Here is a 55,030-nt window from a genome sequence, read left to right as displayed (position 1 = left end):
CCCGGTCCCATTCCGAACCCGGAAGCTAAGACCCACAGCGCCGATGGTACTGCACCCGGGAGGGTGTGGGAGAGTAGGTCACCGCCGGACACACACCTGGTCGAGGCCCCAACCACACGGTTGGGGCCTCCCACATTTAACCCGCGGAACCGTCTGAGGCCATCAGGAACGCCCGGAATGCGCTCCCGACCCCGCCCCCGGGCGCCCGGAACCCCCAAAATCCGGTGATTAACCTCAAAAAATGCCGGAAACACGCGGAATTTGCGGTCCGTGACGGTCCAAGCTGGTAAGTTTTCGAACAGTGGCTTGTACGCATGCCGCATGCAGGCTCCAGAATCATGACAGTCCAGGAGGACATAAATGGCTAAGAACCGTAGTGAACTTGTTGCAGAGGTAGCAGGCAAGGCCGGCACCAGCCAGGCAGCCGTGAACTCCGTCCTCGACGCACTGTTCGAGGTTTTCGAGACTTCTGTCGCCGCCGGCGAGAAGATCACCATCCCGGGCTGGCTCGCCGTCGAGCGTACCGACCGTGCAGCACGCACCGGCCGCAACCCCCAGACGGGTGAGACCATCCAGATTGCCGCTGGCCACAGCGTCAAGCTGACCGCAGGCTCCAAGCTCAAGGCTGCGGTCTCCAACAAGAAGTAGTCCTTGTCGCGGGCCACGCGCCGGCTCTCGAAAGGAGTGGCAACCATTTGGTTGCCACTCCTTTCTGCGTTAAGCCGATTCGCGGACGGCCTCGGCAGTAGCGGACAATGGAATGGTGTCTCCTGCCGCCAAACCCCGATCCAAAGCCTCAAAGCCTGCCTCCGGCGGTGCATCGGGCCAGTCTGCCGCTGGCAGCCGGGGACCGGCTGGCGGTTCGGCCGTAGGTATCTCCGGCCCATGGCAGCTGACAGGGCTGGCTGTACTGTTCCTCGGCCTGGTGGCAGCGCTGCTGTTTTCCGGAGCCGCAGCTGCACCGTCCGTCGCCGATCCCGGGGTGTTCGTCCGGTGGGGACTGCCCATCAGCAAGGCCATCCACAATGTTTCCGTGGCCACTGTGATTGGCGGACTGATCTTCGCCGTCGGCATCCTGCCCAGGTTTGCAGGCCCCGCTGCGCGGCAGCAAGGCCGCGCCGAAGGTGACGCCCCGGAGCACCCGGCCTTCACCCGCGCCCTGACCGTGGCGGCCGCGGCGGGCGCCGCGTGGACGCTGTCCGCCGTCGCAGTTCTGGTCCTGACGTACGCCGACGTCGCCGGCCAGCCCCTGGGCAGCGACGCCGAGTTCACCAGCGCACTGACCTATTTCATGACGGATATCGACACCGGCCGCGCCTGGCTCGCCGTCACCATCATCGCCGCGGTCACTACGACGGCGCTCTTCGGTGTCAGGTCCCTGGGCGCCCTCGCGCTGACCTTGATCCTTGCGCTCTGCGGGCTGGTTCCGACGGCGCTGATCGGCCACTCCTCGAGTTCGTCGGACCACGAAGGCGCCATCAACTCCCTTGGCCTGCACCTGGTGGGTGTCAGCGCCTGGGTGGGCGGCGTCATCGTGCTCGCGCTGCTCTCCGGCATCCTCACCGGGAAAAACACGGACATCACCGAGCCTACGCTCAGGCGGTTCTCCACCCTGGCCGGCTTTGCGTTCGCGCTGGTCTTTGCTTCCGGCGTGATCAATGCTGCCATCCGTATCACCTCATGGCAGGACCTTGTTGGCTCGCCGTACGGCCAACTGATCCTGGCCAAAGCCGCCGCCGCCCTGGTGCTGGCCGGAATCGGCTTCATGCACCGCCAGTGGGTCATTCCGCAGCTGAGCCGCCAGGGGTCCGCCCTGTCGGCACGCCGCGTGCTGTGGCAGCTGCTCCTGGCCGAGCTCCTCCTTATGGGAGCCACGTCCGGCATCGCGGTCGCGCTTGGCCGTTCAGCCCCGCCTGAGCCCACCACCTACGCCCCGGACGCCTCCCCGGCCTTCATCCTCACCGGCTACGAGCTCCCGCCGGAACTTACCCCTGAGCGCTGGTTCACCGAGTGGCGTCTCGACTGGATCTGGATCTCGGTGGCGCTCTTCGGGCTGGTTGCCTACTTCCTGGGCGTGGCCAAGGTCCGCCGGCGCGGCGACAAGTGGCAGTGGTTCCGGTCCGTGAACTGGGGCATTGGCCTGCTGGTGCTGACGTACATCACGTCCGGGCCGCCGTCGGTCTACGGTCGCGTGCTGTTCTCCGCGCACATGGTGGACCACATGGCGCTCACCATGGTGGCGCCGATCTTCCTGGTCCTGGGCGCCCCCGTCACGCTCGCCCTCCGCGCCTTGCCCGCCCGCGGCGACGGTTCCCGGGGCACGCGCGAGTGGCTGCTGGTGTTCGTCCACTCGAAGTTCTCCCAGCTGGTCACCCACCCGCTGTTCGCCGCAGCCAACTTTGCCGGCTCCATCGTGCTGTTCTACTACTCGGATCTCTTCGGGTTCGCCATGCGGGAGCACGTGGGGCACGAGCTGATGATCCTGCACTTCCTGCTGACGGGCTACATCTTCGTCCTCAGCATGATCGGGACGGATCCCCTGCCGCGCCGCGCCCCCTTCCCGATGCGACTGCTCCTGCTGCTGGCCACCATGGGCTTCCACGCATTCTTCGGCGTGGCCATCATGGGCGGCACCAACCTCCTTGCCGCGGACTACTTCGGCAACCTGGGCCGCGAGTGGGGTCCCTCTGCCCTGGCGGACCAGCAGATGGGCGGCGCGGTGGCCTGGGGAATCGGCGAGGTGCCCACGCTCCTGGTGGCGATCGGCGTCGCAATCATGTGGTCCCGGTCCGACCAGCGCGAAACAAAACGCGTGGACCGCGCGGCGGACAGGAATAACGACGCCGATCTCGCCGCTTACAACGATATGTTTGCCAAATTGGCCGAACGCGACGCCAGGCTGGCTGAACGCAACAAGCTGGAAGGACGCTGATGAGCGAAACCGTACGAACCTCTGCCCGGGTCCGCGCCTCCGAACTGGTGGGCCGCAACTGGCTCAACACCGGGGGCAAGACGCTGGGCCTCGAAGCGCTGCGCGGCAAAATCGTGCTCCTCGACTTCTGGACGTTCTGCTGCATCAACTGCCTGCACGTCCTCGATGAACTGCGCCCGCTGGAGGAGCAGTACTCCGACGTCCTGGTGACGGTCGGCGTCCACTCGCCCAAGTTCGAGCACGAGGCCGATCCCGTTGCCCTGGCCGCCGCGGTGGAGCGCTACGAAATCCACCACCCGGTGCTGGACGACCCAGAGCTGGACACCTGGAAGGCCTACACCGCCCGCGCCTGGCCGACCCTCGTGGTCATCGACCCCGAGGGATACATCGTGGCGCACCTTTCCGGCGAGGGCCACGCGGACGGCCTGGCCGTGCTCATCCCCGAACTCATCGCCGAGCACGAGGCCAAGGGGACCCTCCACCGCGGTTCGGGTCCGTACGTAGCGCCCGAGCCGACGTCGGGCACCCTCCGTTTCCCCGGTAAGGCGCTGTTCCTGCCGGCAGGCCGCGGTTCCGTCGCCCAGGAGGAAGCGCACGACGGCGGCGCTGCGGCGAGTGCCGCAGCGAACGGTTCGTGGCTGGTCACCGACACCGGCCATCACCGGCTCGTGGAGCTGGCCACCGACTTCCAGACGGTCCTCGCCACCTACGGTTCGGGCACTAAGGGCTACGCTGACGGCCCTGCCGGCGGCGAGACAGCCACTGCGGAGTTCAACGAGCCCCAGGGCCTCGTGCTGCTCCCGGAAGACGTGGCAGCAAAGGCGGGATACGACGTCGTCATTGCCGACTCTGTGAACCACCGCCTCCGCGGGCTCTCGCTGAAAGACGGCAAGGCGTCGACACTGGCCGGTAACGGCGTGCAGCGGCTCCTGGAAACCGGTCCGGCGCGCGTGGACGAGCACGCCGCTGGAGTCACCGGCAAACTGGGCGGGCACCCGCTGGAGGTCGCTCTGAGCTCGCCGTGGGACGTGGTGTGGTCCGGCAAGCTCAACGCCGTGGTGGTGGCGATGGCCGGCGTACACCAGATTTTCAGTTTCGACCCCATCAGCGGCGACGTGGCGATCCTGGCCGGCAACGGCCTCGAAGGCCTGCTGGACGGGCCCGCGGACGAGGCATGGTTCGCGCAGTCCTCCGGCCTGGCCGAGGACGCCGACGGCAACATCTGGGTGGCCGACTCCGAAACCTCCGCGCTGCGCAAGCTGGTGATCGCGGACGACCGGACCGTGACGGTGGAGTCGGCCGTGGGCAAGGGCCTGTTCGACTTCGGTTTCCGGGACGGTCCGGCGGCGGAGGCCCGGCTGCAGCACCCCCTTGGCGTCACTGTACTGCCCGATGGCTCTGTGGCCATCGCGGACACCTACAACGGTGCCGTGCGCCGCTATGACCCCGCGGCTGGTACCGTATCAACCCTGGCCCGCGGCCTGTCCGAGCCGTCGGACGTGATCGTGGACCACACCCAGTCCGCCGGTTCCGAGCCGCTCCTGGTAGTGGTGGAGGCCAACAAACACCAGCTGGTGTACGTGCCCATTCCCAAGGAAGCGCAGCAGGTGGATGAGGGCGCGTCCCAGACCCAGCGGCCCAAGAGTCCTGTTGCGCCGGGGCCCTTGGACCTGACTGTCCGCTTCAAGGCGCCCACCGGGCAGAAGCTGGATGACCGCTGGGGCGACCCCACGCAGTTGAAGATCTCCTCAACCCCGCCGGAGCTGCTGGTCTCCGGTGGCGGCACCTCGGTGGGACTGCTGCGCACGCTGGAACTGTCCGCCGACGTGCCCGAGGGCGTGCTGCACATTACGGCCCGTGCCGCCGCCTGCGACGGACCCGAAACTGAGGACGGCGAGATCCCGGACCACGCGGCATGCCACCTGTACCAGCAGGACTGGGGCATCCCCGTAGTGCTGCAGGGCGACGGCGACACCGAACTGGTGCTGGACCTGCGCGGCATGGACTGACGGGCCGGCTTAGCGTCCCTGACAGGCTGCTGCCCACGCGTCACGGACAGCAGCCTCTTGGGTACCAGGCTTGGCAAGAACCGCGGATTCACGGGACTGCGCCTAGCGGCGGCGGCCAAAAGCATGCCCGGCGTGACGCGACTCCGGCGGCCAGCAGTTTTCCACATAGGCTCTCTTCGCACTGCCATGTCCGGAAGCGCGGAGCCACCATGTCCGCATGGACGCCTTCAACGCCCTGGCACGATGTGGCGGAGCAGCGCGCCGGCCGGTACTCGCCCGAATGGGAGTTGACGACGCCGCCCTGCGACGTGCCGGCCGGGCAGGAGTCCTGCAGCCGGCGCGGGGACTGTATGCGCTTCCGGCGGCGTCTCCGGACCTGGCTGCGGAACCGTGAGCTGTTGACCTGCTTAAGTGCTGCGCCCATGTACAACCTCTGGTGCCTGCCGCCCAACGGGCTCCGCCACGTCCACCACCGGCGCCGGGAATCCGTCCGGGGCAACGCTGTCCACCACGCCGGGCTGCTCCTGCCGCCAGCCTCCCTCCGGCTGGTAGCGGCGCTTGCCGACGTGCTGGTCCACGCACTGCGGTGCTTGTCCTTCGCGGAGTCCCTGGTGATGGTTGAGTGCGCCGTGGTGCGGGGCGACATCACCGTCGACTTCCTGCGCCAACACCTGCCCGGGAAGAGGAACGGCAAGGCGAGGGCGGTGCTGGACTGGGTGGACCGGGGCTCGGATTCACTCCTTGAGACGCTGGCGCGGACCTATTTCCGGCAGGCGGGCATTTCGGTCCAGGCGCAGGTCTACCTGGAGCGCGTGGGTCATGTCGATCTGCTGCTGGACGGCTGGCTGGTGGTGGAACTGGATGGCCGGCACCACGCCGAATGGAATCAGGTGCAGAAGGACCACCGGCGGAACAACGAGTCGGTGGTGCAGGGGTACACAGCCCTGCGGTACTACTATCCGGACGTGGTGCACCATCCCGAAGCCATGGTTGCCCAGGTCCTGCAGGTGCTGGCGCGGCGGCGATGATCGAGCGGCCGTCACGCAGAGCATGCTTTTGATACCAGGAGAGGGTGAAACCCCCGGAATTACGGGGACTCGTAGTTGGGAGAGTCCCAAGAGCGTGCTCGGCGTGACGCACGGGCAGCCGGTGCTAGAAGCTCAGCAGCGGTGTGACCTTGATGGTGTCCGCGCCGATGTCCAGCCGCGTGGTGAAGCTGAAGTCCACTTCTTCGTCCAGGGGGAACCAGGCGCCGGTGAAGGAATCCTGCTGCTGCGCCTGGACACGGGCCTTGCCATCCAGCGGGGCAACCACCCAGCGGCCGTTGAAGGGCTCGATGGAGACCCCGGGGTACTTGGTGATGCTCCACTTAATGGTGCCGTCCTGGACCCGGTTGTCGCTCGCGTAGTAGAACGGGCAGTCCGGCTGCAGCTTCTGTTCTTTGCTGGCCTCCGCGGCGCAACTGTCCAGGTACTGCTTCACTTTGGCTGCGACCTCGTTTTTCAGGCGGTCCGTGGCCTCGGTTAGCAGGTTCAGCGGTGCTACCGGTGCGTCGCGGCCGGTGACGGTGGCGCGGGTGGCGGGGGCGGAAAAGTAGCGGCCGTTCAGGGACGCCTCGTACTCGCCGGGATAGAACACTGCGAAGCTGTTCTGCCCGTCCGGCATGTTCACCGGGATGCCGTTGAGCGTGGCTTCGCTGGAATTGACAACGGTGACGTCAACGGTGGGCAGCCTCGAGGGGACAAACGCCCAGGTGTCGAAGAAGATCCATTCGGTGCCCGTGCGTTCAAGGAGGAATTCGGTGCGGAGCCGGCTGCCGTCGATGGTGTATTCCAGCGGCACCATGACGCGGTTACCGGGACGTGGATCGGGGTCGCCTACGCTGATGTTGGACAGCCGCGAGACCGCCGTCTGGAGGGCTGTCCCGTCCAGCATGGCCGCGTTGCCGCCTGGAACGGTGGCCCGCAGGAGCCCCAGTGCCCTGCCGCCGTCGCCGCTTTGCAGGGCCTCCAGATATTCGCGTACAGGCTGCTGCGGGCTGGCTACGGTCTTGTTCACGACGTCTACCGCCACCACTCCCGCAGCCACGGCAAGCATGAGGCCCAGCAGCCAACCGGCCGCGATCCTCACCAACGCTTGACTCATCTGCACGCTTCCCACGTTACCGGTAAGCGTGCGCACGGCCTTGTCGGGCGACGTCACATGTGCTGCGCACCACGGGGACAGGGCGTACGACGGCGGCGCCAGCCATTGCGGGCCACGCCCACCCGGGTGGCTGGAACCGGAAGTCCTAGCGGCGGCGGCGCCGCGGGGAAGTACCGAACACTCCGCGCAGCAGTTCACGGCCGAGCTGCGTTCCGATGGAGCGGGCCACGCTCTTCAGCCCGCCGCCCAGGGCGTCGCCGAGCACAGCGCCGAGGTCGTCCGCGGAGCTGCGGTCCGGGCCGGAGGGGGAGCGGGGCGTGGAGTCCGGTACCGGCGCCGGCCGGCCGCGCGGGGCGGGCCTGCTGCTGGGCCGGCCGAGGATGTCCTCTTCGATGCGCCGGGCCTCGGCGTCGATGTCCATGTCTGCAGCGGAGTCCTCGGTCGCCGGATCCGGCGCAGCTCCCGCCCCGGCTGCCTGCTTGGACAGCTTCTCATAGGCCGACCGGTTGTCCACCGCCGTGCCGTAGCGCGCAAGCAAGCCCGAACCGGCCACGATGTCCTGGACGACGTCCGCCTCGCTGGGACCCATGACGGATTCCGGCGCCCGGAGCCGGGTATGGGCCACCGGGGTGGGCGCCCCCTTTTCGTTCATGACCGTGACCACGGCTTCGCCGATGCCCGCCGACGTCAGGGTCTCCTCGAGGTCGTAGTCGCTCAGGGGAAAGGTGGACACCGTGGCCTTGAGGGCCTTGGCGTCCTCGGGGGTAAATGCCCGCAACGCATGCTGGACCCGGTTGGCCAACTGCCCCAGGACTTCAGCGGGAACGTCCTTGGGCGTCTGGGTGACGAAGAAGATACCGACGCCCTTGGACCGGATCAGCCGGACGGTGGTGGTGATCGCGGCCAGGAAGGCCTTGGATGCGTCATTGAAGAGCAAGTGCGCTTCATCCAGGAAGAAGACGAGCTTGGGTTTATCCAGGTCGCCGGCCTCGGGCAGATCCTCGAAAAGGTCCGCCAGCAGCCACATCAGGAAGGTGGAGAAGAGCAGCGGCTTGGACTGGAGGGTTGGCAGCTCCAGGCAGGTAATGATGCCCCGCCCGTCCGGCGACGTGCGCATCAGGTCCGCGGTGTCGAACTCCGGTTCGCCGAAGAACAAATCGAGACCCTGGGCTTCGAGCGTGACCAGTTCCCGAAGGATCACTCCGGCCGTCGCCTTGGACAGCCCGCCGAGCTCCGCCAGCTGTTCCTTGCCTTCGGCGGACGTGAGGAACTGGATGACGGCCCGGAGATCCTTGAGGTCGGTCAGTTCCAGGCCGTTCTTGTCCGCGAAGTGGAAGATCAGCTGCAGGCTGGATTCCTGCGTGTCGTTCAGCTCCATGATCCGGGACAGGAGGATGGGGCCAAAGGAGGTGACCGTGGCCCGGACGGGAACGCCGGCGCCGTCCCCTCCGAGCGCCAGGAACTCCACCGGGAAGGTCCGCCCTTCCCAGTCCTGGCCGATCCCCTCGGTGCGCTCGCTGAGTTTGGGATTTCCGACGGCGGCCGTCGCCAGCCCTGAAAGGTCGCCCTTGATGTCAGCCAGGAACACGGGGACGCCGGTAGCGGAGAGCTGTTCCGCCATCATGTGCAGGGTGACCGTCTTGCCCGTTCCGGTGGCTCCGGCCACCAGCCCGTGGCGGTTCATCATGGCGAGCGGCAGGCGGACCGGCGCCTCCTTGTGAACCTGGCCGTCCACCACCGCCGCGCCGAGCTCAATGGTGGCACCTTCCAGGGCGTAACCCTTTTGGAGGGTTGCAAGCTTCTCTGCTGTGGATTTCCCGGCCATGCCCACAGCTTAGCGGCGCCGGCGGCCGGCTCTACCGCATCGTGTGGTCCGCGCGTTCGCGCCCAGGGTGAAAGCGGTGGAGAAGGCGGTCACGAACGCCTGCTGCAGTGCCCGCAGCATCGCGATCCCGCCCAGGAGCAGGACGAATTCCTTGGGGGTGGACAGCATCAGCCGGGTCAGGGTGGGGGCCAGCGCAGGCCAGTGCCGCCGGCCTGGTGATGCTCCAGGGGCTGCGTCAAACCAAGTAGTCCCCTTCCTCAACGCCCCAAAAATCGAGTACTTCCACCCAAATTCAGGTGGGGGATTACGCGTGTGCTCCCGCGGACCCCGGCCCTAGGGTGAAGCTACTCTGCGGCCAGGGTGGCCTGCAGGCGTTGAGGGAGAAGCACATGGACAATTTGCTGGGCATTGGCGCGGCCGCGGGACGGCAGGGCCGTGGCGGTTTTCGGGTTGCGGCGGCACTCGCGGCGGCGGGGCTGGTGCTCGCCGGCGGCGGTATCGCGTTCGCGGACGACATCCACAACAACCTGGATTCAAGCATCGACGTGGATGCAGAGATCATGGCTCTGAATGTGGGCGGAGTACAGGGTGCTGCCACGCTGGCCCTGTCAACCACCGACGGCGACGGCAAGAATGGGTGCAACCTGACCGGTTCAACCACACTGACGTTGAAAATTGAATCGAGCAATTCGTCCGTGGCCACGGTATCCCCGGCCACCACTACGTTCACGTCGTGCGGTTTCACGCAGCCGCTGGCTGTCACTCCCGTCGGTGCGGGATCCGCCAACGTCACGGTGAGTATCGTCAGCAACACCACGCCTTACTCCTTCAACCTTGCCCCGGCGGCCTTCCGCGTGAATGTCGTCGCGCCTGCACCCGCCAACACGGCGCCGGTCCTGTCCATCTCCGGCGTGGCCAACGGGGCTTCCTATGCAAAGGGCTCGGTTCCGGCCGCCACCTGCCAGGTGACCGACACCGAGGACGGGAACAGCTCCTTCCCCGCCACGCTGGGCGTCGTTTCAGGCCCGGACGGCGCGTTCGGTGTCGGGACGCAAGAAGCAGCCTGCAGTTACACGGACGGTGGGGGAATCACCGTGGCGAGCAAGGTCACCTATGGCATCACGGATGCCACTGCTCCCGTGATCAGCTACACCCTTAACCCCGCCACCCCCGATGGTGCCAACGGCTGGTACAAGAGCGCTGTCGCGCTGGATTGGACGGTGACCGAAGGCGATTCGCCCAGCACGCTGATCCTGGCCGGCTGCGGAGACCGGACCGTCCCGGATGACCAGGTATCAACGGAGTACACCTGCGCCGCCAGCAGCAGTGGAGGCGCCGCAGACCCCGTGGCGGTGAGCCTGAAGAAGGACGGGACTGCCCCTGACCTCGGGTTCACCTCGAACCTGGGGGTGAGCTACTACGGATCCACTCCGGCAGTCCCGGGCTGCACTGCCCGTGACGACACCTCCGGGCTGGCCGGGCCGTGTGCAGTGTCCGGGTACTCCACCGCGGTAGGCGAGCACACGCTCACAGCCACTGCCACGGACCTGGCCGGCAATACTGCCACGATTAGGCAGAACTACGAGGTCAAAGCATGGACGGTCCTGGGCTTTTACCAACCGATCGATATGAACGGCATCCTGAACACGGTCAAGGGCGGCAGCACGGTACCGGCAAAATTCGAGGTCTTCGCGGGCAGCACTGAGATCACTGACCCCGCCCTCATGAAGTTCACGATGGGCCCCGTTGTCTGCGCCGAGAACGCCTCCACGGATGCCATCGAGACGACAGCGGCGGCCGGCAGTACCGCCGTCCGCTTCGACGCGACTGCCGGCCAGTTTGTGTACAACTGGAAGACGCCTACGGGAGCCGGTAACTGCTACCAGCTCACCATGAAAGCGGCTGACGGCTCCTCAACCAGCGCCATCTTCAAGCTGAAGTAGACGCAGGCAGCCAGGAACAGCATGCGTCAGGCGGCCCGGCGAAGGCCGGGTCGCCTGACGCATGGGCCGCGCGCAGCGCTTCTGCGGCGACCCGCTCAGGAAGTGGCTGCCGAAAGCTCCGCGTAAGTATCGTCGTCGAGCGTTACGCCCGCGGCGCCCATGTTTTCCTCGAGATGCTCCATGGAGGCGGTCCCCGGGATTGGCATGATGACGGCTGAATGGCGCAGTAGCCAGGCAAGCGCCACCTGTGAAGGAGTGGCGCCGAGGCGCGTCGCGGCAGCGTCCACCGGTCCGCCAGGCTGCGCGAGCTCACCGGCGGAAATGGGCGCCCACGGGATGAACCCGATGCCGTTGGCTTCGCTGTACTGCAGGACATCCTCCGAGCTGCGGTCCGTCAGGTTGTAACGGTTCTGGACCGTGGACACGGTGAAATGCCGGCTTGCGGCTTCGATCTCGGCCACGCTGACCTGGGACAGGCCCAGCGCGCGGACCTTGCCCTCGTCCTGGAGTTCGCGCAGGACAGCGAACTGTTCGTCGGCATCGACGGAGGGGTCGATCCGGTGCAGCTGCAACAAATCCAGGGTTTCGACCCGGAGCTTGCGCAGGCTCAGTTCTGCCTGCTGGCGCAGGTACTCCGGCCGTCCCAGCGGAATCCACTTGCTCGGCCCGGTCCGGGTGAAGCCCACCTTCGTGGCGATCTTCAGCCTGTCGCCGTACGGATGGAGGGCCTCGGCGAGGATTTCCTCGCTCACGTTCGGGCCGTAGGAATCGGCTGTATCGATGAAGTCAACACCGAGTTCGACGGCGCGGCGCACCAGGGCGATGGATGCGCCGCGGTCCGCGGGCTCGCCCCAGGTGCCGGGGCCGGTGATGCGCATGGCGCCAAAGCCGAGCCGGTGCACGGTTCCGAGGTCTTTCAGGTCGATCGTTGCGGACAGTTCGAGTTCCTTGGATGTTTTTGGGCTCATGTGGGCGGCAACACACCCCGGTGCGGCGATATTCCACGTGCCGCCCTCTGGCGACGACAATCCCGGCGATTGGCTGAAATAAGCCGCGCGCCGCCGTCGTTATGCCTTCCGTGTGCGCCGCGACCCGGCACGCAACCATTGCAGACGTTTGAAAGGCCGGCACCTGACGTGACTCTTCCCCTCTCCATCCTCGACCTGGCGACCATCGGGAAGGAGCAGACGGCGGCCGAGAGCCTGGCGGGCAGCGTGGCCATGGCCCAGAGCGCCGAGGAACTGGGGTACCGGCGGGTCTGGTATGCCGAGCACCACAACATGTCGTCGATCGCTTCGTCGGCTACAAGCGTGTTGATTGCCCACGTGGCCGCTCACACCGAAAGCATCCGGCTGGGTGCCGGCGGCATCATGCTGCCGAACCACTCCCCGCTGACCATCGCTGAGCAGTTCGGCACGCTGGAAACACTGCACCCCGGCCGGATTGACCTGGGCCTCGGCCGGGCGCCCGGCAGCGACCAGAACACCATGCGTGCGCTGCGGCGTGACCCGATGGCAGCCGACAGCTTCCCGCAGGACGTCCTGGAACTGCAGGGCTACCTCACCGGACCCACCCGCATCCAGGGCGTGGAAGCCACCCCCGGCAAGGGAACGAACGTGCCGCTCTACATTCTGGGCTCCTCCCTCTTTGGCGCGCGGCTGGCCGCGCAGTTGGGCCTGCCCTACGCATTCGCCTCGCACTTTGCCCCCGCGGCTCTGCAGGACGCGGTGGCGCTGTACCGGCGCGAGTTTCATCCGTCTGCCCAGCTGGATGCCCCGCACGTGATCGCCGGCGTCAACGTCATCGCCGCCGACTCGGCGTCCGAAGCGCAGGAGATGCTCCGGGCCACCAAGCGCGCCCGGGTTTCCTTGTTCTTTGGCGGCGGCGGGCGCGAGTTCACCGACGACGAGGCCGACATGGTGCTCGATTCGCCGCAGGGCCAGCATGTTTCGCAGATGATGACCTATTCCGCCGTCGGCACCCCGGACGTGGTGCTGGAGTACCTGGACAGCTTCAGCCGGCACGCCGACGCGGACGAGCTTATCGTTGCCCACCAAAGTCCCGGCACCGCCGCGCGACTGCGGTCCGTGGAACTCCTGGCGCAGGCGGCAGGGCTGGTGCGGGCCTAGGATCCCGACGCCCCGATTTATTAGAAGGCACTTCCGGAAAGCATTGACAAGCATCTACTGAACCGGTTTAGTAGAGCTTACTGAACCGGTTTAGTGATGCCCATCACTGACGTTTTGAACAGCAAAGGACTCATGATGGCAGTGACGATCAGCGACGTTGCGCACGCAGCCGGGGTGAGCAAAGGCGCTGTTTCTTATGCACTCAACGGTCAGCCCGGAGTCAGCGACGCCACTCGCGAGCGCATCCTGCAGGTAGCCAAGGAACTGGGGTGGAAGCCCAGCCTGCGGGCAAAGGGCCTTTCCGTTGCGAAAGCGTACGCCCTGGGCCTGGTGGTGGCCCGTGACGCGAAGCTGCTCGGTACGGACCCCTTCTTCCCGGCCTTCATAGCCGGAATAGAATCCACGCTTGCCGAACATGACTACACTTTGGTGCTCAGCGTTGCCACGGCGCCTGGAGCCGAAGAGCGCGCCTACCGCAAACTCTCCGACGGCGGACGGGTGGACGGCGTGATCCTCACGGATGTGCGGCATGGTGATTCGCGCATCAAGCTGCTGCAGACACTTAAGATGCCGGCAGTGACGCTCAACAGGCCGGATGGGGAATCGCCGTTTCCTGCAGTCTGCATGGATGACACAGATGGCATAGCCGCAGCCGTAGAGCATCTGATCGCACTGGGACACAGCCGCATTGGACATGTGGGTGGCGGCCAGGAATACATCCACGGCCGGAGCCGGCGCCGGGCATGGGAATCCGCGATGGCGAGGGCCGGCCTCGACGTCGATCTCTTCGAATCGTCCGATTTCACGGCCTCCGGAGGGGCTGCGGCCACTGCGGAACTGCTCAACAGGCCTCAGCCGCCCACTGCCATCGTGTACGCGAACGACCTGATGGCAACATCCGGCCAGTCCTACGCGCAGTCCCGGGGCATCAATATTCCCGGAGACCTTTCGATCACCGGTTACGACAATGCCGAGTTCACCCAATACCTGAACCCTCCACTGACGACGATCTCCGCAGATCCAATGTTGTGGGGGCGGCAGGCCGCAAGCGTTCTGCTGAACCAGCTCAACGGGTCCCATACCGGCGATGACGTACACCTGCCTGCGCCCAAACTGCTGGTCCGCCGCTCAACCGGTCCGGCACCGCCCGCCTCAACGCCCACCAAGAATTCCCAAGAACCCTAAAAACCAAGGAGACGCAATGAAGCGCTTTACCAAGACAACACAGGTACTCTCGCTGGCAGCCATCGCCATCATGGGCGCCGGCCTCGCAGGCTGCGGGGGCGGCGGCGGGGAAAGCGGCGGCGGTGATTCCGTGACTGCTGCGAAAGGTCCCATCAAGATCTGGTACTCAAATAACGAGTTCGAGGTGAAGTGGGGCAAATCCATGGTCGAATCCTGGAACGCCGCCCACCCGGACGAGAAAATCGAGGCGCAGGAGATCCCTGCAGGCAAGAGCTCGGAAGAGGTTATCGGAGCTGCGATCACCGCCGGCAACGCCCCCTGCCTGGTGTTCAATACCGCGCCGGTGGCAGTGCCCCAGTTCCAAAAGCAGGGAGGCCTGGTGGCGCTGAACGATTTCCCTGACGGCGAGCAGTACATGAAGGACCGCACGGGCGATCTCGCCGATCAGTACAAGTCCTCCGATGGCAACACCTACCAGATGCCGTGGAAGTCGAACCCCGTGGTCCTTTTCTACAACAAGGACATCTTTGCCAAAGCAGGCCTCGACCCCGAGAACCCCAAGCTGGGCACCTATGACGAGCTGTTGGAAACTGCCCGGAAGCTTGTGTCCTCCGGCGCTGCCCCCAACGCCCTGTGGCCCTCGCCCGCCAGTGACTTCTTCCAGGCCTGGTTCGACTTCTACTCCTTCTACGCCGCCAACACTGATGGCAAACAGCTCGTAGAGGATGGCAAGGCCACTTTCGACAGCGAGGAGGGAAAGCAGGTTGCCGCCATGTTCAAGACCCTCTATGACGAGAAGCTCGCGTCCAAGGAGGTCTACCAGGGCGATTCATTCCTCGAAGGAAAGGCTGCCATGTCGTTGGCGGGACCCTGGGCCATCGCGGCCTACAAGGACAAGCTGAACTGGGGAGCCGTTCCCGTCCCGGCAGCTGACGGGGGTGCTGATACCTTCACATTCTCCGACGCAAAGAATGTTGCAATGTACTCCGCATGCGAAAACCAGGGCACCGCCTGGGAGGTGATGAAGTTTGCCACCAGCGAGGAGCAGGACGGCAAGCTGCTGACGGAGACCGGTCAGATGCCCATGCGAAAGGACCTGACCACGGTCTACGCGGACTACTTCGAGAAGAACCCCGCCTACACCCAGTTCGCTGAGCAGGCCGCCCGCACCGTGGAGGTTCCCAACGTCCCGAACTCGGTCGAAGTCTGGCAGACTTTCCGCACCGCATACGCCAAGTCAGTGATCTTCGGCAACGAAAGCGTCGACGCTGCGTTCAAGGACGCTGCGGAAAAGATCAACCAGCTGGTAGCTGAAAAGTAGCGCTGACCCCGATGTCGCTCCGGTCTAAAGACGGGACCACCGTCGCGGAATCCGGTCACGCGAGGGCGGGGCGGCTGGGGCCAAGGAAGCTTAAGGGCATCCTTGGTGCCCAGCCGCTGGGACTGTTGTTCAGTGCCCCTTACGTTATTTATGTACTGGGTGTCCTGGCGTTTCCCTTGGGCTACGCCGTCTACATTTCCTTCCACGACTTTTTCTTCACGGCGCCGCGGGTCAAGGTGGAACGGCCCTTCGTGGGTGTGGACAACTACGTCACCATCCTGTCTGACCCAGCTGTCCAGCGGTCATTCCTGAACATCGGCGTGTTCCTGCTCATCAACGTCCCGCTCACCGTGGGATTGTCCCTGCTCCTGGCAAACGCGCTGAACCGGGTGACGAAGTTCCGGACTTTCTTTCGCCTGAGCTACTACGTTCCCTACGTGACGGCGAGTGTCGCCGTCGTCGGTGTCTGGCTCTTCCTGTTCCAACAGCACGGGCTGGTCAATTACCTGTTGGGGCCATTGGCACCCTCGCCCTCCTGGCTGGTCAACTCGTGGCTTGCCATGCCAACGGTAGCGCTGTACGTGACGTGGAAACAGCTAGGTTTCTTTATCCTGTTGTACCTCGCGGCGCTGCAGAACATTCCGGATGAACTCTATGAATCAGCGGCCGTGGACGGCGGCAGCAAATGGGTGCAGTTCTGGAATATCACCGTTCCAGGCGTTCGTCCGGCGAGCGTTCTGGTCACCCTCTTGGCCACGATTACCGGCGCGAACCTGTTTACCGAGCCCTACCTGTTGACCGGTGGCGGCGGCCCGGACGGCGCCTCTGCCTCGCCTGTGTTCATCATGTACCAGAAGGGGATCCTGCAGGGAAACCCCGACGTCGCGGCCGCACTGGGCGTGGTGCTGGTGCTCGGTGTGCTTCTGATCGCCCTCATCCAGAAACGCCTCGTGGGCGGAAAGGAGAGCTGATATGTCCGCTACCAACCTGCGTCCCGACTCGGGCGTGGAGAAACGGCGTAATCTTGGCCTCGGCGGCTTCCTTCTGCTGGGACTAGGAGCGTTCGTATTCCTCTTCCCCTTCTACTACATGCTGGTCGGGTCGCTGCAGGCTTCTCCTGATACGTCGGTGGCGGGGGCCTTCCCGAACCCGGCCAACATCACCGGAAAAAACTATGCGGCCATCAACGGGTCGATCAACCTGTTCCAGGGATTGCTCAATTCCGGTATCTTCACCGGCGGAGTCATCCTCTTCACGGTGGTCTTCGGCCTGTTGGTGGGCTACGCCCTGGCGCAGATGCAGTTCCGGGGCCGCGGCTTCGTATTCGGCATGATGCTCCTGGTCCAGATGGTCCCGTTCCAGCTGCTGCTCATTCCCCTCTACGTGATGATCGTCCGCGACTACGGGCTGGCAGACAGTTTCCTGGGAATGATCCTGCCCTTCGCCATCAACTCCACTGCGGTTTTCGTCTTCCGCCAGTATTTCCTGCAACTGCCCTCGACCTTGTTCGAAGCTGCCAGGATTGATGGCGCCTCCGAGCTTCGGATCCTGTGGCAGATTGCCATCCCGCTGGTCCGTCCGGCGATCGTTACCGCGGTGCTGCTGACCTTCATCGGTCCGTGGAACGAATTCCTGTGGCCGTTCCTGGTCACGAAGGACCAGTCCCTCCAACCACTGGCTGTATCCCTGGCCAATTTCATCTCCAACATCGCCGGCCAGGCGGGCAACCCCTTCGGCGCGATCCTGGCCGGGGCCTGCGTACTTGCAGCACCCGCGATCGCACTCTTCATCTTCTTCCAGCGACAGTTTATTTCCACCAATATCGGTTCCAGCGTAAAGGGCTAATCCATGACTTCAGCACTTCCCACCGTCCCCTTCACCCTCACCCGGGCCGGCGTCATCATGGCGCCCGAGCCAGGTAACGACTTCGAAGCAGAAGGCGTCCTTAATCCGGCCAGCGGCCGCGGCCCTGACGGAGAGCTGTACTTGCTGCCCCGCCTGGTGGCCAAAGGCAACGTGTCCCGCGTGGGCCTCGCCAAAGTGACCATCAATGATGACGGTGTGCCGAGCGGCGTCGTACGTGAAGATGTGGTGCTGGCGCCGGACGAAGGGTGGGAACGCGGCATGAACAACGCCGGCACCGAAGACCCGCGCACCACCTGGGTTCCGTCCCTGGGCAAGCACCTGATGACGTACGTGGCCTACGGTCCGCTGGGTCCGCGTTTGGCATTCGCCCATTCGGAGGACCTCCGGAACTGGGAACGCCTGGGCCCCTGTTTCTTCGAGTACCAGGCAGATCTGTCCATGGACCTGAACCTCTTCCCGAACAAGGACGCGGTCTTCTTCCCGGAACCGGTGAAGGATCCAGACGGCGTCCCCTCCTACGCCATGTTGCACCGCCCCATGTGGGACCTCGGCTGGATCCGTCCCGGTGAAGGCGAGCACCTGCCCGCCGGCGTCACGGATAACCGCCCCGGCATCTGGATCTCCTACGTGCCCGTGGCCGACGTCGAGCGTGATCTCAGCAACCTGGTGCACATGGGCAAGCACCGCCTGGTGGCACTCAGTGAGTTTTCCTTCGAGGAACTTAAGATTGGCGCCGGACCGGCGCCTTTGCGGGTGGACGAAGGCTGGCTCCTGATCCACCACGGTGTGGCCGGCAAGATGGCCGCTTCAGCCTTCGACCAGCAGCAGAACGTGAATTACACCGCTGCTGCCATGATCCTGGACGCTGACGACCCGTCCAAGGTTATTGCCCGGAGTGACAAGCCGCTGCTGGCACCCGAAACCGAAGATGAAATCTCGGGCATCGTGCCGAACGTGGTGTTCCCTACAGCCATTGAGAAGATCGGGGACCAGCTCTTTGTGTTCTATGGCATGGCGGACTCCAAAATCGGTGTCGCCAAGCTGGAAAGGATCTAGCGCCATGATCCGTGAAAGCAAGTCCTTGGGCCGGGTCGCCGCAGCGGTGGCTGCCTCCATACTGGCCGTCTCAGTGCCTGCCGGTGCCTCGACGGCGGCACCCGCTGCCCCGCCGTCGACCGTCGATGCGGTCACTGCACCCTCGGCCCCCGTCCTGGCCAACGGTGGAAAACTGGCCAACACTGACCACCTGGACTTTTTGCTGGACTCCGTCCCCCTGCCTGCCGTGCCCGGCCATACGACCTACCGGCTGGAGCAGGACCCCTCGGCCGAAGCGCCATGGACGTACGCTGACAGAAACGACGACGGCACTTACACCAGGGTTGGCGGCGGGAACCTGGACCCGGCTACCGGCCACTGGACCCAAGGCGCCTACAATGCGGACGATATCTCCCGCGCCGCCGTTGTGTACCTGCGGCACTGGCAACAGACGGGGGACCCGGCCAGCAAGGAGCATGCCTTCCAGACGCTGCGTGCGCTGACCTACCTGCAGACGGTGGACGGCCCGAACGCCGGCAACGTGGTCCTCTGGCAACAGGCTGACGGGAGCCTGAACCCGAGCGCCATCCCGGTTGAATTGCCGGATCCGTCCGACTCGGCCGAATCCTACTGGTTGGCCCGCACCGTATGGGCATTCGGCGAAGGTTATGCGGCGTTCGAAGGGGCGGACCCCGGGTTCGCCGCCTTCCTGCAGGAGCGCCTGCACCTCGCGGTGGGCGCACTGAACCGCCAGTCCCTCTCCAAATATGGAACGTTCGACACTGCCGATGGCGTCCAGGTCCCGGCCTGGCTTATTGCCGGCGGCGCGGATGCCTCGGCCGAGGCGGTATTGGGCTTGGCCGCCTACGTTGAGACGGTTCCTTCCGATGAGGCAGCCACCACGGCACTGACCCAATTGAGCGAGGGCGTGGCCGCGATGTCCTCCGGCTCGGCCACCGAATGGCCGTTTGGCGCCATCATGCCCTGGAACAAATCCCAAAGCCTCTGGCACGCGTGGGGTGGTATGGCTCCGGCCGCCGTGGCCACAGCATCCTCGGTCCTGGACAGGGATGATCTGTTGACAGCGGCGGTAAAAGACACCGCGCAGTTCACGCCGCAGCTCCTGGCCGCCGGTGGACCAAACAACGCATGGAGCCCCACCCCCGGGGAGGCCCAGATCGCCTACGGGGTGGATTCACGCGTCCAAAGCCTCGTGGCCACAGCCGAAGCCGCCGGCGCTCCGGGCCTCCTGGATCTTGCCGCCATCGCGGCGGGCTGGTTCTTCGGTGCCAATCCCAACGGCGCCCCCGCCTACAACCCCGCCACCGGTACGACGATCGACGGGATCGAACCCGACGGCCGTGTGAACCCGAACTCCGGAGCCGAATCCACGATCCACGCCCTGCTCACTATGCTGGCCCTCGATGCCGACCCGGAACTTCGGGCCAAAGCGATGGGGATCAGCGTTACAAAGGAAACGAAGGGACTGAGTGTGGTGGAAGCCGAAACCGGCACCATCACCGGAGCGGGCTCCGTGGTGCGGCCGCCCTCATCCTGGACCGGTGAAGCCAACATTTCCGGAGGTGCGTACGTGGAGCTGAAGGCCGGGGATACGTTGACCATCCCGATGCCTGCGGCGGACCAGCCCAGCAACATTTTCCCCATCGTGAACCAGAGGCTCGCACCCTCCGGCGCCACAACCTGGTCTTCGGCCAAGGGGCCGCTGGGTACCACCGCGAACGGAGGTGCAGGAGCACAGGGCATCACCGACGCCCCGGGCATCCTCTTCCCCTTCGCCCTGCGGCGCGCGCTTTCCGGCGGGCTGACCTCGGTCACTGCCAGCACGGACGGGCAGGCGGCTCTGGATGCCCTGCTGGTCCAGCCCCTGATTTCCACCGTGTCGGTCGACGGTTCCGGCGGTGAGGCTACCCTCTACGTCAGCGCGGCCAAGAGCACCATCATTAAACCGGTACAGGTCCCGGCCGGGTTTGTGCTGGAACAGCAGCAGTATGACAGCGCCGGCAGGCCGGTGCAGGGAAACCGCGACACCGCCCGGGCCAGTAACGTCGCAGTCGCTCCCGGTGGCTTCACCTGGGTGACGTTAGTCCGTAGCTGATGTCCACCACGGCGGGCCCTGGGTCCGGCGGCTTAGCAGGCAATTAGTGAACAGGAAGTTTCCATGCAGAAAATCAACACCGGGGCGCTGCTCGCCAGCTACGAGGGGGCGCTCACGTTCAGCAATCCGCTGACGGATGCCATCTCCACTGAGCAGTTCTCCGCCGAGTACGCCGAACGCCCGGAGTGGGCAGTGGGCCCGTTCCGCAAGGATGATTCCCTGACTTTCCGACAGGTCCAGGACTGGGACGACCCCACCGGCATCGGATGGACAGCGGATTCCATCTTCAATCCGTCCATCATGGAACACGACGGCAAGCTGTACCTCTTCTACCGTGCATCGCCGCGCAAGGAGTCAGTCTCCAGCCGCATTGGCGTTGCCGTCCTCGATCCCCAGACCGGGTGGCAGGACAATCCGTCCAATCCGGTGATCTACCCCACCCTGGACAACGAGATCCTGGGTTGCGAAGACCCCAAGGTATACCTGTCCGATGGCCGGTACTACATGTTCTACAACGGGATCTGGACCATCGACCACAGCGATGAGCAGGCCGGTCAGATGTCCGAGGCCTATCCTTTGGGCGATGTTGGGTGCGACATCAACGTTGCCGTCTCAGATGACCTGGTCCATTGGGAAAAGCTCGGCCTGGCAGTCCCCCACGAGATTTCACGGTACTGGGCGAAAGGGGCCGTCATCCCGCGAAACTCCCGCGGCGAAGCCGTCAAGATCGGGGGGCACTACCTGATGTATTTGTCTGAAGGCTGCGGTGGGACCACGCACGTCGGACGGTCCTCCGATCTGGTGAACTGGACATTTGAGCCGCAGGACTACCTGGACCTTGAACCGCTGGGCGGCTCATTGCACGAGGTGGCCTGCGCCATCGTCAATGAAGGGGAGCGGACCGAGCTGGTTCTGGATTTTTTCTACGCCGACGCCAACGGCGATTTTGCCGCGGCGCAGGCGCTGTATTCCATCGACCAGCCCTTCACACAGAAAGCGATCAACGAGGGCGGGTCCCTTGCCTGGGGAGGGCTGCTCAAATTCGAGGGCAGCTGGATGTTTGCCCAAGGCTGGGATGCTCCCAAGGGGTCCAGGGAGATGTACTTCTATCGCGCCGATCAACGCTAGCGTCCGTAGCGGGACCCGGCCGCGTCACGTCAGCAGCAGCGCCACACCGATCATCGCCGGCACCGCTACGATAGTGGTGATCAGCACCGTGTCCTTGGCCACGGTCAGGCCCGTGTTGTACCGGCTAGCGGCGACGAAAACGTTCTGAGCCGTGGGCAGGGAGGACGTGACCACGACGGCGAAGAGCGCCTGGCCGTCCATGCCCAGGCCGAAGCGGGCAAACAGGTAGGCAAGCGCCGGCTGGATGCCCAGCTTGAACAGCGTGGCCAGGAGGGTGTCCGCCCGCCGGGCGGTGGAGGCCTGGAGGGGCCGGGTGCCGTGCAGGCTCATCCCGAAAGCGATCAGCATGGCCGGGATCGCTGCGCCGCCGATCAGGTGGATCGGCTCCATCACCAGCGCGGGAACGTCCCACCCGGTGCCTGCCACGATGAGCCCCAGCGCTGATCCGACAATCATGGGATTCCGCAGGATCATCACCACGAAGCCCAGGGGAGTGGTGCGGTGGCTGCTGGTGCTTGAATCCAGCAGCATCAGGAACAGCGGAGTGAAGAAGGCGAGCTGGAAGATCAGGAGGGGTGCGACGTAGCTTGCGTCACCCAGGACATATACCGCGATCGGAATACCCAGGTTTGCGGAGTTGGCCAGCGACGCAGCCATGGAGGACATCAGCGATTCAGGCAGCGTGCGCTTGAACCAGAACTTCACTACGGAGAAGTAGATCGCCGCGCTGGTCACCGCAGCCACCGCCGTCACCAGGAGCGGCTCGGCGAAGACGTCCTCGAGACGGGCCTCGCTGAGGGTTTCAAACAGGAGCGCAGGGCTGGCCACAAAAAACGTGAGCGCGCTGAGGACGGGCCGTGCGTTCTCTCCCAGGACGCGGTTCCGGCCCACGAACCAGCCCACCATGATGATGGACCACACCACGAAGAATCCGGCCAGGACGCCTAGCAAGGATCACCCGCGAGGGTGCGGCGGAACGGGTTACCGGGGTTCACTCTCCGGTTACAGGGCCGCGTTGTTGAGGGCGTGCGGCGGGCGCAGCATATCGGGGGTCAGGCCCTCGGCGGGGTCGCTGCCCAGCTGGACGATCTTGTTGTCCCGGTCCACATGAACCACCTTGGGCTGGTACGCGTTCGCTTCCTCGGTGGTCATCTGCGCATAGGTGATCAGAATGACGAGGTCGTTCTCGTGCATCAGGTGCGCGGCTGCGCCGTTGATGCCGATGACGCCGGAGCCGCGCTCGCCGGCGATCGTGTAGGTCTCCAGGCGTGAACCGTTGGTGATGTCCACAATCGAGACAAGCTCGCCGGGCAGGATGTCGGCAGCCTCCAGCAGGTCCAGGTCAACGGTGACCGAACCTACGTAGTGCAGGTCAGCGTGCGTGACAGTGGCCCGGTGGATTTTTGATTTGAACATTGTTCGATTCATAACTGCATCAGTTTAGCCCCGGCGGGCGGGCGGGCGCAGTGACGCACGGAACAGTGACGCAGCAGCGGCCCCTGCGCACCGAGGGGGTGCCTGACAGCCGGGAGCGTACGACGACGGCGCTCACCCGGCGGCGTGCCCCGCCACAGCTTCGGCGGCCGCGGCCAGGGTTTCCCGGGCGGCCAGGATCGCCGGCCGCTTGGCGCTGGAGCGGCGCACGGACGTGAAGATCGTCCGGTGCGGCTTGCCGGGAAGCTCCAGGAGCCGGGCCGTCGTGCCGCGGCCGGTCCAGACCAGGTCCGGCATCAGGGCCACGGCGTTTCCGGACTCGATCAGGCGGATCTGCGCCTGCAGGTCAGCCGTCTCAAACCGCACGTCCGGCTCGAACCCGGCGCTGCGGCAGGCCTGTTCCGCCCAGTGGCGTGATGCGGCACCCCGCGGTTCCATGACCCACGGGAGTTCCGCGGTGTCCTCGATCGCGCGGATCTGTGCGCCGCCGTCGGACGCGGGAACAGCGAGGCGGATGGCGTCCGTGGTGAGCTTGACGCGGTCCAGCTCCGGATAGCGCGGGGCGGCGTGGCCGGGGTACTGCTCGGCGATCACCAGGTCGAAGTCGCGCGCCCACGTTTCGTGGAGGGCGGTCTCCGGCTCGCGCTGGATCATCTCGATCCGCACCTCGGGGTACTCCAAGGTCATCCGCGTCAGCGTCTCCGGCATCAGCGCAAGTGCGGCCGACTGAAACACCGCGATCTTCACCGTGCCCGTGACGGTGGTGAGTGACGCGGCGAGGTCCGCTTCCGCCTGTTCCATGGTCTGCAGCAGCTGCGCGGTGTGCGCCACGAGCACCTCCGCCTGCGGCGTGAGCTGCACGCGCCGGCCCGTCTTCCGGAGCAGTTCGACGCCCACCTCCTTCTCCAGAAGGGCGAGCTGCTGCGAAACCGACGACGGGCTGTACTGGAGCGCCTCAGCCACCTCGGCAAGCGTCCCCCGGATGCTCAGTTCGCGGAGGAGGCGGAGCCGGCGGACATCAAGCATCAAGGAATCCTTACCAAAGCTAACGAATATAGATTAGGAGGAGTCACTTTATCTAATGCAACGGCGCTTGCATACTGTTGGAACCGAGTTACCCCTGCCACAGCCGTCCCGCGCCGCGGCAGGCACGCACGAGCAGGAGTTCCTGATGAGCAGCAGAGACATGTCCCAATCAGTCATGCGGCGCAAGCCGATCGACGACATCGAGGAAGAGAACAAGCACAGCGGTCTCTTCAAATCCCTGGGGCTCTGGCAGCTCACGGCGATCGGCGTTGGCGGCATCATCGGCGTCGGCATCTTCTCGCTGGCCGGCCTGGTCGCTGCGGGCAGTGAGGGCAACCCCGGCGTGGGACCGGCCGTGCTGTTCTCCTTCCTGATCGCAGGTCTCGCCTCGGCAGCCGCGGCGTTGTCCTACGCCGAGTTTGCAGGCATGATTCCGCGCGCCGGTTCCGCCTATACCTACGGATACGTGGCGCTTGGCGAGATCATCGGCTGGTTCATCGGCTGGGACCTGCTGCTGGAGTACATCGCCATCGTGGCCGTGGTGGCCATTGGCATTTCGGGTTACTTCGACGCCTTCCTCTCGGGCATCGGGATCCACATGCCACTCTGGATGACCTCGACGGCGGATGAGGGCAAAGGCGGCATCGTCAACATCCCTGCCATCCTGGTCTGCCTCTTGGTCACCTGGATCCTGTCCCGCGGCACCAAGGCCTTTGGTCGGTTCGAACTGGTGGCCGTTGCCATCAAGGTGGTGCTGATCCTCTTCATCATCGGGCTGGGCGTCTTCTACATCGACACCAACAACTACAACCCGTTCATGCCCAGCGGGTTCGGTCCCGTCCTGGCCGGTGCTGCGACCGTCTTCTTCGCCGTGTTCGGTTACGACGCCATGAGCACCGCGGCTGAGGAAGCCACCGACGGCAAGAAGCACATGCCCAAAGCCATCATCCTGTCGCTGATTGTGGCCATGCTGCTGTACGTTGCCGCAACGTTGGTGCTGACCGGCATGCAGAACTACAGCGAGATCGACCCCAAGGCGGGCTTCGCATCCGCATTCACTTCCGTGGGACTCCCCGTCATTGCCACGATCATCTCCGTGTTCGCGGTGCTGTCCATCCTCACCGTAATGCTCACCTTCCTGCTGGGCGTCACCCGCGTTTGGTTCGCCATGAGCCGGGATGGCCTGCTGCCCGGCTGGTTCGCGAAGACCGATCACCACGGCACTCCGCAGCGCGTCACCTGGATCGCCGGTATCGCGTCCGCCTTCCTGGCCGGCGTTCTCCCCATCAAGGAAGTGGCCGATCTGACCAACATCGGCATCCTGGCGGCGTTCGTCGTCGTCTGCCTCTCGGTGATCATCTTCCGCTACAAGCGGCCCGACGCGCCGCGCACCTTCCGCCTGCCGCTGATGCCGCTGGTACCGGCATTCGGTGTGGTGGCCTCGGCGTTCCTGATGCTGCAGCTCCACTGGGAGACCTGGGTGCGCTTCGGCGTGTGGCTGGTTATCGGCTTGGCCATCTACTTCTTCTACGGCCGCCGCAACTCGCTGATGAACCCCAACAGCCCGCGGCACGAGGAAATCGTGGAGATGCACCGCCCGCTTCCGTAAACCCGCCCCGGACGCTCTCTCACTTAACGTCGGTTACGCCCGGACGCTCTCTCACTTAACGTCAGGTCGACCCGGACGCTCTCTCACCCCAAATAAGCGGTGAGAGAGCGTTTCCGGTTTTTCGGCATCAAGTGGGAGAGCGTCCCTGCTTTTGTTGCATTAGGTGAGAGAGGGTCGCCGCGGAAGCGTTGGTTTTTCTAATCTGTATTGCTTAGAAAAGATCGCTTTATCTTATGTGAATCCCGGCTCATACTGATGGAAAGACCTCCTAGATCCACAGGAAAGAACGGGAAAACCATGACCCACGTTGCTATCGAACCTGCAGTCGCCGGCGGCACCGCGCCGCGGACTGTCGACGTCGATGTCCCCCAGGCCAAAGCGCTCGCCGCTGACGCTGTCGCACTGGTACGCCGCTGGCTGACCGAGGCCTCGAAGGTTCCCGTGGACGCCTCGGCACAGCAGCTCGCCGGCGTCCTCAAGGACCCGAACGGCCTCGAGTTCACCGTCGGCTTCGTGGACGGCGTGGTCCGCCCCGAAGACCTGAACGTCGCCGTCCGCAACCTCGCCAAACTGGCCCCCAAGGTTCCGGCCTTCCTGCCCTGGTACATGCGCAGCGCCGTCGCCCTCGGTGGCACTATGGCGCCCGTCCTCCCGCAGGTGGTCATCCCGGTAGCCCGCAAAGTCCTGCGCGAAATGGTGGGCCACCTGATCGTGGACGCCACCGACGCCAAGCTCGGCCCGGCCATCGCCAAGATCAAGAAGGACGGCATCAAGCTCAACGTCAACCTTCTGGGCGAGGCCGTCCTCGGTGAACACGAGGCCTCCCGCCGGCTCGAGGGCACGCACACCCTGCTGGCCCGCCCGGACGTGGACTACGTGTCCATCAAGGTCTCCTCCACCGTTGCCCCGCACTCCGCCTGGGCCTTCGACGAAGCCGTGGAGCACGTCGTCGACAAGCTCACCCCGCTGTTCCAGCGCGCCAATTCCTTCGCCCGGCCCGGCAGCACCACCGGCGGCAGGGCCAAGTTCATCAACCTGGACATGGAGGAGTACAAGGACCTGGACATGACCATCGCGGTCTTCACCCGGATCCTGGACAAGCCCGAGTTCAAGAACCTCGAGGCCGGCATCGTGCTCCAGGCCTACCTCCCGGACGCGCTGTCCGCGATGATCCGCCTCCAGGACTGGGCCGCTGAGCGCCGCGCCAACGGCGGTGCCGCCATCAAGGTCCGCGTGGTCAAGGGCGCCAACCTGCCCATGGAGCAGGTGGAATCCTCCCTTCACGACTGGCCGCTGGCAACCTGGGGAACCAAGCAGGACTCCGACACCAGCTACAAGAGCGTCATCAACTACTCGCTGCACCCCGAGCGGATCCAGAACATCCGCATCGGCGTGGCCGGCCACAACCTGTTCGACATCGCCTTCGCCTGGCTCTTGGCCAAGCAACGCGGCGTAGAGTCCGGCATCGAATTCGAGATGCTGCTCGGCATGGCGCAGGGCCAGGCCGAGGCCGTCAAGAAGGATGTCGGCTCGCTGCTGCTCTACACCCCCGTAGTCCACCCGTCCGAGTTCGATGTGGCCATCGCCTACCTGATCCGCCGTCTGGAAGAGGGCGCCAGCCAGGACAACTTCATGTCAGCGGTCTTCGAGCTGAGCGAAAACGAAGCCCTGTTCGAACGCGAAAAGCAACGCTTCCTGTCCTCCCTGGAAGCCCTGGACAACAGCGTGCCGCCGGCCAACCGCCAGCAGAACCGCAACCTCCCGCCGGTCCCGATGCCGCATGACAGCTTCGAGAACACGCCCGACACGGACCCCGCACTGCCGGCCAACCGGGACTGGGGCCGTGCCATCCTGGAACGCGTTCCCACTTCCACGCTGGGCAACGCCTCGGTCAAAGCCGCCTTCATCAACGACGAAGCCACGCTCAATGCCGCCATCCAGACCGCCGTCGAAAAGGGCAAGGCCTGGGGTGAACTTTCGGGCAATGAGCGCGCCGAGATCCTGCACCGCGCCGGTGACATCCTCGAGGCCCGCCGTGCCGACCTCCTTGAAGTCATGGCCAGCGAAACGGGCAAGACCATCGACCAGGGCGACCCCGAGGTCAGCGAGGCAGTGGACTTTGCCCACTACTACGCCGAATCGGCGCGCAGGTTGGACGCGGTCGACGGCGCCACGTACGTTCCGGCGAAGCTCACCGTCGTGACCCCGCCCTGGAACTTCCCGGTCGCCATTCCGGCAGGGTCCGCACTGGCGGCACTCGCGGCGGGGTCCGCCGTCGTGATTAAGCCTGCCAAGCAGGCCGCACGCAGCGGCGCCGTGATGGTGGAGGCGCTGTGGGAAGCAGGCGTCCCCAAGGACGTGCTGACCATGGTGCAGCTGGGGGAACGTGAGCTCGGCAAGCAGCTCATCAGCCACCCGGCGGTGGACCGTGTGATCCTCACCGGCGGCTACGAGACTGCCGAACTGTTCCGTTCGTTCCGCAAGGACCTGCCGCTGCTGGCCGAAACCAGCGGCAAGAACGCCATCATCGTCACCCCGAGTGCGGACCTGGACCTGGCGGCCAAGGACGTGGCCTACTCCGCGTTCGGCCACGCCGGCCAGAAGTGCTCAGCGGCCTCACTGGTGATCCTGGTGGGCTCCGTGGCCAAGTCCAGGCGTTTCCACAACCAGCTGATCGACGCCGTCACCTCGCTCAAGGTGGGCTACCCTGAGGACCCCACCAGCCAGATGGGCCCCATCATCGAGCCCGCCGGCGGCAAGCTGCTGAACGCGCTCACCACCCTGGGCGAGGGCGAAACGTGGGCCGTTGAGCCCAAGCAGCTGGACAACAGCGGCAAGCTGTGGAGCCCTGGGGTGCGCTACGGCGTCAAGCGTGGTTCCTACTTCCACCTCACCGAGTTCTTTGGGCCGGTCCTGGGCGTCATGACGGCAGAGACCCTGGAAGAGGCGATTGCCATCCAGAACCAGGTCGAGTACGGCCTTACCGCAGGCCTGCACTCCCTCAACTCTGAGGAACTCGGGATCTGGCTGGACTCCATCCAGGCGGGCAACCTCTACGTGAACCGCGGCATCACCGGTGCGATCGTGCAGCGCCAGCCGTTCGGTGGCTGGAAGAAGTCCGCTGTCGGTGCGGGCACCAAAGCCGGCGGACCCAACTATCTGGCTGGCCTGGGCGACTGGGTTTCCGCGGAGAGCACGGCCAGGGCCGAGGTTACCAACCCCGGCGTACGGCGCCTGCTCAACGCCTCAGGTCCCGCGCTGGAGACTGCCGAACTCGAGTCGGTGCAGCGTGCGCTGGCCTCCGACGCTGCGGCCTGGGCCGAAGAGTTCGGTACCGCCAAGGACGTCTCCGGCCTGAGCGCCGAACGCAATATTTTCCGCTACCGCAACCTGCCGGTCACCATCCGACTCTCCGAAGGCGAGCCGCTGGCGCACCTGGTCCGGACTGCGGCAGCCGGGATCCTGGCAGGCTCCGCGCTGACGGTGAGCACCGCCGTCGAACTTCCCGCCCAGGTGCGCGCCGTGCTCACCGGCCTGGACGTCAGCACCACGGTGGAGTCCGACGCCGAATGGCTGGCATCCGCAGCCCGGCTCGCCGTGGCGGGCAAGCTCTCGGGAGCGCGCATCCGCCTCATCGGCGGCGACGCGGCGGCGCTGGCGGAGGCCACGGATGGCCGTCCGGACCTGGCCGTGTACGCCCACCCTGTCACCGAGTCCGGGCGCGTGGAGCTGCTGCCGTTCCTGCACGAACAGGCCGTCAGCATCACCGCCCACCGGTTCGGCACCCCGAACCACCTGTCGGACGCGCTGATTTAGCCAAAAACAAGGCCGGGCAACCACTTTCCGTGGTTGCCCGGCCCGCTGTTTAAATGCTGTCAGCCCAGATACCAGCCGGGCGGCGTCCAAGTGAGCGGCACGCTGTGGGCCGAGAAGTCCTCGCAGCCGGTACAGGTGTAGGCCACCTCGCCGAGGGCGGTGACGGTGCCGTCGCTGCGGTAGGTGGGCGGGATGTAGGACTCAAGGTAGATGAACTCGTCGGTGCGGCACTTGTCGCAGGTGGGCTTGCCGATATATCCGGAGTCCACGGTTGCCCTGCCGGTGCCGAGCGTGGACTGGCGCGTGGCCGGGCGCGCGGGAGTGTGCGGCCTTGCATGGGCCGCGGCGGGGTGAATGTTCCTGGCTGTCGTCATTGGCTGCCTGTCCCGGGCGCTGAACCTGGCGTGCAGGGGCGCGCTCGTGTTGCTGAACCGGCCTGCTGCTTGACCTTGGGAAAATCAGCATAGTGGACGCAAGGTTCACTCATCAATGGTTAAGGCTGCTTCAGTGCGCGGCCCAGGATGGCCTGGATCAGTGCATCCACCACCTCTGTATTGGCCAGGGGGTTGCGGATCAGGGTGAAATCGACATCGCCCACCGGCGGCAGGTCGAAGCGCCTGGTGATGATCCTCAGGTCGTCCGGAACCAGCGACGACGGCATCACGGCCACGCCGATGCCGGCCCGGACCGCGGCCAGGACGCCGCTGATTTGCCGGGTAGTACAGGTAATGCGCCACGTCAGGCCGCGGGCCTCCAGCGCGTCGATGGCCAGCTTCCGGCTCAGGCTCGGTGCCGGGTACGAAATCAGCGGCACGGGGTGGCCCGGTTCAAGGGCGGTCTGTTCCAGGCCCACCCAGGCGAATGAGTCGTGCTGCACCGGCGTGCCCTCCTTGGCTCCCGCCACCCACTTGACGAAGACCAGGTCCAGTTGGCCGGCGTTGAGCCTCCGGTAGAGCTGGTCGCTTTGGCCGACCGTGAGCTCCAGGTTGATCTGCGGATACACCTGGCGGAAGTCACGAAGGATGCGGGGCAGGCCGGTGATGGCCAGGTCGTCAGCCGTTCCGAAGCGCAGCCGCCCCCGCATCGCGGACCCGGAGAAATAGCGCGCCGCGGCATCGTGGGCAGACAGGATGGTGCGGGCGAAGCCTGCCATCGCGTCTCCGTTGTCCGTAAGCCGGACGTCGCGGGTGTCCCGCGCGATCAGCCCCCGTTTGGCTGCAGCTTCGAGCTTCCGGACGTGCTGGCTGACGGTGGGCTGGGCGAGGCCCAGCCGTTCGGCCGCCTTGGTGAAGCTCAAGGTTTCCGCCACGGCCAGGAAGGAACGGAGTTGGGCTGGGTCAAACACGTAGGGACCTCCGGAAGCGGCCAGTAACCGGGCTATTACATACTGCAATGGGACTTATAGGGGCGATACCCCTCCATAATCACGTGCACCCACCCTAGCGTTAAGCGCATCCCGACCGCCCGCTTTGTGAGGACATCCCTGTGGCATCCCACGCGCCGTCTCCGGCCACCGCCAGCCAGCCCGTCATCGACTCTGCGCTCCACCAAACCCAGCCCGTCGCCGTCGTCCCCCAGCATCTTCCCTGGCGGCACACGTTCATTTCGCTGAAGGTTCCGAACTTCCGCATCTTTGTCGTCGGCCATTTTGTTGCCGTCATCGCCCTGTGGATGCAGCGCATCGCCCAGGACTGGCTGGTTCTGCAGCTGTCCGGTTCCGTGACCGCGGTGGGCATCACCGTTGCACTGCAGTTCCTGCCGTCCCTGCTGTTGGGACCCTGGGGCGGCGTGGTGGCAGACCGGTTCGCCAAGCTGAAGGTGCTGATTCTCTGCCAGGCGATGGCCGCCGTCCTTGCGGCAGCCCTTGCGGCACTGGCCCTCACCGGCGCTATCGAGGTGTGGCACGTCTACGTGATCGCGCTGGTCCTTGGCCTGGTCACGGTGCTGGACCAGCCCGCCCGCCAGGTCTTCGTGCACGAACTGGTGGGACCGGCGTATCTTCGCAACGCGATCAGCGTCAACTCCACCACTTTCCAGCTGGGCGGGCTGATCGGACCGGCCCTGGCCGGCATCCTCCTGACGGCAGTGGGCGCGGGCTGGGCCTTTGCCGCGAACGCTGCGGCCTGCTGTTCCACGGTGGCGGCCCTCCTGCTCCTGCGGAGGGACCAGCTGCACGTCAGCCCGCCGGTTCCCAAGAGCAAGGGCATGCTCCGCGCGGGACTCCGCTATGCGCTGGGCAAGCCCACGATCTTCTGGCCGTGGCTGATGGCCGGGTTCATTGCCGTCTTCGCCATGGGCCTGCCTGTGGTGCTCGCAGCCTTCGCCGACCACGTCTTCGACATCGGCGCCAGCGGGTACGGGCTCCTCAACGCGCTGGTCGCCCTTGGCGCTTTGGCAGGTGCCGTGGCCTCCACGCGGCGGCGGCAGCTGCGGCTGCGGTCCGTAGTGTTCTGCGCCGGCATGTACGGGACCATGCTTTGCCTGGCCGCGGCGGCGCCGTCCCTTCCATGGTTCGGGGCCGTGATGGTCTTCAGCGGATTCTGGTGCCTGATGTTCCTGACCGCAGCCAACCAGCTGGTCCAGATCAGCTCGAACATGGGCATCCGGGGACGGGTCATGAGCCTGTACATCATGGTGCTGGTGGGCGGCCAGGCCATCGGCGGCCCGATGATCGGCTGGATCGCCGAGCACGCTGACCCGCACCTGGCCCTGCTGGTCTGCGGCGGCGTGCCCGCGCTCGCGGCTGCAACTGTCGCCGTCGTGCTTGCCAGGAAAGGTTCCCTGCGCCTGAAGGTGGATGTAAAGGACCGCCGCCACCCGGTGCGGATCATCCCCCGGGCAATGCCCACCTGATGCAGCGTGCTTGTTCGCAGATCCCCGCCCTGGCGGCTCGGATCTGCGAACAAGCCGGGGATCCGTGAAGGCTTACTCCGGAAGGTGCGGATACTCCGTGGCGCGCCCCTGGAACTCGAGCACGTCTTTGTTTTGGATGACGCCGTCGTGGATTTCGATGGCCCGGGAGATGGTGTCGTTGCCTTCCCAGGCCGCCGGACCGCCGATGACCGTCTCCAGGAACGGCAGCAGCGCCAGGCTGATCTCCCACGTGGAGGAATTCCAGAGATAGGAGGGGCTGTGGTCCACGGCGTAGTAGCCGATGTGGTTCCCCACGGTGAACATGGGCTCGGTGAAAGTGGTGCAGCGGGCCCAGCTAAAGCCCATGCCCTCATCACACGAGACGTCAACGACCAGGCTTCCGGGCCTGAAGGCTTCCAGGTCTTCGGTCCGAAGGTAGGTCAGCGGATTGTTTGGGTCCTGCAGCGTGCAGTTGACCACGATGTCGCTCTCGGCCAGGAACGGTGCCAGCGGAACCCTGCCGCGCTCGGTGATGACCTGGCTCAGGTAGGGGGCTTCGGCGTCGTGGTCAAACTGGACGATATTGACCGAGTGGATCGGGGCGCCCACGGCGGCCACTTCCCGGTTGGTCAGCACCTGGACATCATGGATGCCGTGGGCGTTAAGCGCTGTCACGGCGCCGCGTGCAGTGGCACCAAAACCGATGACGACGGCACTGAGCCGCCGGCCGTAATCGCCCGTTGATCCGGTCAGGGCGAGGGCATGCAGCACCGAGCAATAGCCGGCCAGTTCGTTGTTCTTGTGGAACACGTGCAGTCCGAAGCCGCCGTCGCTGGCCCAGTGATTCATGGCCTCAAAGGCGATCAGGGTCAGCTTCTTGTCGATGGCAAGCTGGGTGATCGCACGGTCCTGGACGCAGTGCGGCCAGCCCCACAGGACTTGGCCGTCCCGCAGGTCAGCCAGGTCTGCCGGCTGCGGTTTTGGCAGAAGCACGACGTCGGCCTCCGCCAGCAGCGACTCCCGGCCCGCCATCCTTCCCACCAGAGTGGAGAGGTGGGCATCGGAGACGCCGAAGCGCTCGCCGTAGCCCTCTTCGAGGATGATACGGCGGCGGACTTCAGGTGCGATCCGATCAAAATGGAGCGGATGGATGGGCAGTCGGCGTTCGTCCGGTTTCCGGGTGGATGCGAGGACGCCGAGGGTGAGTTGGCTCGGTTGGCCGGTCACGTCTTTTTGGCGGTCTTGCCGGCGGTGGTGTCCAACGAACTGGCGGGGGCTGCGGCGGCCCGCTTGTCGGCACGCTTTTCCTTGATGGATTTGCCGGATTTTTTGGATGCTGCTTGACGGGGGGACTTGTCAGCCATGATTGCTCCTGTAGTGGAACCGAATAGGTTCCTGACTACTGACGATACATGCCGGTACCTAATGTCAGGCGCGGCGTCGGGGAATTGTGGTAACCCGGGAACGGTGGAGCGACTGAGAGTGGAGCGGCTGACGGGAATCGAACCCGCGTATCAAGCTTGGGAAGCTAGCGCTCTACCATTGAGCTACAGCCGCGACGCCCCGCGTGCGGGGCAGGACTTAGCTTAGCGCAGATCCGCCGGCCACCCGCCAACCGTTGCCGCGGGCGGCCGTGTCCTGTTGCATCCCGCGTCATCCAGTAACTCTTCAATAACGTCCGACGCCCTGGTTAGGACCAGCTGCTGCCCGCTGGCTAACCTGATCCGGGCGGCCGCTGCGAATGCGGCTGCAAGCAAACGGACGGCGACACGGGAAGATACTGATGGCATTCGCAGAGCACGAGGTCCTGATCAGGCGCGACGCCCTGTCTGTGTACCTCTTCCTCGTGGACGCCACCAACCTGCCTTCGTGGCGGGACGGCGTGCGGAGCGTCAAGCTGCTGCACGGTTCCGCCGGCACCAGGGGCGCCCTGTACCGGCAGATGGTGTCGGGCAGGTCAGGCCTCAGCATCCCGGCCGACCTCGAACTTGTCGAAGCCCGGCCCGGTGCTGAGGTGCAGTTCCGCGTGGTGTCCGGACCTGGCCGCAGGTCCGGCGGTTACTATCTGAGCACGGAGTCGGCCGGCACACGCGTGCGGTTCGCGCTCGAAGCCAGGCCCGAGGGGCCCTTCGGGTTCCTCAACCGGATGGTGCAGCGCAGCCTTGAAGCGGACGTTGCCCAGCTTGAGCGGCTCAAGGGCGTTATGGAGCTCCAGCTCGCGAGCTGACCTGGCACCGGTTTGCGGGATTCGGGAAGGTATCCGCTGGGCCGCCTTCCCCGCAGGAAGCGCTACTGCGCGAGCCGCTGGCCCGCCCAGGTCCCAGCAATGGACGACGGCGACGCGAACTTGCCGCTGCTCAGGTCCCAGTACTGGAGGACGTCAGTTCCCCGGCGCAGCGCCAGCCCCGTTGAGTTCAGGGCGGTCACATCCCGCAGCGGCCGCACGCTGGTAACGTCCTGCCAGCCGGTGGCTACGGTGGCCCGGATTTCCGCAGGCAGGACGGTGGTTCCGACACCGCGGTACAGGACCACCGCGCCGTCAGTCCGGAACGCCAGGACATCCTCGAAACCGTCGGCGTTGTAATCGACCATCGTGATGCGGGCCGCGGTCACGCCGGACGTCACCAGAACCCGGGTTGCCAGGTCCGCCACGCCCCGGTTGGGATAGAGGTAGACGTTCCCCGCGGTATCCAGGGCAAGGATCTGGGGCATCCGGTTGTTGGCACACCAACCCCCGACTGCCAGCTTGAGGCTGTCCCATCCGCCGTTGCCGAGGGTGAGCGGAGACTGGAAGCCGCCGCCGGCAAGTCCGCGGTGCAGTGTCAGGTTGCCGGTGCTGTTCCATTGGGTAAGGAGGTCGTAGGCGCCGTCGCGGTCCCAGTCAGTAGTGAAGACTTCCTTGGCACTCCCGAACCCTGAGCCGATGGCCCTGGCCGCGCCGTACGTCCCTGCGCCCGTGGAAGGACGGTTCAGTAGTTGCCCGGAAGCATTTACGGTGACGATGTCCGCTGCGCTGTTGATCGAGGCGGCCGAAAGGTCCAGCGTGGGCGGCATGTGCTTGGCGGTGGGGTCGCACAGGCTGGGCGGGGGAGCAGGGAAGGCGCCGCCGGGGTCTGTGGTGGAGCCGCCGGGAGCCGTGGTGGTTCCGGCCGGGAGGGTGCTGTAGCCGAAGAAGTTGACCACACCCCAGATCTTGTAGGTGCTGTCCGTGTACGTGATGCCCGCGCCCATAACGTTAAACCGCGGGTCCAGCAGCAGGGCGTTGTGTCCCGGGGATCCCTTCCACCAGTTCACCAGCAGGGCGGGGTCACGGATCGTGTTGATGGAGATGACTTCCCCGGCGCCCTTGTCCGGGCTTAGCGCGCGCGGGTCGAGCCAGAAATTTGCCCGGTGTTCGATGACTTCGCGGCTGGCGATACTGTCCGACCACTCCTGCGCCATGCCGGCCACGGTGGCGTGGTACTTCAACGGTGCCAGGCCCTTGGACACGCGGTACTCATTGATGAGGTTGAAGAGTTTGAGGATGTCGGCCGCGTTGCTGTCCTTGACCAGCGCCTGGGTGGACGGCAGGGGCTCTTCCGGTTCGGGTGGCGCGGCTGCCGTTCCGACCATCGAGTCGGCCAATTGACGGTCGGTGGCCGACAATGCCGGGATCCAGTTGGGGGATGGCTTTGTGTCCGCCGGCGGTGTTCCCTGTGCGGGTGGGTCCGCAGGCGCGGACGGTGCAGGAGCAGGGGCGGCCGGCGGCAGGGGGCTGGCAAGTGCCGGATCCGGGCCACGGGTGGTGTCCGCGGGAGGTGCGTTTCCGGCGGCAGGCGCGTCGGGAAATCCGTCCGAAGATCCGGTGGACGGGCCCATGGAAGCCGCGCCGCCGCCGTCGTCCGCTGCGTGGAAGTCCTCAGACCTGGAAGCGCCGGCGTCCCGGGCCTGTTCCCGGAGCGAATCCTTAGCCTCAGGTAAATCCGCGTCTTTCTGCGAGGTGACGGGAGGATAGTTGTCCGGCGGGGCGCTCGCCGGCTGGCCGGCCGCCGAGAGCGTGGAACCCGAAGAAGGCTCCGGCTGGAAGGAACCGGTCAGCGCGCCCGAAGAGGACGAAACCAGCGCGACGGTACACAAGGTACCGACCACGGCGTGTGCCAGCCATTTTTTCACGAGTTCCCCAGCTCAGTCGGGCCATCCGGGAGACCATCCGGCGCCTGAATGTTCACACGCAACATTAGCCCCACCTGTTGCCCGCAACAACGGGGCAGCAGTTCGCTGTGGATAAACGAGACTCTCTCCGTGCGGTAATTTGGGACAGTGCTGATCTCTGACCGCGACATTCGTGCCGAAATTGACTCCCGCCGGATCGTGCTTGAACCGTACGATGCCGCTATGGTGCAGCCGTCCTCCGTGGACGTGCGGATCGACAAGTTCTTCCGCCTTTTCGACAACCACAAGTACGCGCACATCGACCCCGCGCAGGAGCAGCCCGAGCTGACCCGCCTGGTGGAGGTGGAGGAGGACGAGGCGTTCATCCTGCACCCCGGCGAGTTCGTCCTGGGTTCTACGTACGAGACCGTCACGCTGCCGGACGATATCGCCGCCCGCCTGGAGGGCAAGTCGTCGCTTGGCCGGCTGGGCCTGCTGACGCACTCCACCGCCGGGTTCATCGACCCCGGGTTCTCGGGCCACGTGACCCTGGAACTGTCCAACATGGCCACACTGCCCATCAAGCTGTGGCCCGGCATGAAGATCGGCCAGCTCTGCTTCTTCCGGCTGACGTCGGCCGCGGAATTCCCCTACGGCCAGGGCGACTACGGAAACCGATACCAGGGCCAGCGCGGCCCCACCGCGAGCCGCAGCCACCTGAATTTCCACCGCACGGGCATCTGAGCTGTGATCGAGGCGTGAGCTCTTACCGCCACCGGCCTTCCTAACCGGCGGGATCCCACCCCTCGATCGCGGAAACGCCGGCGCAGTGTTCCTCCACACTGTGGATAACGGCCATGCCGCCCCGCCGCCGTGCCAACAATTGGCTCATGCGGCAGCCTTCACCTCTTCCCCCACACCTGGCGGGGCGTTCCTTCACACTCCTTGAACAGGTGCAGGCGGGGGTGCCTGCGGGCCGGGCCTGGCGGCGTGACCTTCGGGTGGCAAGCCGGGGAGTGCGTGTTCCCTGGAACGAAGCCCAGCCGCTGCGCCACACCTGCCGCCTGCTCACGTCGCTGACTCCAGGCGCGGTCTGCTGCTTCTCGACCGCCGCACGGTTATGGGGATGCCCGCTGCCCCTGGACCTGCAGAATGAATTGCTGGTCCACCTGTCGAAAACGGGCGGAGGTGGCAGGCCTGTGCGCAAGGGGGTCGCCGGACACCGGCTGACCCTTTGCGAGCAGGATATGACGCGGCTCGATGGCATTCCTGTGACCAGCGCTGCGCGGACATGGCTGGATCTGGCCTCGATCCTGGACGTTGAGGATCTGGTGGCCGCCGGGGACTACTTCATCTGCAGCCAGTCAAGGAGTTTCGGGTCCCGGCGGGAGGCGTTCTGTTCCCTGGCGGACCTCCGGGCTCAGGTTGCTGCGGCGCCGGGAGTCCGCGGCATCAGGACGGCCCGGCAGGCAGTGGACCTATGCCGCGTCGGCGCCGATTCCGTCCCTGAATCCCGGCTTCGGCTGGCCATGGCGCGCATCGGGCTGCCGGAACCGACGTTGAGGTATGTGGTGGAGGAACCTGCGGGCTGGGAGCTTGCGTGGCCTGACCTCGCCTATCCGGAGTTCAAGGTGGCCGTCAATTATGACGGGCGCCACCACCTCGAAGCCCGCCAGCGCGAGTCTGATATCCGCAGGGACGAATCATTGGCCGCCGCCGGGTGGCATTCCGTGACGGTGACGGCGGGCCATGTCAGGACGTGGGGTTACGACGGTTGCGCCCAACGCGTCCTGGATGCCCTGGTCCGGGCTGGCTGGCGTATCGATGCGTGAGATGTCGGAGCCAACGCAACGGCGGAACGACGGGATCTCACCTCTCGGCGGAGGCCATGGTCCGGAACGGGTTGGTGTACGGGGGGAGGGCCTGGCCGGGCGCCTACGCCGGCGCGGCCGCTGCCCGCGGACGGGTGGCGGCCTTGAGCAGCGGCTCGACATAGCGCGCTGCGAGGGGTCCGAGGATCGCCATCAACAGCACGTAGGCAGTGGCGAGGGCTGCAAGTTCGCCGCTAATGGCGCCGGAGGCCACGGCGAGCCCGGCAATAACTATCGAGAACTCGCCGCGGGCGATCAGGGTAGCGCCGGCGCGGAAACGGCCCTGCCGGGCAACTCCCGCGCGCTTGGCGGCCCAGATGCCCGTTAGCATCTTGGTGGCTGCCGTGATGACAGCCAGCACCAGCGCCCAGCCCAGTACCGGCGGAATGGTGGCAGGGTCCGTATTCAGCCCGAACGCCACGAAGAAGATGGCCGCGAAAAGATCCCGGAGCGGCTCGAGGATCCGGGTGGCGTTATGCGCCGTGGCTCCGGAAATCGCGATGCCGAGCATGAAGGCCCCCACCGCTGCGGACACCTGCATGGCGGATGCCAGCCCGGCCACCAGCAGCGCTGCTCCCAGGACGTTGAGCAGGAAGACCTCTGAGTTTTCGCTGTGCACGGCTTTGGACACGTGGTGTCCATGCCGCAGCGCCACCATCAGGACCACGCTGACCACCGCCAGGGCAATGCCGATGCTGGTGAGCCCGCCGAGGAAACTGACCCCGGCCAGCACCGTGGTCAGCAGGGGCAGGTACACCGCCATGGCCAGATCCTCGAACACCAGGATGGAGAGCACCACGGGTGTCTCGCGGTTACCGATGCGGCCCAAGTCGGTGATCACCTTGGCCGCGATGCCGGAGGACGAGATGTACGTGACGCCGCCCAGCACCATCGCCCCCACGCCTCCCCATCCCAGGAAGTAAGCCAGTGCGGCGCCGGGCGCAAAGTTGAGGAGCAGGTCGAGAACGCCCGCATGCCAGGATCGTCGCAGACCGGTGAACAGCTCGGCGGCCGTATATTCCAAGCCGAGCATAAGCAGGAGCAGGATGACGCCGATCTCGCCGGAGAGATGTGCGAACTCGTGCATGCCCTCGAGCTTCACGATCCCGCCGGCGCCGAACGCCAGTCCGCCGAGCAAGTACAGCGGGATGGGGGACATGCTGATCCGCCCGGCCAGCCTGGCCAGCAGGCCCAGGCAGAACACAACGGCCCCCAGTTCGATGAGGGCCAGGGCGAGCGGATCCATGGCGGTCAGCCGTGACGGAGGATGGTTGCCGCCTCGTCCAGGCCTTCCTGGGTGCCGACGGCGATCAGGAGGTCGCCGGCGCGGAGTACGACGTCGGGTCCCGGCGAGGGGAGCACCTCGCCTTCGCGCATGATCGCCACGATGGACACACCGCAGCGGGTCCGGACGGCCGCGTTGCCCATGGGCTGGTCATGGAAGGGGGAACCGGGGGAAATCGAGAACTGCCGGGTGACGATGCCCGGGACGTCCTTGTGCTCCTCGGTCAGCTTCATGGCCAGGTGGCGGCCGCCCAGCAGGTTTCCCAAGGTGGCTGCCTCGTCACCGGTGAGCGGAATGGAAGCCTGGCAGGTGTCGGGGTCGTCCCAGGCGGAAACGATGAGTTCCGTCTGGCCCTCCCGCAGCTCCACCACGCCGATCCGGCGGCCGGATGCTGTCATGAAATCCCTCCGGCGCCCTAGGCCCGGAAGGTCGGTCTCATCCACGTTCATGGTTCCAGCCTAGTCTCCCGGACCCCTCATGCCGCCGGAACCACGGCGATGGGTGCCTTGTCAGGGGACTTGACCGGGAGCAGGACCAACAGCCCGGCCAGGAGGACCAGCATGATCCCCATAATGCCCCAGCGCTGCGCTTCCCCTGGCGCGACCAGCGGCGTGGCGACGGCGATGCTCAGCGTAAAGAGCGCCGGCGCCAGGAAGCTGACGGCCCGGCCGGTGGTGGCGTAGAGCCCGAACAGCTCGCCGGACTCGCCATGCGGAGCCAGCCGGGCCAGGTACGCGCGGGAGGACGACTGCGCGGGGCCCACGAAGAGGCACAGGAACAGGCCGAAAACCCAGAAGGTGGTGCTGCCTGCCCATGCCTGCCCGAAGAACACATAGTCGCCGTTGCCCAGGACGAGGATCACGGTCCCGGCAACCAGCAGCCCCACCAGGGAACCGGTAATGACGGCCTTGGGCCCCACCCTGTCGTCCAGGAAGCCGCCGATGAACGCCCCCACCGCGGCCACCACATTCCCGAAGATGGCGAAGAAGATGACCTGGGACAGCTCGAACCCGAAGGTGCCTGCCGCGATGACTCCGCCGAAGGTGAAGACGGCGGCCAGCCCGTCCCGGAACACGGCGCTCGCCAGGAGGAAGTAGATGGTGTGCGGGCTGGTGGCGTAGATGGCCTTAATCCGGCGGACCAGCAGCGCGTAGCTGGCCACAATCCCAAGTCGCCTGGCGTATGCCGGGCGCGGCAGCTCCGGCACGGCGAAGAGGACGGGCAGGGCGAAAACGAAGAACCAGAGCGCCGAGAAAACGGCTACCAGCCGGATGTTCAGGCTGTCGGCCGTAGATGCGCCGAACCACTCAAAGCGGGGCTGGACGAAGAGCTGCAGCACCACCAGCAGCGCCACGATCCCGCCCAGGTATCCCGCGCCCCAGCCCAGGCCGCTGACTTTCCCAATATTCCGCGGCGTGGAAATCTGCGTGAGCATCGCGTTGTAGTTAACACCGGCAAATTCGAAAAACACATTTCCCAGCGCAATGAGCGTCACGCCCAGGAGCAGGAATTCGGGGCGCGGAAAAACGAAGAAGCACAATGCCGTGAGGATGGCGACGGCGGCCGTGTTGACTCCCAGCCACAACTTCCGGCGGCCGCCGGCGTCCGAACGCTGCCCGGTGACCGGCGCCAGGAGCGCAATGGCCAGGCCAGCCACGGCCAGTGCCGCACCCAGGGCCGCCGAGGCCTGGTCTTCGCCGCCGAACGGCTTCGAGGTGAGGTACACCGTGAACACGAAGGTGGTCATTACCGCGTTGAAGGCGGCAGAGCCCCAGTCCCAGGCGGCCCAGGCGAGCACTTGCCCCTTGCCGGGCAGGCGGGTGCCGGGCTCCCGGGTCCCGGAGCCGACTTCCGACGCGGGTCCGACAGCGCCGGAAGCGCCTGCGCTTTCCATGGGTGTGGCGCTGTTCATAGGTGCATCGTAGCCGTCGAAGGGGGCCCGGCTTGATAAACTGGCACCTCTTTTGAACCTTACTTTTTGCCCGCCTGCTCCAACTTTTGATAATCGAATTCCTGACGTTGCGGAGATTCCAGTGATCACAGTCCTTGCCGTGCACTTTTCGGTGGCTGTGCTGGCTCCGTTCCTGTTCAGGAAATGGGGCCGGAACTCGTTTTACGCGCTCGCTGCCGTGCCCGCGGGCTCCTTCGGCTGGCTGGTCCTGCAGCACGGTTCGGTGTACCGGGACCTGGTTCCAGCGAGCTATCCGTCCTCGGAGGTGGCGGAGTCCTACCCCTGGATTCCCGGCCTCAGCCTGGACCTGGCCTTCCGGATGGACGCTCTGGCCTGGGTCATGTCGCTCCTGGTCCTGGGCGTCGGTGCGCTGGTGCTGGTCTATTGCGCCCGCTACTTCAAGCGGAAGGACCAGGACCTGGGCGCGTTCGGCGCGCAGCTGCTGGCGTTCGCCGGTGCCATGTTCGGGCTGGTGGTGGCGGACGACCTCCTGCTCCTGTTCATCTTTTGGGAACTGACCACCATCCTGTCCTACCTGCTGATCGGGTTCGCCCGCACCAGGCTGGCCGCACGCCGGTCCGCCCTGCAGGCGCTCATGGTGACCACCGCCGGCGGCCTGGCCATGCTCGTGGGACTGGTCATGCTGGGCCACGCGGCGGGAACGTATCGGCTCTCGGCGATCCTCACGCAGGCGGAGCCGCTGCTGGCGGGACCGCAAGGCGCCATGGCGGGGGCCGCCGTCGTGCTCATCCTGGTGGGTGCCATCACCAAGTCCGCGCTGGTCCCGTTCCATTTCTGGCTGCCCGGCGCCATGGCGGCCCCCACCCCGGTAAGCGCCTACCTGCACGCCGCCGCGATGGTGAAGGCCGGGATCTACCTGGTGGCGCGGCTGGCACCGGGGTTCGCCGAGGCGCCGTACTGGCAGCCTGTGGTGCTCGGGTTGGGCCTGGCAACCATGCTGGTAGGCGGCTACCGCGCGCTGCGGCAGAGCGACATCAAGCTCATCCTGGCGCACGGCACGGTCAGCCAGTTGGGCTTCCTCACCGTGGTGGTGGGGCTGGGCACGCCGGAAGCCGCGCTCGCCGGCCTGGCGATGCTGCTGGCGCACGGGCTGTTCAAGGCCGCGCTGTTCCTGGTGGTGGGCATCATCGACCACCAGTCCGGAACGCGCGACGTCAACAAGCTCTCCGGTGTGTTCAGTTCCTCCCGCGCGCTGGGGATCGTAGCGGGTATCAGCGCCGCGTCGATGGCCGGGGTGCCGCTGCTGGCGGGGTTCGTGGCCAAGGAATCGGTCCTGGAGGCGTTTGTGCACCACGCCGAGGACCCGGCCGCCGGTCCGTGGGGGATGGTGGTGCTGGCCGGAATGGTCCTGGGCTCGCTGCTCACGTTCGCCTATAGCGCGCGGTTCATGTGGGGCGCGTTCGGCACCAAACCGGGTGTGGCGCGCACCCCGTTCAAAGCCATCAAGCCCTCGTTCCTGGCCGCGCCCGCCCTGCTCAGCCTCCTCACCATCGCCTACGGGGTGTGGCCGGCGCCCGTGGATGGGTGGATCCAGCCGTACGCGGCCCAGTTCGCCTCCGCCGCGCCCGACGCAGGCACCCCCGCGGAGCAGGCAGGCCACCTGGCGCTGTGGCATGGTTTGTCCCCGGCGCTGGGGCTGACGGCGCTCACTTTCGCGTTGGGCCTGGCCCTCTATGCTGCCCGGGCGGCGGTGGAGCGGCTCCAGGCACGGGTGCCGGCGTGGGTGGACTCGGACCGGGCATACCAGCTGACCATCGGTGCGCTGGATGACGTGGCGGTATGGGTGACCGGCCGGACGCAGCGCGGTTCGCTGTACTTCTACCTGGCCGTCATCCTCACTGCCGCGTTCGCACTCCCGCTGGCGGTCCTGCTGGTGGCCCGAAAGCCGCTGCCGGACGGGATCTACCTCGTGGATCCGCATTCGCCGCTGCAGCTGGTGGTGGGCGCCGGAATCGTTGCCGCTGCGCTCGCGGCGGTGCGGGCCAACAAGCGTTTCCTTGCGGTGCTCATGGTCTCCGTGGCGGGATACGGAATCGCGCTGATGTTTGCCCTGCAGGGGGCGCCGGACCTGGCGCTCACGCAGATGCTCGTGGAGACCATCATCCTGGTGGCGTTCGTGCTGGCCATGCGGAGCCTGCCGGCCGAGCTGCGGGACCGCACCGGCGGCAGGTACCGGGTGGTCCGCGTGATCATCGGCCTCGCGTTCGGCACCACCATGGTGTTGGCGGCCATCCAGGCCATGGGCGCCCGGATCGCGGTACCGGTCTCCCTCGGGTTCCCGCAGCTGGCCTACGAAGGGGGCGGCGGAAAGAACGTTGTCAACGTGACCCTGGTGGATATCCGGGCATGGGACACTTTCGGCGAGCTCGCGGTCCTGGCGCTCGCGGCAACCGGGGTGGCCAGCCTCATTTTCATCCGCGGCCGGGGCGACAGCCTCAAGTCCTCCAGCACCGTGGCCGAAGGCACCGTGGGCCGGCATACCGGTGTGGACCCCGGTTCCCGGGATGGCGCAGCGCTGGCGCTTAGCCGGAAGTTCGCGGCCGCAGCGCGGGATCCCTGGATCGTGGCGGGCCGGACGCTGGCCCCGGAACGGCGTTCCATCATCTTTGAAGTGGTGACGCGGCTGATCTTCCACTCGCTCATCATTTTCTCGCTGTACTTGCTCCTGGCCGGCCACAACCTTCCCGGCGGAGGGTTCGCCGGGGGCCTCACGGCCGGCTTGGCCCTGGCGATCCGCTACCTCGCAGGCGGCAGGTTCGAACTGCGCGAGGCCACGCCTGTGAGCGCAGGTGCGCTCCTGGGCATCGGGCTGGCCGTGGCCGCCGCCTCCGGCGCGGTGCCGCTGCTGCTGGGCGGCCAGGTGTTTCAGACGGCCATTATCGAACTTTGGCTTCCTGTGTTCGGGGACATCAAGTTCGTCACCTCCACCATCTTCGATACGGGCGTGTACATCGTGGTGGTGGGGTTGGCGCTGGACGTGCTGCGCAGCCTCGGCGCCGAGATCGATGAACACTTCGAGGAACGGTCCGCCGTGCCTGCCAGCGGCCAGGAACCGGACGGGGTTCCGGCCGAAACCACCGTGAAGGGCAAAGCATGAGCGTCAACCTGACCCTGCTGCTGGTCATGGGCGCTCTGTTCGCCTGCGGCATCTACCTGATCCTGGAGCGCAGCCTGACCCGCGTGCTCCTGGGGCTGATGCTGCTGGCCAACGCCACCAACCTGCTGATCCTTGCCACCGGCGGTTATGCCGGGCTGGCGCCGCTGTACGCGAAGGACACTGATCCGGACGCCTACAACGACCCCCTTCCGCAGGCGCTGATCCTCACCTCGATCGTGATCTCGTTTGCCGTGACCGCGTTCATGCTCGGCATTATCTACCGCACGTGGGTCCTGGCGCGGCAGGACGAGATCCAGGACGACGCGGAGGACCTCCGCGTCGCGGAGACCCCCAGCTTCGATGCGGAGGACGACGCCGAGATCCCGGCGGAGACGTCCGAGTTCCCTGTGCTGGTGACAGGCGGGCGGGAAATACCGGTGGACAGCGCGGTATCCGAGGAAACTCCCGGTTCGCTGAACGTCACCCCGGCCGAGGGGTCCCGCTCGGCCGAAGGTTCCCGTGCGCCCGGAGCAGCCCGGCCCGCTGAAGGAGGCGAAAAGTGAACGTCGCCGCCCTGGCCCCCCTCGCCGTCGTCCTTCCCGTCCTGGGAGCGGCACTGACGTTCCTGCTGATCCGGCACACCCGGGCGCAGCGGAGCGTGAGCATCGCGCTGCTGTCCCTGACGCTGCTGCTCGAATGCCTGCTCCTGGCTTCCGTATGGGACGGCGGGACGGCCGCGGTGACCATCGGAGGGTGGCTGCCGCCGTGGGGGATCGTGATGGTGGTGGACCAGTTCTCGTCGCTGATGCTGGTGGTGTCCTCCGCGGTCAGCCTCGCGGTGCTGGTCTACGCCACCGGGCAGGGCATGGCCGACGGCGACAGCGACGCGCCCGTGTCCATCTTCCACCCCACCTACCTGATCCTGGTGGCCGGCGTCTCCAACGCCTTCCTCTCCGGCGACCTGTTCAACCTCTACGTAGGGTTCGAGATCCTGCTGACCGCGAGCTACGTGCTGATGACGCTCGGCGGGACCGGGCCGAGGATCCGCGCCGGCGTCACGTACGTGGTGGTTTCGGTGGTGTCATCGGTGCTGTTCCTGATCGCGATCGCCATGGTCTATGGGGCCACGGGCACGGTGAACATGGCCGACCTGGCGCTGAAGCTGGGCGAGCTGGACCAGGGCACCCGGACGCTGCTGCACGTGATGCTGCTGGTGGCATTCGGCATCAAGGCGGCCGTGTTCCCGCTGTCCTTCTGGCTCCCGGACTCCTATCCCACCGCTCCCGCGCCCGTCACTGCCGTGTTCGCCGGGCTGCTGACCAAGGTTGGCGTGTACGCGATGGTGCGCACCGAGACCCTGTTGTTCCCCGGCGACTCGCTGAATACGCCGCTCATGGTGGCGGCGCTGCTGACGATGGTGGTGGGCATCCTGGGTGCCCTGGCGCAGAGCGACATCAAGCGTCTGCTGTCCTTCACGCTGGTCAGCCACATCGGGTACATGGTGTTCGGCCTGGCGATGTCCTCCGCCGCGGGGCTGGGTGCGGCCGTGTTCTACGTGGCCCACCACATCACCATCCAGACCAGCCTCTTCCTGGTGACCGGGCTGATTGAGCGACGCGGCGGCAGTTCCTCCGTGGACCGACTGGGCGGTCTGGCCAAGCTATCACCACTGCTGGCACTGCTGTTCTTCATCCCGGCCATGAACCTGGCGGGCATCCCGCCGTTCTCCGGTTTCCTGGGCAAAGCCGGTCTGATCCAGGCCGGGATCGCCCTGGGCACGCCGCTGGCGTACGTGCTGGTGGCGGGCGGCGTGCTGACCAGCCTGCTCACCCTCCTCGCAGTGGCGCGCGTGTGGAACAGGGCCTTCTGGCGCAAACCGTCCGACGCCGAACATCCGGATCCCGTGCTGCTGGCGGTTTCCGGCGGGGCCGGGGGAGCGGTGGCCGGCTCCGGCGCTGCCGGCAGCACCGGTGATACCGGCCAGCCGCACACGGTCGTGCTGCCGCGGACCATGGTGGGTTCCACCCTGGGGCTGGTGGCGCTCGGCGTCGCACTGACAATCTTTGCGGGGCCGCTCTTTACGCTGGCGGGGCAGGCCGCCCAGGACATGCTGGACCGGACCGACTATGTGCAGGCCGTGCTGGGCGCGGACACCTCCGTCCCGCGGATCACCACTGCCGGAGGAGGGAAATGAGCCGCCGCCGGATTTCGCTGCGCCAGGAGCTTCCACTGCTGGTGTGGCTCGTGATTGTCTGGGGCGCGCTGTGGCAGGACTTCAGTCCGGGGAACCTGCTGTTCGGTGCGCTGCTCGCGGTGGCCGTGGCCCGGCTGTTCTACCTGCCGCCCGTCGAACTGAGCGGCCGGTTCAACATTTTGTACGCCGTACCCTTCGCCTTTGCCTTCCTGGGAAAGGTGGCCGCCGCAAGTGCCCAGGTGCTCTTCCTGGCGGTGGTCCGTGGGCGCAGGGTGAGGAACGCCGTCGTCGCTGTGACGCTCCGGAGCCACCAGGACCTTCTGGTGACGGCCACCGGGCACGTGATTTCGCTGATTCCGGGTTCATTGGTGGTGGAGGTGGACCGTTCCACGTCCACCCTGTATCTGCACGGGCTGAACATCAGCGCTGAGCAGGACGTGGCCAGGCTGCGTAACGAAGTACTTTCCATTGAAGCGGGGCTGATCAGGATCATGGGCACACCGGCCGAACTTGAGATTGTCCGACGGGAGGCCGCCGCATGATGCAGTCCGTGCTGGCCGTGACGGCCGTGATCCTGTCGCTCGCCGCGGGCGGGGCCATTATCCGGATTGCCCGCGGACCTTCGCTGCTGGACCGCGTACTGGCCACCGACGTCCTGCTGGCGATCCTGGGCGCAGCGCTGTGTATCGACATGGCCGTGAACCGCCACCTGAACAACCTGATGCTGGTGGTGGCCATCTCGATTATCGGCTTCGTCGGCTCCGTGACCGTGGCGCGCTTCGTTGCGGACAGAAGGGAGCAGCCGCATGAATCCTGAACTGCTGATGGGCTACCGGGCGGTGGGCGAGACTGTCGCGGGCGTTGATGCCTGGGTGGACGCCGTTTCTGCGGTGTTCATGGTGGTCGGCGCTGCCCTGTCGCTGGGCGCCGCCATAGGCCTGCTGCGGTTTCCGGACCTGCTGAGCCGGATGCACGCCGCCACGAAGCCGCAGGTGCTGGGACTGTTCCTGCTGCTGGCGGCGATCGGGCTGCAGCTGCGCACCTGGTGGGTGTGGCCCGTGCTGCTGGTGGCCTGGATCTTCCAGTTACTGACGGTGCCGGTCTCCGCGCACATGGTGGGCCGGGCCGGTTACCGGACCAAGCACCTGCACCGGGAACTGCTGACCTCGGACGAGCTCGAAGCCGTGGTGCAGAAAGCCGCCGGCAACCCGCCTCCCGAGGAATGAGTGAGGCGGGTTGCCGGCGGCAGATTGAAGCGCGGGGCTAAACGATGTCCTGGCTCTTGGCGAAGCGGGTGATGGCGCGCTGGGTGCCGCGGTTCGCCAGGACCTGGATGACGGTGCTCACCGATGCGGAGATCAGGGCGAACGTCAGGGCCGAGTGCAGGCTGGTGGGCACATCCTCGTCCTTGCCGGTGGGAGGCTTCCGGCCTGTGGTCTTCTCCCAGACGGTGTTGACCACCTTGGTGCCGACGAAGCCTGCCACCAGCGAGATGCCGGTGCCGAGCAGCTTAATGAAAAGGTTCATTCCTTGTACTCCTTGCGGGCAGAAAACGGACTGACCCCAGCCTAACGGCCCGGCGCCGTAATTTTCCCCGCCGCCATTGGCCGCTGCGGTGTAAACTGAACCAGCCCTCAGGGGCCGCATCATTCGGAAACACATCATTCAAACGACAGGGGAGCGCCGCCGTCGGGCATCACTGGCTCAGCCAGGAACCCGTCCGGGCGCTGAGAGTGCGGGAAGCCGCAGACCCTCGAACCTGATCCGGTTAGTACCGGCGTAAGGGAGTCGAGTTCTCGAAGTGCCCGGCAACACCGTCCAACGCGGTTGCCGGGAGCACTTTCCCCTCCTGTTACCCAGGAGGATCACCATGGCAACTGCAGCAATCAAGAAGACCCCCGGCAAGTCCTGGCGCGTCGTGGACATCGTGGTGGCGGCGCTGATCGCCATCGCCGGCGGCGTCATTTTCTGGGCCTGGTCCCAGGGCGCGCTGGCAGTGTCCGGCCCGATGAACGCCATCTACCCGCCCCTGACCGGCCTGATCGCCGGCGGCTGGATGATTCCGGCCGTCCTGGGCATGCTCATCATCCGCAAGCCCGGCGCGGCGCTGTTCTGCGAGACGGTCGCAGCCACGGGCGAGCTGCTGATGGGGTCGCAGTACGGCACGTCGGTGCTGTTCTCCGGGTTCGTCCAGGGCCTCGGCGCAGAGATCATCTTCGCGATCTTCGTCTACAGGAAGTTCAACCTGCCGGTGGCACTGATCGCGGGCGCCGCTGCCGGCCTGTTCTGCGGGCTGAACGATTCGTTCTCCCCGTGGGGCTGGAACATCGCCTACTCCGCCGGCGACAAGTTCGCGTACATCCTGTTCACCAGCATCTCCGGTGCGATCATCGCCGGTGCGCTGTCCTGGATCGCCACGCGCGGCCTCGCCCGGACCGGCGTCCTGAGCCCCTTCGCCTCCCGCAAGGCGGCCACGGAGCCCGTCTTCTCCTGATGTCGGAACCTTCCGGCAGCGCCTCCGCCGTCCGCCCCGCCGCGGTGGCCGCCCGCGGCTGGGGCTGGCGGCACGCCGGGCGCACCAAGCCGGCCGTCCAGGGCCTCGACCTGGACATCGCGCCGGGGGAACGTGTGCTCCTGCTCGGCCCGTCGGGTGCCGGCAAGTCCACGCTGCTCCACGCCCTCGCCGGGGTGCTGGGGGACATGGACGACGACGGCGAGGCCGGCGACGCTGACGAGTCCGGTTCGCTTCTGGTCGATGGAGCTTCCCCCCGAGGCCGGCGCGGCCGCGCCGGACTGATGCAGCAGGACCCGGAGACGCAGGTGGTTCTTTCGCGCCTTGGTGACGATGTCGCCTTCGGCGCCGAGAACCTGGCCGTTCCCCGTAACGCCATCTGGGCGCGCGTGCACGAGGCGCTGGCCGACGTCGGGCTTTCCCACCTGCCGCTGCACCACCCCACGTCTGCGCTGTCCGGAGGGCAAAAACAGCGGCTCGCGCTGGCGGGCATCCTGGCGATGCGCCCAGGGCTGGTCCTGCTGGACGAGCCCACCGCCAACCTGGACCCGGCTGGCGTGCTGGAGGTCCGGGACGCCGTGGGCCGCTGCCTGGACAAGACCGGCGCCACGCTGGTGGTGGTGGAGCACCGTGTCTCCGTCTGGAAGGACCTGGTGGACCGGATCGTGGTCCTGCAGCCGGGGTCCGCTGCGGACCCCGCTGTGCTGCTGGACGGGCCGCCGGACCGGGTGCTCACCGAGGCCAGGGCGATGCTCATGGCCGCCGGCGTATGGGTGCCCGGCCACGTGCCGGCCACGCGCGCACGTGCGGCCATGCCCTCACCGGGCTCCGGCGACCTCCTGCTCGCGGCCGAAAAGCTGGGCGTCTCCAGGGAACGCGCGCGCCGCAAGGGATTCGGCAAGATCCCGCCGGTCCCGGTCCAGCGCGATGTCACGGCGCAGGTGCGGGCTGGCCAGGCCCTGGCCATCACGGGGCCCAACGGGGCGGGGAAGTCCACGTTCGCGCTGACCCTCGCCGGGCTCCTGGAACCGGTGGAAGGGAAGGTTTCTGCCACCGTTGGCCTGAGCCGCGGCGCGGGAATCGACCCGTACCAGTGGAAGGCGGAGCAGCTGATCGAACGGATCGGCACCGTGTTCCAGGAGCCCGAGCATCAGTTTGTCACCGGGACAGTGCGGGACGAACTGCTGTTCGGTCCGCGGCACCTCGGGCACGGCGAAGAACGGGTTGACGAACTGCTCGAGCGGCTGCGGCTGACGGCCCTGGTGGACGCGAACCCCTACACACTCTCCGGAGGCGAGAAGCGGCGGCTCTCTGTGGCAACGGTCCTGGCCGCGAGCCCGCAGGTGCTGGTCCTCGACGAACCGACGTTCGGGCAGGACGCCAACACCTGGGCAGAACTTGCGTCCTTCCTGTCCGAGCTCCTGGACCAGGGCACTTCCGTCGTGGCAGTAACCCACGACGCCGAATTCACCGCCGCCCTCGCCGGTGCCGAGCTGCACATGGCAGCGCCGGAACGGGTGGCATCGTGACGGGGGCAGCGCGGCAGGAACTGAACCTGCGCGGCAACCAGGCGCTGCTCACCCGTGCCAACCCCCTGAGCAAGTTCGCGGCGGTCTTCCTCATGACACTGGTGCTGGCGCTGTCCATCGACTGGGTTTCAGCCTCCGTGGCGCTGGTGTTCGAACTCCTCCTGTTTCCGCTGGCAGGGCTGACCTTCGTGCTGCTGTGGCAGCGCGGGTGGCCGCTGATCCTCGCCGCGGCGGTGGGGGGCTGGAGCACCTCCATCCTGGCGCCGGACAGCGGAAGGACGCTGATCGACGTCGGGCTGTGGACCATGAGTGAAGGGTCCTTGGAACTGGGCGCCGGGTTCATGCTCCGGGGGCTGGCGATCGCGCTGCCCGCGGTGCTCCTCATGAGCTGCACCGACCCGACGGACCTCGCGGACGCACTGGCACAGAAGGCGCGCCTGCCGCACCGGTTCGTGCTGGGCACCCTTGCCGCCATGCGGCTGGTGGGCCTGCTGGCGGAGGAATGGCAGACCATCGGCATGGCGAGGCGGGCACGCGGCGTCGGCTCGCGGGGAAATATGCTGCAGAGGGCCAAAGCCACCCTCGGGCAGAGCTTCGGGCTGCTGGTCCAGGCGATCCGGCGGGCATCCCGGCTGGCCGTGACCATGGAGGCGCGCGGGTTCGGCGGCGGGCCGCGGACTTGGGCACGGGAGTCCACGTACAGCCGGCTGGATCTCTGGGTGTTTGTGGGTGGCGCGCTGATTGCGGGGCTGTCGGCGGCCGCCGCCATCTCCGCCGGGACCTGGAACATGGTGTGGCTGGAGAACTGAGACTCTGCCCTTGGCTGCTTTGCGAATATCGCACGTGTCGGGTAACTGGCCGCGGGGATCGGCGTGCAGGTGGATCTGGAACCGCCGTCGTAACTCATCGATGATATATTTGGTGGTATGACGCAGGAAACCACCGAACACGTAGCTGCCATGCTCAGGAACGCCCGCGGCGAAAAGGGCTGGACGCAAGGACAGCTGGCGGCCGAGCTCGGAACCAGCCAGAGCGCCGTGGCCCGGATGGAGCAGGGCAAGCAGAACCTGAGCCTGAAGATGATCCAGCGGCTCGAAACCATCTTTGAACGCAGCATCGTGAACGTGGGCAAGCCGCGGATGACCCACCTCCGCGTGGAGGGTGGCCGCACGCTCTCCGGCGCCGTGGACGTGAACAGCAGCAAGAACGCCGGCGTGGCACTGTTGTGTGCGAGCCTCATGAACCGCGGGACCACCGTCCTCCGCCGCCTGGCGCGCATCGAGGAAGTGAACCGGATTGTCGAGGTGCTGGTGAGCATCGGCGTCGAATGTACCTGGCTCAACGACACCGACCTGCGCCTGCGCCGCCCGGCCGCGCTGGACCTGGCCGGCATGGATATCGATGCCGCCCGCCGCACCCGCAGCGTCATCATGCTGCTGGGGCCGCTGCTGGACGAGACAGCCGAATACCGCCTGCCGTACGCCGGTGGCTGCGACCTGGGTACCCGCACCGTCGAGCCGCACATGCAGGCGCTGCGCCAGTTCGGCCTGTCCGTGGAGGCCTCTGCCGGTTTTTACACTGTCCAGGCACCGCCGGCGGATGCCCGCGAACGGTCCTTCGTGCTGACCGAGCGCGGCGACACCGTGACCGAAAATGCCATCATGGCCGCCGCGCACCGCGAGGGCACTACCGTTATCCGCAACGCAAGTCCTAATTACATGGTCCAGGACCTGTGCTTCTACCTGCAGATGCTGGGTGTGGCCATTGAGGGCGTGGGAACCACCACACTTCGGATCACCGGTCGCCCTCGGATTGAGGCCGACGTCGAATACTTCCCCTCCGAAGACCCGATTGAGGCGATGAGCCTGATCACCGCCGGGATCGTGACCAATTCCGAGGTGACCGTGCGCCGTGTGCCGATTGAGTTCATGGAGATCGAGCTGGCCACGCTGGAGCAGATGGGCCAGCAGCTGGAAGTCTCGGGTGAATACATGGCTCGGAACGGCCGCACCCGCCTGGTGGACGTCACCACCAAGCCGTCGGAGCTGCGGGCGCCCGAGGACAAGATCCACCCCATGCCGTTCCCCGGGTTGAACATCGACAACCTGCCGTTCTTCGCGGTGATTGCCGCCAACGCTCACGGCCAGACCATGATCCACGACTGGGTTTACGAAAACCGGGCCATCTACCTCACGGAGCTGAACCGGCTGGGTGCACAGGTGCAGCTGCTGGATCCGCACCGCATCTACGTCAACGGGCCTACCAAATGGCGTGCCGCCGAGGTGGGCTGCCCGCCGGCGCTACGGCCTGCCGCCTGCCTGCTCCTGGCCATGCTCGCGGCCCGCGGCGTGTCCGAGCTGCGGAACATCTACGTGATCGAGCGCGGCTACGAGGATCTGGCGGAGCGGTTGAACACCATCGGCGCCAAGGTGGAGTACTTCCAGGACTGAGTATTCACGGTTCGTCATGAATGTGACGTTTCGCCGCGCAAACGCCACATGCTCCCGCAGAATGGAAGTATGCGTACATTCGGCGTTGAGGAAGAGCTTCTGATCGTCTCTCCGGAAACGGGGGAGCCGCTCGCACTGGCCGACGTCATGCTGTCCGGACGGCGCGTGGCCGCCGACGATGCGCCGCAGGGCTCCCACTCCCCGGGGCCGCAGGCCTTTGTGCCGGGAACGGAGGTGCTGGAGCCCCGCGACGTCGACCCGCACTCCCTGGAGAAGCGGGACGAGACGATTTACGACGACGACGAGATGGGCTTGAGTGCCGAGCTCAAGCTTGAGCAGATAGAGACACAGACGCGGCCGTGCCTTGAGTACGGGGTGCTGCTTGAGCAGATCAAGGCGGGCCGCACCCTGGCGGATCTTGCGGCCCGGAAGAGCAACGCACGGGTGGCGGCCCTGGCCACCTCGCCGCTGGCATCAGCTACCCACACCACTCCGGACCCGCGCTATGCGCTGATGCTCGAACGCTTTGGCCTCACGGCGCAGGAGCAACTAACCTGTGGGTTCCACGTTCACACGTATGTTGAGTCGCCGGACGAAGGCGTTGCTGTCCTTGACCGGATCCGCGACAAGCTGGCGGTCCTTACTGCCCTCAGCGCTAACTCGCCGTTTTGGAACGGGCAGCAGACGGGTTTCGAGAGTTATCGGACGCAGGCGTGGAACCGGTGGCCGACCGCAGGACCGTCGGCAATTTACGGTACTTACCCGGCATATCGGCGGGTGGTCACCCGGCTCCTGGACAGCGGGGTGATGCTCGACGAGGGCATGCTCTATTTCGACGCACGGCTGTCCCGGAACCACCCCACGGTGGAGGTCCGGGTGGCGGACGTCTGCCTGCGGGCCGAAGATGCAGCCCTCATCGCCCTGCTGGTCCGGGCACTGGTGGAATCCGCCAGCCGTGAATGGCGGGCGGGAGTCGATCCCGCACCGGTGCCGACCGTGCTGCTGAGGATGGCGTCCTGGCAGGCCAGCAGCAGCGGTCTTAGCGGGGAACTGCTGGACTTTGGAACCTTCAGGCCCGCGCGGGCCACGGATGTGGTCCGTTCCCTGTTGGACTATCTTGCGCCGGTTCTCGATGAGCAGGGGGAGCTGGCCGTTGCACGGCAGGGTGTGGAGGACATCATCGCGCGGGGTACGGGCGCGGCCGAGCAGCGCCGCGTCCGGGACAGGGTTCTTTCCGGAGCTCCGCCGGAGGACTTCGGATTCGGTGCCGTGGTGCAGCACGCCGTGAAGCTGACCATGCGTGACGCGCTCGACCCGTCCGACCTGGACGCCGTGCCCGACCTGCTGCGGGTCCGGCAGTCCTAGGCCCTCAGGGCGGTGACGTCCTCGGCAGGCTGTGGTGTCGTAGGCTGGACTGCAAATGCGCGGGGGGCTGGCGGTGCACAGGATCAGCAGGTGGCGGTACAGGGAGAAAGTCCGCCGGAGGGCTTCAGTGGAGCGTGCCCTGGACGAGGCCCGGGAGCGCTACAGGTCGCTGTTCCAACACAATCCCCACGCCGTTTACTCGTTTGACCTCTCCGGCAGGTTCCTCTCGGCGAACCCCGCGTGCGAGCGGCT

48 protein-coding genes, 1 tRNA gene, 1 rRNA gene and 1 riboswitch (1 of these 51 only partly in view) are annotated in these 55,030 nt (G+C 66.2%); of the genes, 33 read left to right on the top strand and 17 right to left on the bottom strand.

What is annotated here, in order from left to right:
- The 6 genes from rrf to ACIQC0_RS14440 all read left to right on the top strand — a co-directional run.
- Positions 1-90: ribosomal RNA gene (rrf, locus tag ACIQC0_RS14465) — 5S ribosomal RNA — on the top strand; the annotation flags it as partial.
- A 270-nt stretch (positions 91-360) separates the two neighbouring features.
- Positions 361-648: an HU family DNA-binding protein gene (locus ACIQC0_RS14460; protein ID WP_009358243.1), complete on the top strand. Its 288-nt coding sequence runs from the start codon at positions 361-363 to the stop codon at positions 646-648.
- Between the two features lie 112 nt (positions 649-760).
- A complete protein-coding gene (locus ACIQC0_RS14455; protein WP_400535922.1) occupies positions 761-2,932 on the top strand; it encodes a cytochrome c oxidase assembly protein in 2,172 nt (723 codons plus the stop codon).
- Positions 2,932-4,941 carry an NHL domain-containing thioredoxin family protein gene (locus ACIQC0_RS14450; protein WP_400535919.1) on the top strand — a complete coding sequence of 670 codons (2,010 nt, stop codon included), beginning with the start codon at positions 2,932-2,934 and terminating at the stop codon, positions 4,939-4,941. Before ACIQC0_RS14455 ends, ACIQC0_RS14450 begins: the two co-directional genes overlap by 1 nt.
- Positions 4,942-5,158: 217 nt before the next feature.
- Positions 5,159-5,335 (top strand): hypothetical protein, encoded by a 177-nt coding sequence (locus ACIQC0_RS14445; RefSeq protein WP_400535916.1) that lies wholly within the window; start codon positions 5,159-5,161, stop codon positions 5,333-5,335.
- A gap of 28 nt (positions 5,336-5,363) precedes the next feature.
- Entirely contained in the window at positions 5,364-5,969 is a 606-nt protein-coding gene (locus ACIQC0_RS14440; RefSeq protein WP_400535913.1) for an endonuclease domain-containing protein, read from the top strand.
- Between the two features lie 124 nt (positions 5,970-6,093).
- Here the strand turns inward: ACIQC0_RS14440 and ACIQC0_RS14435 are convergent, their stop codons facing one another.
- From ACIQC0_RS14435 to ACIQC0_RS14425, 3 genes are all read right to left on the bottom strand, one after another.
- Positions 6,094-7,086, bottom strand: coding sequence for a hypothetical protein (locus ACIQC0_RS14435; RefSeq protein ID WP_377214063.1), 993 nt, complete (start codon positions 7,084-7,086; stop codon positions 6,094-6,096).
- A gap of 145 nt (positions 7,087-7,231) precedes the next feature.
- Positions 7,232-8,911 carry a helicase HerA-like domain-containing protein gene (locus tag ACIQC0_RS14430; RefSeq protein ID WP_400535910.1) on the bottom strand — a complete coding sequence of 560 codons (1,680 nt, stop codon included), beginning with the start codon at positions 8,909-8,911 and terminating at the stop codon, positions 7,232-7,234.
- A 9-nt stretch (positions 8,912-8,920) separates the two neighbouring features.
- Complete coding sequence (locus tag ACIQC0_RS14425) at positions 8,921-9,079, bottom strand: hypothetical protein (protein ID WP_377214065.1); 159 nt, start codon at positions 9,077-9,079, stop codon at positions 8,921-8,923.
- A 221-nt stretch (positions 9,080-9,300) separates the two neighbouring features.
- Here ACIQC0_RS14425 and ACIQC0_RS14420 point away from each other — a divergent pair, with 221 nt between their 5' ends.
- Positions 9,301-10,854, top strand: coding sequence for a PxKF domain-containing protein (locus tag ACIQC0_RS14420; RefSeq protein WP_400535906.1), 1,554 nt, complete (start codon positions 9,301-9,303; stop codon positions 10,852-10,854).
- 95 nt (positions 10,855-10,949) lie between these two features.
- On the opposite strand, the gene ACIQC0_RS14415 is transcribed toward ACIQC0_RS14420, so the two are convergent.
- Entirely contained in the window at positions 10,950-11,822 is an 873-nt protein-coding gene (locus ACIQC0_RS14415; RefSeq protein WP_400535903.1) for an aldo/keto reductase, read from the bottom strand.
- 168 nt (positions 11,823-11,990) lie between these two features.
- Between ACIQC0_RS14415 and ACIQC0_RS14410 the strand changes: the two genes are divergently transcribed.
- From ACIQC0_RS14410 to ACIQC0_RS14375, 8 genes are all read left to right on the top strand, one after another.
- Positions 11,991-12,983 (top strand): LLM class flavin-dependent oxidoreductase, encoded by a 993-nt coding sequence (locus ACIQC0_RS14410; protein ID WP_400535900.1) that lies wholly within the window; start codon positions 11,991-11,993, stop codon positions 12,981-12,983.
- Between the two features lie 132 nt (positions 12,984-13,115).
- Positions 13,116-14,168, top strand: a complete 1,053-nt coding sequence (locus tag ACIQC0_RS14405) for a LacI family DNA-binding transcriptional regulator (protein ID WP_400535897.1) — start codon at positions 13,116-13,118, stop codon at positions 14,166-14,168.
- Between the two features lie 16 nt (positions 14,169-14,184).
- The gene (locus tag ACIQC0_RS14400; RefSeq protein ID WP_377214070.1) at positions 14,185-15,489 is read left to right on the top strand and encodes an extracellular solute-binding protein; all 1,305 of its coding nucleotides are present in this window, start codon (positions 14,185-14,187) and stop codon (positions 15,487-15,489) included.
- A gap of 11 nt (positions 15,490-15,500) precedes the next feature.
- Positions 15,501-16,460, top strand: a complete 960-nt coding sequence (locus tag ACIQC0_RS14395) for a carbohydrate ABC transporter permease (RefSeq protein WP_377214071.1) — start codon at positions 15,501-15,503, stop codon at positions 16,458-16,460.
- 1 nt (position 16,461) lies between these two features.
- Complete coding sequence (locus tag ACIQC0_RS14390) at positions 16,462-17,334, top strand: carbohydrate ABC transporter permease (RefSeq protein WP_377214072.1); 873 nt, start codon at positions 16,462-16,464, stop codon at positions 17,332-17,334.
- A 3-nt stretch (positions 17,335-17,337) separates the two neighbouring features.
- The gene (locus tag ACIQC0_RS14385) at positions 17,338-18,411 is read left to right on the top strand and encodes a glycosidase (protein ID WP_377214073.1); all 1,074 of its coding nucleotides are present in this window, start codon (positions 17,338-17,340) and stop codon (positions 18,409-18,411) included.
- Positions 18,412-18,415: 4 nt separating this feature from the next.
- Positions 18,416-20,506 (top strand): hypothetical protein, encoded by a 2,091-nt coding sequence (locus ACIQC0_RS14380; RefSeq protein ID WP_400535892.1) that lies wholly within the window; start codon positions 18,416-18,418, stop codon positions 20,504-20,506.
- Between the two features lie 63 nt (positions 20,507-20,569).
- A complete protein-coding gene (locus ACIQC0_RS14375; protein ID WP_400535890.1) occupies positions 20,570-21,634 on the top strand; it encodes a hypothetical protein in 1,065 nt (354 codons plus the stop codon).
- A gap of 24 nt (positions 21,635-21,658) precedes the next feature.
- On the opposite strand, the gene ACIQC0_RS14370 is transcribed toward ACIQC0_RS14375, so the two are convergent.
- The 3 genes from ACIQC0_RS14370 to ACIQC0_RS14360 all read right to left on the bottom strand — a co-directional run bounded on the left by ACIQC0_RS14370 (position 21,659) and on the right by ACIQC0_RS14360 (position 24,094).
- Positions 21,659-22,585, bottom strand: a complete 927-nt coding sequence (locus tag ACIQC0_RS14370) for an AEC family transporter (RefSeq protein WP_377214076.1) — start codon at positions 22,583-22,585, stop codon at positions 21,659-21,661.
- Between the two features lie 51 nt (positions 22,586-22,636).
- Complete coding sequence (panD, locus tag ACIQC0_RS14365; protein ID WP_377214077.1) at positions 22,637-23,062, bottom strand: aspartate 1-decarboxylase; 426 nt, start codon at positions 23,060-23,062, stop codon at positions 22,637-22,639.
- Between the two features lie 120 nt (positions 23,063-23,182).
- Positions 23,183-24,094, bottom strand: coding sequence for a LysR substrate-binding domain-containing protein (locus ACIQC0_RS14360; protein WP_377214078.1), 912 nt, complete (start codon positions 24,092-24,094; stop codon positions 23,183-23,185).
- Positions 24,095-24,239: 145 nt separating this feature from the next.
- Between ACIQC0_RS14360 and ACIQC0_RS14355 the strand changes: the two genes are divergently transcribed.
- A complete protein-coding gene (locus ACIQC0_RS14355) occupies positions 24,240-25,703 on the top strand; it encodes an amino acid permease (RefSeq protein ID WP_400535885.1) in 1,464 nt (487 codons plus the stop codon).
- A 297-nt stretch (positions 25,704-26,000) separates the two neighbouring features.
- On the top strand, positions 26,001-29,519 hold the full coding sequence (locus ACIQC0_RS14350; protein WP_400535883.1) for a bifunctional proline dehydrogenase/L-glutamate gamma-semialdehyde dehydrogenase: 3,519 nt from the start codon (positions 26,001-26,003) through the stop codon (positions 29,517-29,519).
- A gap of 59 nt (positions 29,520-29,578) precedes the next feature.
- Here the strand turns inward: ACIQC0_RS14350 and ACIQC0_RS14345 are convergent, their stop codons facing one another.
- A complete protein-coding gene (locus tag ACIQC0_RS14345; protein WP_400535880.1) occupies positions 29,579-29,893 on the bottom strand; it encodes a hypothetical protein in 315 nt (104 codons plus the stop codon).
- Between the two features lie 119 nt (positions 29,894-30,012).
- Complete coding sequence (locus tag ACIQC0_RS14340; RefSeq protein ID WP_377214082.1) at positions 30,013-30,864, bottom strand: LysR substrate-binding domain-containing protein; 852 nt, start codon at positions 30,862-30,864, stop codon at positions 30,013-30,015.
- Between the two features lie 140 nt (positions 30,865-31,004).
- Between ACIQC0_RS14340 and ACIQC0_RS14335 the strand changes: the two genes are divergently transcribed.
- Complete coding sequence (locus ACIQC0_RS14335) at positions 31,005-32,372, top strand: MFS transporter (RefSeq protein ID WP_400535877.1); 1,368 nt, start codon at positions 31,005-31,007, stop codon at positions 32,370-32,372.
- Positions 32,373-32,444: 72 nt separating this feature from the next.
- Here the strand turns inward: ACIQC0_RS14335 and ACIQC0_RS14330 are convergent, their stop codons facing one another.
- The 3 genes from ACIQC0_RS14330 to ACIQC0_RS14320 all read right to left on the bottom strand — a co-directional run bounded on the left by ACIQC0_RS14330 (position 32,445) and on the right by ACIQC0_RS14320 (position 33,929).
- Positions 32,445-33,599 carry a N(5)-(carboxyethyl)ornithine synthase gene (locus tag ACIQC0_RS14330; protein WP_400535874.1) on the bottom strand — a complete coding sequence of 385 codons (1,155 nt, stop codon included), beginning with the start codon at positions 33,597-33,599 and terminating at the stop codon, positions 32,445-32,447.
- A complete protein-coding gene (locus tag ACIQC0_RS14325; protein ID WP_400535871.1) occupies positions 33,596-33,736 on the bottom strand; it encodes a hypothetical protein in 141 nt (46 codons plus the stop codon). Before ACIQC0_RS14325 ends, ACIQC0_RS14330 begins: the two co-directional genes overlap by 4 nt.
- A gap of 119 nt (positions 33,737-33,855) precedes the next feature.
- Positions 33,856-33,929: transfer RNA gene (locus tag ACIQC0_RS14320), tRNA-Gly, on the bottom strand.
- A 226-nt stretch (positions 33,930-34,155) separates the two neighbouring features.
- Between ACIQC0_RS14320 and ACIQC0_RS14315 the strand changes: the two genes are divergently transcribed.
- On the top strand, positions 34,156-34,599 hold the full coding sequence (locus ACIQC0_RS14315; protein WP_377214086.1) for an SRPBCC family protein: 444 nt from the start codon (positions 34,156-34,158) through the stop codon (positions 34,597-34,599).
- A 62-nt stretch (positions 34,600-34,661) separates the two neighbouring features.
- On the opposite strand, the gene ACIQC0_RS14310 is transcribed toward ACIQC0_RS14315, so the two are convergent.
- A complete protein-coding gene (locus ACIQC0_RS14310; protein WP_400535869.1) occupies positions 34,662-36,524 on the bottom strand; it encodes a CAP domain-containing protein in 1,863 nt (620 codons plus the stop codon).
- A gap of 147 nt (positions 36,525-36,671) precedes the next feature.
- Here ACIQC0_RS14310 and dcd point away from each other — a divergent pair, with 147 nt between their 5' ends.
- Positions 36,672-37,247, top strand: a complete 576-nt coding sequence (dcd, locus tag ACIQC0_RS14305) for a dCTP deaminase (protein ID WP_377214088.1) — start codon at positions 36,672-36,674, stop codon at positions 37,245-37,247.
- A 146-nt stretch (positions 37,248-37,393) separates the two neighbouring features.
- On the top strand, positions 37,394-38,335 hold the full coding sequence (locus ACIQC0_RS14300) for a hypothetical protein (protein WP_400535866.1): 942 nt from the start codon (positions 37,394-37,396) through the stop codon (positions 38,333-38,335).
- 103 nt (positions 38,336-38,438) lie between these two features.
- On the opposite strand, the gene ACIQC0_RS14295 is transcribed toward ACIQC0_RS14300, so the two are convergent.
- Genes ACIQC0_RS14295 through ACIQC0_RS14285 form a run of 3 tightly spaced genes read right to left on the bottom strand, consistent with a single transcriptional unit; the run spans position 38,439 to position 41,553 of the window.
- A complete protein-coding gene (locus ACIQC0_RS14295; protein WP_400535863.1) occupies positions 38,439-39,620 on the bottom strand; it encodes a cation:proton antiporter in 1,182 nt (393 codons plus the stop codon).
- A 5-nt stretch (positions 39,621-39,625) separates the two neighbouring features.
- A complete protein-coding gene (locus ACIQC0_RS14290) occupies positions 39,626-40,108 on the bottom strand; it encodes a cation:proton antiporter regulatory subunit (protein ID WP_377214091.1) in 483 nt (160 codons plus the stop codon).
- A 26-nt stretch (positions 40,109-40,134) separates the two neighbouring features.
- Positions 40,135-41,553 carry an MFS transporter gene (locus tag ACIQC0_RS14285; protein ID WP_400535930.1) on the bottom strand — a complete coding sequence of 473 codons (1,419 nt, stop codon included), beginning with the start codon at positions 41,551-41,553 and terminating at the stop codon, positions 40,135-40,137.
- Positions 41,554-41,692: 139 nt separating this feature from the next.
- On the opposite strand from ACIQC0_RS14285, the gene ACIQC0_RS14280 reads away from it, so the two are divergent.
- The 6 genes from ACIQC0_RS14280 to mnhG are packed head-to-tail and all read left to right on the top strand — an operon-like array spanning position 41,693 to position 48,148.
- Positions 41,693-44,728, top strand: coding sequence for a Na+/H+ antiporter subunit A (locus ACIQC0_RS14280; protein WP_400535860.1), 3,036 nt, complete (start codon positions 41,693-41,695; stop codon positions 44,726-44,728).
- Positions 44,725-45,291: a Na(+)/H(+) antiporter subunit C gene (locus ACIQC0_RS14275; RefSeq protein WP_400535858.1), complete on the top strand. Its 567-nt coding sequence runs from the start codon at positions 44,725-44,727 to the stop codon at positions 45,289-45,291. The genes ACIQC0_RS14280 and ACIQC0_RS14275 overlap by 4 nt, the downstream gene beginning before the upstream one ends.
- Positions 45,288-46,922 carry a Na+/H+ antiporter subunit D gene (locus ACIQC0_RS14270; RefSeq protein ID WP_400535855.1) on the top strand — a complete coding sequence of 545 codons (1,635 nt, stop codon included), beginning with the start codon at positions 45,288-45,290 and terminating at the stop codon, positions 46,920-46,922. The genes ACIQC0_RS14275 and ACIQC0_RS14270 overlap by 4 nt, the downstream gene beginning before the upstream one ends.
- Complete coding sequence (locus ACIQC0_RS14265; RefSeq protein ID WP_377214095.1) at positions 46,919-47,464, top strand: Na+/H+ antiporter subunit E; 546 nt, start codon at positions 46,919-46,921, stop codon at positions 47,462-47,464. Before ACIQC0_RS14270 ends, ACIQC0_RS14265 begins: the two co-directional genes overlap by 4 nt.
- Positions 47,461-47,739: a monovalent cation/H+ antiporter complex subunit F gene (locus tag ACIQC0_RS14260; protein WP_377214096.1), complete on the top strand. Its 279-nt coding sequence runs from the start codon at positions 47,461-47,463 to the stop codon at positions 47,737-47,739. Before ACIQC0_RS14265 ends, ACIQC0_RS14260 begins: the two co-directional genes overlap by 4 nt.
- Positions 47,729-48,148, top strand: a complete 420-nt coding sequence (gene mnhG, locus ACIQC0_RS14255; protein ID WP_400535850.1) for a monovalent cation/H(+) antiporter subunit G — start codon at positions 47,729-47,731, stop codon at positions 48,146-48,148. Before ACIQC0_RS14260 ends, mnhG begins: the two co-directional genes overlap by 11 nt.
- Before the next feature lie 37 nt (positions 48,149-48,185).
- Here mnhG and ACIQC0_RS14250 read toward each other — a convergent pair whose 3' ends face one another.
- On the bottom strand, positions 48,186-48,449 hold the full coding sequence (locus ACIQC0_RS14250; protein ID WP_377214098.1) for a DUF4235 domain-containing protein: 264 nt from the start codon (positions 48,447-48,449) through the stop codon (positions 48,186-48,188).
- Between the two features lie 137 nt (positions 48,450-48,586).
- Positions 48,587-48,726, top strand: a riboswitch (TPP riboswitch).
- A 66-nt stretch (positions 48,727-48,792) separates the two neighbouring features.
- Here ACIQC0_RS14250 and ACIQC0_RS14245 point away from each other — a divergent pair.
- The 6 genes from ACIQC0_RS14245 to ACIQC0_RS14220 all read left to right on the top strand — a co-directional run.
- Entirely contained in the window at positions 48,793-49,416 is a 624-nt protein-coding gene (locus ACIQC0_RS14245; protein ID WP_400535847.1) for an ECF transporter S component, read from the top strand.
- Positions 49,416-50,963 (top strand): ABC transporter ATP-binding protein, encoded by a 1,548-nt coding sequence (locus tag ACIQC0_RS14240; RefSeq protein WP_400535844.1) that lies wholly within the window; start codon positions 49,416-49,418, stop codon positions 50,961-50,963. Before ACIQC0_RS14245 ends, ACIQC0_RS14240 begins: the two co-directional genes overlap by 1 nt.
- Positions 50,960-51,772 (top strand): energy-coupling factor transporter transmembrane component T family protein, encoded by an 813-nt coding sequence (locus ACIQC0_RS14235; RefSeq protein WP_400535841.1) that lies wholly within the window; start codon positions 50,960-50,962, stop codon positions 51,770-51,772. Before ACIQC0_RS14240 ends, ACIQC0_RS14235 begins: the two co-directional genes overlap by 4 nt.
- A 117-nt stretch (positions 51,773-51,889) precedes the next feature.
- Positions 51,890-53,413, top strand: a complete 1,524-nt coding sequence (locus ACIQC0_RS14230) for a UDP-N-acetylglucosamine 1-carboxyvinyltransferase (protein ID WP_400535838.1) — start codon at positions 51,890-51,892, stop codon at positions 53,411-53,413.
- A gap of 69 nt (positions 53,414-53,482) precedes the next feature.
- Positions 53,483-54,778, top strand: coding sequence for a glutamate--cysteine ligase (locus ACIQC0_RS14225; protein ID WP_400535835.1), 1,296 nt, complete (start codon positions 53,483-53,485; stop codon positions 54,776-54,778).
- Positions 54,779-54,905: 127 nt separating this feature from the next.
- On the top strand, positions 54,906-55,030 hold the 5' end (the start) of the coding sequence (locus tag ACIQC0_RS14220; RefSeq protein WP_400535832.1) for an EAL domain-containing protein. 2,404 nt of this gene lie beyond the right edge of the window; only the first 125 of its 2,529 coding nucleotides appear in the window; the start codon lies at positions 54,906-54,908; its stop codon lies beyond the right edge, outside the window.

The organism is Pseudarthrobacter sp. NPDC092419, assembly GCF_044755045.1.
Classification (GTDB): Bacteria; Actinomycetota; Actinomycetes; order Actinomycetales; family Micrococcaceae; genus Arthrobacter.
This window is presented reverse-complemented; position numbering and strand designations above follow the sequence as displayed.

Coding starts and splice junctions, on each gene's coding strand:
- ACIQC0_RS14450 (WP_400535919.1), top strand. CDS start 2,932: ATGAGCGAAACCGTACGAACCTCTGCCCGGGTCCGCGCCTCCGAACTG.
- ACIQC0_RS14240 (WP_400535844.1), top strand. CDS start 49,416: ATGTCGGAACCTTCCGGCAGCGCCTCCGCCGTCCGCCCCGCCGCGGTG.
- ACIQC0_RS14345 (WP_400535880.1), bottom strand. CDS start 29,893: ATGACGACAGCCAGGAACATTCACCCCGCCGCGGCCCATGCAAGGCCG.
- ACIQC0_RS14415 (WP_400535903.1), bottom strand. CDS start 11,822: ATGAGCCCAAAAACATCCAAGGAACTCGAACTGTCCGCAACGATCGAC.
- ACIQC0_RS14390 (WP_377214072.1), top strand. CDS start 16,462: ATGTCCGCTACCAACCTGCGTCCCGACTCGGGCGTGGAGAAACGGCGT.
- ACIQC0_RS14395 (WP_377214071.1), top strand. CDS start 15,501: ATGTCGCTCCGGTCTAAAGACGGGACCACCGTCGCGGAATCCGGTCAC.
- ACIQC0_RS14405 (WP_400535897.1), top strand. CDS start 13,116: ATGATGGCAGTGACGATCAGCGACGTTGCGCACGCAGCCGGGGTGAGC.
- ACIQC0_RS14300 (WP_400535866.1), top strand. CDS start 37,394: ATGCGGCAGCCTTCACCTCTTCCCCCACACCTGGCGGGGCGTTCCTTC.
- ACIQC0_RS14380 (WP_400535892.1), top strand. CDS start 18,416: ATGATCCGTGAAAGCAAGTCCTTGGGCCGGGTCGCCGCAGCGGTGGCT.
- ACIQC0_RS14275 (WP_400535858.1), top strand. CDS start 44,725: ATGAGCGTCAACCTGACCCTGCTGCTGGTCATGGGCGCTCTGTTCGCC.
- mnhG (WP_400535850.1), top strand. CDS start 47,729: ATGAATCCTGAACTGCTGATGGGCTACCGGGCGGTGGGCGAGACTGTC.
- ACIQC0_RS14290 (WP_377214091.1), bottom strand. CDS start 40,108: ATGAACGTGGATGAGACCGACCTTCCGGGCCTAGGGCGCCGGAGGGAT.
- ACIQC0_RS14435 (WP_377214063.1), bottom strand. CDS start 7,086: ATGAGTCAAGCGTTGGTGAGGATCGCGGCCGGTTGGCTGCTGGGCCTC.
- ACIQC0_RS14350 (WP_400535883.1), top strand. CDS start 26,001: ATGACCCACGTTGCTATCGAACCTGCAGTCGCCGGCGGCACCGCGCCG.
- panD (WP_377214077.1), bottom strand. CDS start 23,062: ATGAATCGAACAATGTTCAAATCAAAAATCCACCGGGCCACTGTCACG.
- ACIQC0_RS14245 (WP_400535847.1), top strand. CDS start 48,793: ATGGCAACTGCAGCAATCAAGAAGACCCCCGGCAAGTCCTGGCGCGTC.
- ACIQC0_RS14375 (WP_400535890.1), top strand. CDS start 20,570: ATGCAGAAAATCAACACCGGGGCGCTGCTCGCCAGCTACGAGGGGGCG.
- ACIQC0_RS14355 (WP_400535885.1), top strand. CDS start 24,240: ATGAGCAGCAGAGACATGTCCCAATCAGTCATGCGGCGCAAGCCGATC.
- ACIQC0_RS14420 (WP_400535906.1), top strand. CDS start 9,301: ATGGACAATTTGCTGGGCATTGGCGCGGCCGCGGGACGGCAGGGCCGT.
- ACIQC0_RS14455 (WP_400535922.1), top strand. CDS start 761: ATGGTGTCTCCTGCCGCCAAACCCCGATCCAAAGCCTCAAAGCCTGCC.
- ACIQC0_RS14430 (WP_400535910.1), bottom strand. CDS start 8,911: ATGGCCGGGAAATCCACAGCAGAGAAGCTTGCAACCCTCCAAAAGGGT.
- ACIQC0_RS14440 (WP_400535913.1), top strand. CDS start 5,364: ATGTACAACCTCTGGTGCCTGCCGCCCAACGGGCTCCGCCACGTCCAC.
- ACIQC0_RS14260 (WP_377214096.1), top strand. CDS start 47,461: ATGATGCAGTCCGTGCTGGCCGTGACGGCCGTGATCCTGTCGCTCGCC.
- ACIQC0_RS14360 (WP_377214078.1), bottom strand. CDS start 24,094: ATGCTTGATGTCCGCCGGCTCCGCCTCCTCCGCGAACTGAGCATCCGG.
- ACIQC0_RS14265 (WP_377214095.1), top strand. CDS start 46,919: ATGAGCCGCCGCCGGATTTCGCTGCGCCAGGAGCTTCCACTGCTGGTG.
- ACIQC0_RS14315 (WP_377214086.1), top strand. CDS start 34,156: ATGGCATTCGCAGAGCACGAGGTCCTGATCAGGCGCGACGCCCTGTCT.
- ACIQC0_RS14385 (WP_377214073.1), top strand. CDS start 17,338: ATGACTTCAGCACTTCCCACCGTCCCCTTCACCCTCACCCGGGCCGGC.
- ACIQC0_RS14295 (WP_400535863.1), bottom strand. CDS start 39,620: ATGGATCCGCTCGCCCTGGCCCTCATCGAACTGGGGGCCGTTGTGTTC.
- ACIQC0_RS14230 (WP_400535838.1), top strand. CDS start 51,890: ATGACGCAGGAAACCACCGAACACGTAGCTGCCATGCTCAGGAACGCC.
- ACIQC0_RS14445 (WP_400535916.1), top strand. CDS start 5,159: ATGGACGCCTTCAACGCCCTGGCACGATGTGGCGGAGCAGCGCGCCGG.
- ACIQC0_RS14285 (WP_400535930.1), bottom strand. CDS start 41,553: ATGGAAAGCGCAGGCGCTTCCGGCGCTGTCGGACCCGCGTCGGAAGTC.
- ACIQC0_RS14400 (WP_377214070.1), top strand. CDS start 14,185: ATGAAGCGCTTTACCAAGACAACACAGGTACTCTCGCTGGCAGCCATC.
- ACIQC0_RS14460 (WP_009358243.1), top strand. CDS start 361: ATGGCTAAGAACCGTAGTGAACTTGTTGCAGAGGTAGCAGGCAAGGCC.
- ACIQC0_RS14425 (WP_377214065.1), bottom strand. CDS start 9,079: ATGCTGTCCACCCCCAAGGAATTCGTCCTGCTCCTGGGCGGGATCGCG.
- ACIQC0_RS14250 (WP_377214098.1), bottom strand. CDS start 48,449: ATGAACCTTTTCATTAAGCTGCTCGGCACCGGCATCTCGCTGGTGGCA.
- ACIQC0_RS14225 (WP_400535835.1), top strand. CDS start 53,483: ATGCGTACATTCGGCGTTGAGGAAGAGCTTCTGATCGTCTCTCCGGAA.
- ACIQC0_RS14325 (WP_400535871.1), bottom strand. CDS start 33,736: ATGGCTGACAAGTCCCCCCGTCAAGCAGCATCCAAAAAATCCGGCAAA.